This is a genomic window from Streptococcus sp. HMSC034E03, from assembly GCF_001811505.1.
Taxonomy (GTDB): Bacteria; Bacillota; Bacilli; order Lactobacillales; family Streptococcaceae; genus Streptococcus.
In genome coordinates, this window is the sequence record NZ_KV804982.1 from 65,810 (window position 1) to 115,118 (window position 49,309).

Sequence of the window (49,309 nt, forward strand, 5' to 3'; positions counted from 1 at the left end):
TCCCCTTTTTTCTATCTATTATGCACTATCTCTAGCAAATTGTCTTTCCAATCTTTATGGTCGAGATCAAACTTTTATACATCTATGCTTTAATTGTCAATATCCTATTCAATCTTTAATTTCCTTTGATTTCCTAGGAGAGCATTCTCACAGATAAATTAGACTGTTGATTACTTTAGTCGTGTCTGACTAATTTATCTCTTAAACTTCCTCTAATATTTTCAACTGTAACCAATGGCATCGTACTAGTAATTTTAAAGATTAGATGGAATTTTTACTCGGATTTTAAAACTATCTGATATTCCTTTAAATCCCAGAAAGAGAGATTGGCGAACATCACTAAAAATAATAAAAACGGAATTATTCCTAATATAATAAAAGAATCAACTTCATCTGTTACCACAATAGTATAAACACGCCATAAAAGTAGAAATAAGAGGATGAAATAACTCATTATTTTACCAACTGCCATTTTCCAGTTAGCAGGGGACATTTTGACAAACACATAGGGTCGACCTTCATAGTCGAGTAAAAGTCTTTTTTTATGAGAATATTGAAATCTAAACCCCAACACGAAGAATAAGATTATAAATAATAAACCGAATTTCGATACTGCTGCTACATTTGGAAGTTCAGGTAATAAAACCTTAACTAAATGCCTCCTTAATAGTGTCGTACCGAAAATAATACATAAAGTTGCTCCTACAAACTGATATGGTTTTATTTCAGAATATGTTGAAGAAAGCAATGTCTTATATTCTTCAGGCTCTATACAATAACATTTATGAGTTCTAAAAAAAGCAAACAATGGAAAGAAAAGCAATAAAATACTAGCATCACAATCCAATAAGTAGTACTTGCTATTCCATTCAAAAACACGATATCTTACATTTTTATACAAGCTGTTTATAATTACCAACTGCACTTTTACCTCCGTCCTAAGCGCTTTTTAGGATCAAATAATGAGGCAGTCCCATTATCTATTTTACTTCCCAGACAATCAAGTACGTCATCAAGGCAAGCAATATTGTGATTATATTTTACAATAGTTACCACATCATCTATCATAGTCAAAACAAAATCTTATCGACTGATGTTCTTTAGAATTCCTATCTATCATTACTGAGCATACTCCCTACTTTTTTAGCCCAATAGATTCTTTAAAATATACTAGCCGCCTATTCTTTTTATGAGAAATTCAATAAAATCGCTAGCATAGTATTCTCCATCTCTAAAAACTGCTAACTCATCGGTCAAACTTTCCTGTTTTTGAAAATAAAACATGCCATCTTCCCCTTCACAGATGACTAATTGTTCAGAATTACTAAACCCTTCTTTTCGGTTCAATTCATTTATGTAAACAATATCCCCGCCTATAACACTATCAAAATCTAATCCATAGATACTGAATATTTCTTCTCCATAAATTTCTCCACCCATGTAGTTTTTAAGCCACCATTTATAGGTTTCAGGAAAAATAAAATGTAATCTTTCCTCAGCTTTTGTAATCCATTCATCAGAAATCCCCTCTCCAAATGGTCCAAAGTCCACACCATCAGTAGAAGCAATTCTCTTTTTTAATTCATCAATCATAATCCACCTTTATTTATTAAAAATTTATAACTATTAGTATTTGTCCAACCTGTCTAGCTATTATCTTCCTCACAGAAATGCTTGTATTTCTATCATATCAAACAATTAGTATTAATCTAGCAGATATACATTGAATGTTTTTCTTTTTCCATCAACTATATATCTTTCAACATCTTCTTCCCACCATGAAACTGTATCAGATAATATTTCTAAAAAAGTATTTTTAGAGTTTGCATCCTTGATAAAAAGATCATTTGAATTGTTTATAAAAATATTAATCCTCTCTGGATGTATATAATTAGAACGCTGGAGTCGATCAGATAATGCATCCCAATTACCATCTTGGAGATCATCAATATTAAAACTGTTCGCTAATATCTCTATCGCATCTCTTTCACTTTGTACTTTTTTTCCATCAATATTTAGATTGAAATCATTAAAGGATTTAACCATTAAATAGTTTTTCTCTAACTTTGTTATTCTTCTATAAACATTCACTTAAAGTTCCCCTTCATAAACTGTTTAAAAATTTTTTCAAATTCATACTAGTATCACTTTTTTATCCAGCACTCCGCAACTCTAGTAGTTCTTGTTGGCCTTTCTCCATCCCCATTCAAGCATTACTTTATATATTTTCAGGCATAATCTAAGGGTTTATTTTTTTATCAAAGAAAAAGGAATCTAGCAATAGATTAGCCATTCTTCATCTCTTACCAATACCCTATTTGCCCTCGAACTTTATTACATGTGACAAACTAATGTACTTAACGATAACAGTTCTAACTACCAGGTTTTATTGGTTTACTTGTTGAACTATCGCAACTAAAGTATTCAAGTCTATTACTAGAATCTCTGTTTTTTAACAATTTGGTTAGTCTTGAACAGCGCCTTCATAAACTAATAAATAGGCATTGTAATTCAAAGTATTTATAACCTTATAACTTGACAAAATAGATTGGGCAAGCCCCATAAATCCACCATTTAGGACTTGATAGACAAAATGATTTTCGGGATGGATAGTAGTTATATCTAACTCATATTCCGATTCAATTGAACGTAAATCCAGTCCTTCATCAATCAATCTAAAAGCAACATAATCGTCACATTTTATAAGTTTATCACTAATTTTAAAATAGAGTTCACTATCATTGGTTAAACTAGCTTCTACATAATATAAACCTTCCTCAATGTTTCCTACTTCACTTATTTTCAAGGGGACGCCCGATATTTTTTGCTCTTCAGTAGCTGTTTTTTCAAATTTAAATGTCAAGGAAACATTTATGAGTATTTCCATCATACCTTTATTAGAAAGGAAAACATAATGATTAAAATCATCAGCTGACCATATACCACAAGATCGATAACTAACTTCTTTCGATAATTTACTATCAAAAACTTGGTAGATTCCATAGCCATCAAGTTCATATTCTTTATTATATAGTTCACTATACTTTTTACTAACAAACGATAGATACTTAATATAATTAACTGATAAATTGAATGTCTGGGTTCCATCAAATATCTGAACTATATCTGCATCTTGGGTTTCATGAGCAATCTGAAAGGCAAAATCCATGTACTCTGAAGAAATCGTATCCGTAAATAATTTTATTACTCTACACACTTTCATACCTCAATATCTCATTTTTATATCTCAATCATCAATTCGCTAGATTATCTGATATCTAAAAACGTAAATCAGTTCTCTGACTATCATAATAACTTGTACATAAATTGTCAAGTTTATTTCGCTCTCAGACTTCTCCTTTATAGAAAAAATTCTAAGCTATGATTAATCCATAGTTATGTAATACTAGTATTGCTTTAGGGAAACTCATAATTATATGCAAAGATAAGTGAATGAAGTAAACTTTAACATCCTACTGAGATAATTTCTGACCAGTAATTGTATCTAAGAAACACACCCTCTCATCTTCGTAAATCATTGTAAGTTCTGTTCCGATAGGCATATTAAAAATTGATAATACTGCAGGTTCTATTTCAACAATTGTACCCCAGTCACATATAGACATATTTTCACCATATGATAAATACTCTTCCGTATCTATTTCAGATAAAAAACGCCATCCGTTATCTAACTCGTCCACACTGTCCTCACGTAATATCCATTTTATATGTGCCTTATTTTCTAAAATATTATTAGATACTATTGAGGCACCTAATCCCATTCCTATTTTACTCACATTTGTAACCTCTATTTTTACTAGTTAGTTCTCCACTTGAATTAGATAAGCTAATCAACTCAAATTCCAAACCCTATATATTCTATAATCATAAAAAAACCGAAGCGTAAGCTCCGATTTTCATTTTTTATGGAAACTCTATTATTTAAGAGTAACTGAAGCTCCAGCTTCTTCCAATTTAGCTTTAAGTTCTTCAGCTTCTGCTGCTGCAACACCTTCTTTAACAAGTGCTGGTGCACCATCAACAAGTTCTTTAGCTTCTTTAAGACCAAGACCAGTGATTTCACGTACAACTTTGATAACGCCGACTTTCTTGTCGCCTGCAGCTGTCAATTCAACGTCAAATGAATCTTTAGCAGCTTCTTCAGCACCACCAGCAGCAGCTACAGCTACAGGAGCAGCTGCAGTTACACCAAATTCTTCTTCGATAGCTTTTACAAGGTCGTTCAATTCAAGGATTGAAGCTTCTTTAATTTCAGCAATAATGTTTTCAATGTTCAATGCCATTGTTATTTCCTCCAAATAAGTTTATATTTTATGTTTATATTTTTGTAGCTAGGCTACGCTGCGTAGCTTAAGATTAAGCTGCGTCTTCTTTGCTGTCTGCAACCGCTTTGACTGCAAGAGCAACGTTGCGCACTGGCGCTTGAAGTACAGAAAGGAGCATAGAAAGAAGTCCTTCGCGGTTTGGAAGAGTTGCAAGAGCAACGATTTCTTCTTTTGATGCGACAGCGCCTTCGATTGCACCACCTTTGATTTCAAGTGCGTCAGCGTTTTTAGCAAAGTCGTTCAAGATTTTCGCTGGAGCGATAACATCTTCGTTAGAAAATGCTACAGCAGATGGTCCAACAAATACAGATGCAAGTTCTGCAAGGCCAGCTTTTTCAGCTGCACGACGTAAGATTGAGTTTTTAATAACTTTATACTCAACTTCGCTTCCACGAAGCTCACGACGAAGAACTGTATCTTGTTCAACTGTCAAACCACGAGCGTCTACAACGACGATTGATGCAGCAGCTTTCATTTTTTCAGCTACTACGTCAACTAGTTCTGCTTTTTTAGCAATAATTGCTTCACTCATTAGTGTGTTCACCTCCGTAATTATTTTGCTTGGGGAATTTTTCCAAAAGAAAAACGCGCCCAAACCTAGACACGAAAGTACAATACGCTTCTTTTTACATGATACGTTTTGTCCTCGGTAGGATATTTATGAGTCGAGCTCCCCTACTGTCTTAGGCAGTTTTTTCAAACCGTATATAAGTATACCACACTACTTTGATTAGTGCAAGAGTTTTTTGCTTATTTTTTTTAAATTTTATTGATTCTTTTTAGCATTCTTTTTCCTCATTTAAAAAAATCTTCTCTAAAATCAATTTTGCTTCTTGACTTGCTTGACTTTTTATTGTACTATACAACTGTATATACAGATAAAAAGGAGTTATTATGAATACACAAAAGAAAACACAATTCATGACCTTGACCGCATTGCTGACAGCTATCGCTATTTTGATTCCTTTGGTGATGCCCTTTAAAATTGTCATTCCTCCCGCTTCCTACACTCTAGGAAGTCACGTTGCTATTTTTATCGCTATGTTTCTTTCTCCCTGGATGGCTATCTTTGTCATTATAGCTTCTAGTTTAGGATTTCTCATGGCTGGATATCCAATTGTTATCGTACTTCGTGCATTCTCCCATATCTTTTTTGGAAGTCTGGGTGCTTTCTATCTTCAAAAACATCCTCAAACCTTGGACAATAAGAAATCTTCATTGATTTTTAACTTTGTACTTGGTTTGGTTCATGCTATTGCTGAAGTTTTGGCTTGTATGATTTTTTATGCTAGTACTGGAACTGACTTAAAAAATATGTTCTATGTCTTGTTTGTCTTGGTTGGATTTGGTACTATTATCCATAGTATGGTAGACTATTATCTAGCCTTGGCTGTTTATAAAGCATTGAGAAAACGCCGTTAAGCGTTAAGAAAGAAGAATATGACAAAAAATCGAAAAGAAGCACTTCTACAACTCTTAAAAGAAGCTCAAAAACCTCTAAACGGAAAAAGCTTAGCAGAACATTTTCATGTCACTCGCCAGATTATCGTTCAGGACATTGCAGTACTGCGTGCTGATGGTGCTCCTATCTTATCAACCAATCGTGGCTATATTTATAAAGAAAGCAAAACCAGTCCGTATGTTCACAAGCTGTTTAAAGTAAAGCACGAGATGGAAGAAATCGGTCAAGAACTTCTAGCTATCGTCGATAATGGGGGACGTGTTCAGAATACCTTGATTGATCATCCTGTCTATGGAGAAATTGAAACCTTGCTCAAACTCTCTTGTCGTCGGGACGTTCAGCATTTTTTAGAGCAAGTCGAAAGGTCTGACTTTAGACCACTTTCTGAATTAACAGATGGCGTCCATTATCACCTAGTCGAAGCTGAAAACGAACAAGACCTTCTCTATATCGAGAAGGCCTTGGATAAGTTAGGTTATTTAGTAAAGGATTAGAAGATTTTCTTTTCCCAATCGTCTTCTGTACGGCGAGGGTAGAAAAATTCAGACTTATCCGGATCTTCCATCATCTCCATTAAAGGTAACATATCATAGGCCAGATCCAAGTTTGGAATCTGGTCTTTTTGCACCCAAGAAACTTCTCCTTCATCTGAAGAACGAAGGGTACCAAAGAACTCAGTCGCCTTATAACAAACGACAATATAGCGGCCACCTGTATCTAGTGGCCAATTTTTAATGCCGACAAGTTGAGGATTTTGAATCGTCAGACCTGTTTCCTCGTATATTTCACAAATAACAGATTCTGCAAAGGCCTCACCATCTTCCACATGACCTCCTGGAAAAGCATAGCCAGACCAGCGGTTGGTTTCAGGCGATCGATACTGCATAACCACGCGCTGATTTTCAAGGTCTTCTATTAAACAAATATTAGTTAGAATGGTTAATTGTGCTCTAGACATAGGACTCACTTTCTAATGTTTAATTTTTTTCTACATACTTAACTTTAGACTTCATAATCAAAGGATTAACTAAGTCATGATATTCATGAATTTCATGAAATAAGAATCCTCTGATGATTCTTATTTCATTTTTTTCCCTAATCACATAGTAGTCTAAATTGATAGGCATAGATGAATCTGGAACCGTGGAGAAAAATAAAAATATCATAAACCAGATTATGAGAGCAACGAATCCACTGAGAGCTTGAAAAATCAGATGATGCCACTGAAAAATTCTCGTTCTATAAAAGATGGTCCATGGTTGGATAAATAAGGTCAAGCAAAGACCAGAGAACCAGAGATTCCACAAGATTGGTGTAAAGGCAAAACCAAAGAAGCCTAAGATAAAATGAATCAGTACAAATACTAGGCACAAAAGATAAATAAACCTAAATACAGTTAGATGTTTCATCATGATTGACTCCTTTTCTTTTCAATATATTTCATTACTAGAGTTATAATAGATGCCAAACTGAAAAAGATCAGATAAGTTGCAATAGGAAACCAGATGTAGCGGTGATCTAGGGATAAGAGGGGAGGTAAAATTCCTTTACTATTTTTCCCGCCAATACCAATAAAGAGATGAACTATTAAACCAATACTATTAAGATAGATAAATAAATCTGCATATCTTTTTATTGTCATCCTTGTCTTAGACAAGTCTAGGAACCAATAGTCAAATAATCGATACACCAGACAAAAAAGATTTATATATATTGGAAAACTATAGTTGATATCTCGGTATGGAGACGGAATAGGAAGAAGTTTAAAAACAAGGGTAACACCTAGTCCTATTCCTAAGATGAGAGCAAGGATCAGGAAAAAACCTATAATTTTATGAGAATCTAGCCAAAGCTGAAAACTTTCTTTTCTTGAGTGATTCTTTTTTGTATTTGACTTTCTTTTGTTACTTTGATTTGATTGTATTTTTCCCATTTTCTTCTTTTCTCTTTTTCTTTTCAATATACTTGGAAATTATAATTGTCACAATAGGCACTAGAAAGAAAATGAAATAAGTAAGAGTGGAAACCAGATGTAGCGATAGTCTAATGCCCATATCGGAAGTAATCTTGTTCCTCTTTTAGAGGTCATCCCAATCGTTAACTGTAATACACAAGCAATTTCGTTAGGATATAAAAACACTTCTGCAAAATTTCGCAAGGAAATCCAGTCTTTCCTAAAGTTACGAAGGAAAGTATGATAAGATGCATTCACCAAAAGAACGATATTTAAATAAAGTGGAAAACTATAATGCAGTTCCCGATAGGGACTTGGAATAAGGGGTGTTCCGTACAATAGACATAACATTCCTAGAGCAGAAAAGAACAGAACGCTTGCATCAAGGATCCAGGCAATTGTTGAATGTTGCACAAACCACAGATTCATGCGGTCTAACCAACCTATTTTTCACTTTGATTTAGAATGCTTTTTGTATGCACTAACATTCTTTCTCAATCGTTTCTTCTCTCTCCTTCTAATTCATCATAAACAGATAAACATTCAACCCATTTAATACAAGTTTTTTATCGTTAGGGAATAATTTTTGATCTTATAATTTACCAGAAATATATATAAATAGTTTTTTTCTTAAATACTCAATGAATGCACCTACAATAAATATTAGAAGTGTCATTAAGAGAATGATCGTGACAAATATAACGAATTTCTGTCCGTCAACTAAAGAATAGATGTTGGGTAAAATCCTTCTAAAAATCAGAGGGTGAACATGAAATAAATAGACTCCTAATGTTAGTGGAGATAATGTTAAAACTATTTTTTTCACAGTTAATGGGAGATTTTTGAGACTTAAAAATAGTAGAAATATTGATATTCCTTGAAGAATTACTGTTGGAGATGTATAACTTCTCCACTGTTCATAGCCAAGACTGTGCAATAGAAAAGTTAAACTTGTCAGTAAGATAATCATTCCAGCAACTTGCCAAACTTTAAAACGATTTTCAAAGTCTAATCTATTGATGATAGCTCCTATCATATAAAGGAGTATCATCCATAAAACACTATATCCACCCCACAATCCTAACGAATCTTGTTTAAATATTGTTGGAATAATCGAAAAATATACAAATCCACCACTAACAAAAGGTAATAACAATTCTTGTTTTACTGTCAATATAGCTTGATTTAAAAATGGAGCCACTAACATTAAACCAAAATAACAACTCATATACCAGTATTGACCATGGCTAATTGGCGTAAAAGCAGAGAGCCAATCGCTTAGTGTAACGGATGACTTTGAAAAAAGGGCGAATATTAATGTGATTGAAATCGTATAAAAAATGATTTGCAACCAAAAACTAAACATTTTTTTATAACTAAATTTAGAATGAAGTCCGACATAGGCACTGATTAAAATATAAATATTTACTGCCGAGTAGGAAAATGCTTCTAAATAATTTGCAAAAATATAATAAAAATTCTTTTGAATGGCAACTTTTTCTAAAATTCCTCCCATGCCCAGAACATGTAGATTGCAAATCATCAGCATTGCTAAAATTCTACAAGCTTCAATTCCTGTGTGTCTATTTTTCATTAATATACCTTTCCACACTATTTATATAACTTCTCAAGCCAACGCCTTGACTTCCAACATCATATCACGAATCTGGGCGGCTAGTTCAAAGTCAAGCACTTCGACGGCTTCTTGCATTTGCTTTTCCAGTTTCTTGACCAATTCTTTGCGTTCTTGTTTGTTAAGGCTATTGATATCGACTTCCTTGTCTTCTTCCTTAGCAACTGTCTTGGTAACAGAAATAAGGTCACGGATTTCCTTCTTAATCGTTTGTGGAATAATACCGTGTTCTTCATTATAAGCCATCTGGATTTTACGGCGGCGAGCTGTTTCATCAATGGCTTTTTGCATAGACTGGGTCATAGTGTCAGCATACATAATGACATGACCTTCACTATTACGGGCTGCACGACCGATGGTTTGGATCAGACCACGTTCGTTACGGAGAAAGCCTTCCTTGTCAGCATCAAGAATAGCAACCAGACTTACTTCAGGAACGTCAATCCCTTCACGAAGGAGATTGATTCCAACCAAGACATCAAAGACTCCTAATCGTAAATCTCGGATAATCTCTGTCCGCTCTAAAGTCTTGATATCCGAGTGCATATACTTGACCTTGATCCCCATTTCCTTGAAGTAGTCTGTCAAATCTTCTGCCATTTTCTTGGTCAAGGTAGTAATAAAGGTGCGTTCATTCTTTTCAACACGGGCATTGATTTCTCCCAAGAGGTCATCAATCTGTCCCATGGTTGGGCGCACTTCCACCTCTGGATCCAAGAGACCTGTTGGACGGATGATTTGCTCAATCACGGTGTCCGTTTGTTCCATCTCATAATCACCAGGTGTCGCTGAAACGTAGACAATCTGGTGAACATGACTTTCAAACTCTTCACGACGAAGAGGACGATTATCCAAGGCAGATGGCAAACGGAAACCATAATTAACCAACATTTCCTTACGCGAACGGTCACCATTATACATTCCCTTGATTTGTCCCATGGTCATGTGGCTTTCATCAATCATAATCAAGAAATCATCTGGGAAGAAGTCGAGAAGCGTATAAGGTGGCTCTCCTTCGCTCCGTCCATCCATGTGACGCGAGTAGTTTTCGACACCATTGGTATACCCCATCTCACGTAACATCTCGATATCGTACTCTGTCCGTTGTTTCAAGCGTTGCGCTTCAAGGAGTTTGCCTTCTTTTTCAAAGATAGCTAATTGTTCTTCCAATTCAGCCTGGATCTTAGCAATCGCTACTTCCATGTGGTCGTCATTGGTCACAAAGTGAGTGGCTGGGAAAATCGCCAAATGGTCCACTTCACCTAATACTTGACCTGTCAAAGCTTCAACCTCTCGAATACGATCAATCTCATCTCCGAAGAATTCAACACGAAAGGCATGCTCATCACGAGATGCTGGGAAAATTTCCACCACATCTCCACGTACACGAAATCTTCCACGCTGGAAATCAATATCATTGCGTTCAAATTGAATATCGACTAATTCATTAAGCAGTTTATCACGAGAAATTTCAAGTCCTGGGCGCAGACTTACTACACTATCAGCATATTCTTTAGGGGAACCCAAACCATAAATACAAGATACGGATGCTACAACGATGACATCGTTACGCTCCAAGAGCGCTGATGTAGCGGAGTGACGGAGTTTATCAATCTCATCGTTAACTGAACTATCTTTTTCGATATAAGTATCACTAGAGGGAACATAGGCTTCTGGCTGGTAGTAATCGTAATAGGACACGAAGTACTCGACGGCATTCTCAGGGAAAAATTCCTTAAACTCCCCGTAGAGCTGGCCTGCTAGGGTCTTATTGTGGGCGATGACTAGGGTTGGTTTATTAACTTTGGAAATCACCTGACTCATGGTATAGGTCTTTCCTGTACCAGTCGCCCCCATCAAGATTTGAGCTTTTTCACCACCCTCGATGTTATCTACCAACTGCTCAATAGCCTGCGGTTGATCCCCAGATGGTTGGTATTTGGATACAAGTTTAAATTTGTTGTCTGTAATTCTATTGATCATAATTGCCTCATACACATTTTCTATCCTTCTATTTTACCATAAAAAAGATCTACTTACTGATTCTCAACTTCTTGCCACTTAGTATCTTATGTCATATCTTCTTACATCGAAACGCTAAATATTTGCCAACTTTTTTATTTTCTGCTATAATGGGTAAATATTCTAAAAAGGAGACTAAACATGAAGAAAAAAATCCTTGCATTTTTATTATTTTTATTTCCCTTATTCTCTTTAGGCTATGTTAATGCGGACACTATCAAGATTGTTAGTGATACAGCTTATGCACCCTTTGAGTTTAAAGATACAGACCAGACTTATAAAGGAATTGATGTCGACATCATCAATAAAGTCGCTGAGATAAAAGGATGGAATATCCAAATGTCTTATCCAGGCTTTGATGCTGCTGTCAATGCGGTCCAAGCAGGGCAAGCAGATGCGATCATGGCTGGTATGACAAAAACCAAAGAACGTGAAAACGTCTTTACAATGTCTGATACATACTATGATACAAAAGTTGTCATAGCAACGACTAAGTCTAACAAAATCACTAAGTATGAAGAACTCAGTGGTAAAACTGTTGGTGTTAAAAACGGTACTGCCGCACAACGTTTCCTAGAAAGCATCAAAGATAAATATGGATTCACTATCAAAACCTTTGATACTGGTGATTTGATGAATAACAGTCTCAGTACAGGTGCTGTAAATGCCATCATGGATGACAAACCAGTCATCGAGTACGCTATTAACCAAGGGCAAGATCTCAGTATCAACATGGACGGAGAAGCCGTTGGAAGCTTTGCTTTTGGAGTTAAAAAAGGTAGTAAGTACGAATACCTGGTTACAGAATTTAACGAAGCTTTAGCTCAGATGAAAAAAGATGGTAGCTTGGACAAAATTATCAATAAATGGACAAGTTCTTCTAAAACTAGTTCACAAGTGACTTCTCTCACTTCTACTACAAGCGCAGGTCAAAAAGCTACTCCAGTCAAATCAAAATACGTTATCGCAAGTGATTCTTCATTTGCACCATTCGTTTTCCAAAACTCAAGCAACCAGTACACTGGTATTGATATGGACTTGATCAAGGCTATTGCCGAAGACCAAGGTTTTGAAATTGAAATCACCAACCCAGGTTTTGACGCTGCTATTAACGCGGTTCAATCTGGTCAAGCTGATGGTATGATTGCTGGTATGTCTGTTACAGACGCTCGTAAAGAAACCTTTGATTTCTCTGATTCTTACTATACAGCTAATACTATTCTTGGAGTTAAGGAATCAAGTACCATTTCTTCTTATGAAGATTTGAATGGTAAAACCGTTGGTGTAAAAAACGGTACTGCTTCTCAAACCTTCCTAACTGAAAATCAAAGCAAATATGGTTATAAAATTAAAACCTTTGCAGACGGTTCATCTATGTATGACAGCTTGAACACAGGTTCAATTGACGCCGTGATGGATGACGAACCAGTTCTTAAATACTCTATTAGCCAAGGACAAAAATTAAAAACACCAATCGAAGGTACTCCAATCGGTGAAACTGCTTTTGCAGTTAAAAAGGGAAGCAATCCTGAATTGATTGAAATGTTCAACAACGGTCTTGCAAATCTTAAAGCAAGTGGTGAATTCCAAAAGATTCTTGATAAATACCTTGCAACTGATTCAACAAGTGAATCATCAGCTGTTGACGAAACTACTATCTGGGGCTTGTTGAAAAACAACTACAAACAACTCCTAAGTGGACTTGGAATTACCCTTTCTCTAGCTTTGATTTCCTTTGCAATTGCGATTGTTATCGGGATTATCTTTGGTATGTTTAGCGTTAGTCCTTATAAATCACTTCGTATTCTTTCAGAAATCTTTGTCGATGTGATTCGTGGTATTCCATTGATGATTCTTGCTGCCTTTATCTTCTGGGGAGTTCCTAACTTTATCGAATCCCTTACAGGCCAACAGAGTCCAATCAATGACTTTGTCGCTGGTACAATCGCCCTCTCCCTAAACTCAGCCGCTTATATCGCTGAAATTGTTCGTGGTGGTATTAAGGCTGTTCCTATCGGACAAATGGAAGCTAGTCGAAGCCTTGGTATCTCTTACAGTAAAACCATGCGTAAGATTGTCTTGCCACAAGCAACCAAACTTATGCTTCCAAACTTCGTCAACCAATTTGTTATCGCACTTAAAGATACAACTATCGTATCTGCAATCGGTTTGGTCGAACTCTTCCAGACTGGTAAGATTATCATTGCTCGTAACTACCAAAGTTTCAAAATGTATGCAATTCTCGCAGTCTTCTATCTTGTGATTATCACTCTTCTTACTAGACTTGCAAAACGCTTAGAAAAGAGGATTCAATAATGGCTAAATTAAAAATCGATGTCGATAATTTACATAAGCAATATGGTAAAAACAAAGTCCTAAAAGGAATCTCAGCAAAATTCTATGAAGGAGATGTTGTTTGTATCATTGGACCTTCTGGTTCAGGTAAATCAACTTTCTTGCGTAGCTTGAATCTCCTTGAGGAAGGTACAAAAGGTCATATCACAGTTAATGGCTATGATTTGACGGATAAAGCAACCAACGTGGACCACGTTCGTGAAAATGTCGGAATGGTGTTCCAGCACTTCAATCTTTTCCCACACATGACGGTATTGGAAAATATCACTTTCGCTCCAGTAGAGCATAAGTTGATGACTAAGGCCGAAGCTGAAAAATTGGGAATGGAACTCCTTGAAAAAGTTGGATTGGCTGATAAGGCTAATGCTAATCCTGAAAGCCTATCAGGTGGTCAAAAACAGCGTGTGGCTATCGCTCGCGGTCTAGCCATGAACCCTGATATCATGCTCTTTGACGAACCAACTTCTGCCCTTGACCCTGAGATGGTCGGCGACGTTCTTAACGTTATGAAGGAATTGGCTGAACAAGGCATGACCATGATCATCGTAACCCACGAAATGGGATTCGCCCGCAAGGTTGCCAATCGTGTGATCTTTACTGCTGACGGTGAATTTCTTGAGGACGGAACACCTGACCAAATCTTTGACAACCCACAACATCCGCGTCTTAAAGAATTTTTAGACAAGGTTCTAAACGCCTAGAAGAGATTGGGCAAAAAGTCTTTATAATCAAAAAAACGCATTGTATCAGATATTAAAAACTTGATATTATGCGTTTTATTGTGGGAAAATTTACTTCGGTTGCTCCTGATACTCAATGAAAATCAAAGAGCAAACTAGGAAGAGAGCCGCAGGTTGCTCAAAGCACTGCTTTGAGGTTGTGGATAGAACTGATGAAGTCAGCTCAAAACACTGTTTTGAGGTTGTAAATAGAACTGACGAAGTCAGTAACATATATACGGTAAGGCGACGCTGACGTGGTTTGAAGAGATTTTCGAAGAGTATGAAATTGAGATTTTTCCCAGCCTCTTAGTATAGACGTATTGGATTTTTGGATTTTTTAGAAAATTATGATAAAATAAAAAATATGAAAAATGGGGATTCCTCATGCCTAGTTTGACTAGGAAACAAAATAGAAATTAGGTAGCTAGATGTCATCAAAAGTTATTGTTACAATTTTCGGTGCAAGTGGGGATTTGGCCAAACGTAAGCTCTACCCTTCACTTTTTAGACTTTATAAATCAGGTAATCTTTCTGATCATTTTGCTGTTATTGGAACTGCTCGTCGTCCTTGGAGTAAAGAGTATTTCGAATCTGTTGTTGTCGAATCTATTTTGGACTTGGCAGATAGCGCAGAAGAGGCTCAAGCTTTTGCTAGTCATTTTTACTATCAAAGCCACGATGTTAATGATACCGAACACTATATCGAATTACGTAAGCTTCAGGCTGAGTTAAATGAAAAGTATCAAACTGAACACAACAAGCTCTTCTTCCTCTCAATGGCACCACAATTCTTCGGTACCATCGCCAAACACCTCAAGTCTGAGCAAATCGTTGACGGTAAGGGCTTTGAACGTTTGATAGTTGAGAAACCTTTCGGTACAGATTATGAAACTGCAAGCAAACTAAACGAAGAGCTTCTAGCTACTTTTAACGAAGAGCAAATCTATCGTATCGACCACTATCTTGGTAAAGAGATGATTCAGAGTATCTTTGCCATTCGTTTTGCCAATATGATCTTTGAAAATGTTTGGAATCGGGAACATATTGATAATGTGCAAATTACCTTTGCAGAACGTCTAGGTGTTGAAGAGCGTGGTGGCTACTATGATGAGTCTGGCGCCCTTCGAGACATGGTTCAAAACCACACACTTCAGCTTCTATCACTCCTTGCTATGGACAAGCCTGCAAGCTTTACAAAGGATGACATTCGCGCAGAGAAAATCAAGGTCTTCAAGAACCTTTACCACCCTACAAATGAGGAACTTAAAGAGCACTTCATCCGTGGTCAATATCGTTCTGGTAAAGTTGATGGCATGAAATACATCTCTTACCGTAGCGAACCAAATGTCAACCCAGAATCAATGACAGAAACCTTTGCTTCAGGTGCCTTCTTTGTAGATACTGATCGCTTCCGTGATGTACCTTTCTTCTTCCGTACAGGTAAACGCCTAACTGAAAAAGGAACACACGTAAACATCGTCTTCAAACAAATGGATTCAATCTTTGGAGAACCACTAGCACCGAATGTGCTTACCATCTACATCCAACCGACGGAAGGATTCTCTCTTAGCCTTAACGGTAAAGAAGTTGGAGAAGAGTTCAAACTTGCACATAATTCGCTTGACTACAGAACTGATGCTACAGCTACAGGTGCTTCACCAGATCCTTATGAAAAGCTAATCTACGATGTATTGAATAACGATTCAACTAACTTTAGCCACTGGGAAGAAGTTAGCGCATCATGGAAATTGATTGACCGTATTGAGAAGCTTTGGGCTGATAATGGTGCTCCTCTTCATGACTACAAAGCTGGTAGCATGGGACCTCAAGCTAGCTTTGAACTCCTTGAAAAATACGGTGCTGAGTGGACTTGGCAACCAGATATCGCCTATCGTAAAGATGGTCGTTTAGAATAGAAAAAAATATCCTGCAAGAATTCTTGCAGGATTTTCTTTTATATCAAACCTTCTAGAAGGCCTTTCATAAAGTTCTCAGAATTAAATTCACCGATATCATCGATTTTTTCACCAAAACCAATCAACTTAACAGGAATATTGAGTTCCTCACGGATAGCCAGAACAACACCACCTCGGGCAGTTCCATCAATCTTGGTTAAGACAATTCCTGTAACAGGAGTAATTTTTGAAAACTCTTTGGCTTGTACAAGAGCGTTTTGTCCTGTTGAGGCGTCAAGTGCTAGGAAGGTTTCATGCGGAGCTTCTGGCACGACACGTTTAATGATACGACCAATTTTTTCCAACTCTGCCATCAAGTTTTCCTTGTTTTGTAAACGGCCAGCTGTATCAATCATGAGAATGTCAATACCTTCTGCTACTGCTCGTTCCATCCCGTCAAAGACCACACTGGCTGGATCTGCTTTTTCAGGCCCAGTAACCACAGGAACATCTACACGACGGCCCCATTCTGCTAACTGAGCTACCGCACCAGCACGGAAGGTATCCGCAGCAACAAGCATGACTTTCTTGCCTGCTTGCTTGTAGCGATGCGCTAATTTACCGATTGAAGTTGTTTTCCCGACACCATTAACACCTACAAAGAGCATGACTGTCAAACCATCTTGGAAGTTAATGCTTTCATTGTATTGCCCATCTTTTTCGTAAAGCTCTACCAATTTTTCGATGATGACACGACGGAGGACATCTGGTTTCTTGGCATTTTCAAGTTTTGCTTCATAGCGCAATTCTTCAGTGAGATTTGAAGCTACCTGTACACCAACGTCACTCATGATGAGCAGTTCTTCTAGTTCTTCGAAGAATTCTTCATCAACAGAGCGGAAGTTAGCAAAGAAAGCATTCAAACGAGCTCCAAAGCCCGTACGAGTTTTCTTGAGACTACGGTCATATTTTTCCTGTACAGTCTCTTGAACTTGAGGAATTTCTTCGATTACTAGATCTTCTTCCTCTTCTTCAGAAGTATCTGACTCCGTCTCGTCTGGTTGAACTTGATCAGCTTCTTCATCGTCGCTATCACTTGAAGGTACTTCTTCGACTGGTGACTCAGGTTCTTCTGCAACAAACTCAACTACTTCTTGAGAGCTGTCTTCAGTTTCTTCAACTTCTGTTGACTCTGACTCTTCCTGACAACAATGACACTCAGTTTCCTCTTCAAACTGAGTCTCTTCTTTCTGAGGGGCGGTTTCTGCTTCAACTGTCTCTAGAATAGTTTCTGCTACTGGTTCTGCAGACTCACTAGCTTCTTTAGAATAAGTTTCCTCAACTTCTGAACTTTGGTCGATTTCCTCAGTATTTTTCACTTCAACTTCTTCAGTTCCAAGTGCTTCAACTTCCTCGCTAGGCTCTGTCAGATCCAAGTTTTCCAAAGCTTCTTTAACGACTTCTTCGATTTTTGGTTCTTCTTTTCTCCCAAATAAACGGTCAAATAATCCCATTCTTTAGTTCTCCTTCAGTACATATTTTTCAATGGCCCAGGCAACAGCTTCCTCGTCATTGGTCATAGGGGTTACTACATTTGCAACTTCCTTGACCTCAGGCACAGCATTTTGCATAGCAACTCCGAGTCCTGCCCATTCAATCATGGAAAGGTCATTGGCCTCATCTCCACAAGCCATCACTTGACTTTGGTCAATTCCTAGGTGGTCGATCAATTTAGCTAATCCAGTAGCCTTATGAACGTTCTTTGGTGACCATTCCAAAAGCATGTCGCGAGATTTAAAAATTTCATAATTGTTAAACAAGTCTGGTGAAATATTAGCAATTGCGGCATCCAGTGGTTCTTGAGCAAAAGCGGTCACACATTTGTTGTAGGTCATTTGACTAGACAAATCTTCAAAGTCAATTGGAACAAAGTTTAAAACAGGGTTAAACTTGGCGTAAAGACTTTCTTGATCTGATTGGATTTGGTAAACTGTACCTTCTGAAATGGCATCTAAAGGAATGCCTAGTTTTTCAGTTTCCTCGTAAATACGTGTCACATCATCAATAGAGAATACTGTCTTATCGAGGATTTCACCTGTATTTTTCTGAACCAATCCACCATTAAAGGTGATAGTATACTCGTCATCATGGCCGTCTGTTCCAAGCTCTTTAAGGAAGAAATCCATAGCCTTGAGGGGACGTCCAGTTGTCAGTACCACTTTGACTCCCTGATCACGCGCTGCCTTTAAAGTTGCCTTAGTACGATCAGTCAATTTCTTGTCTGTCGTCAGCAAAGTCCCATCTAAGTCTAGGGCAATTAATTTAATATCTGCCATTACAAACCCTCCATATAAGCGATAACTGATTGGTCTTTGTGATGTCCGATAACTGTTTCAGCTAGTTCTAAAATCTCTGGACGAGCATTTTCAGGTGCGACTGGGTGCCCTACAACTTGCATCATGTGCAGGTCATTAAGATTATCACCAAAAGCCATCACTTGATCCATATCCAGATTTAATTTCTTAGCCAATTCGACAATAGCGACTCCCTTGTCAACATGGTCTAAAACGATGTCAATGGATTCAAAGCCTGTCGTCATAGCCTTGACCCCAGGAACATGTTCATTGACCCAAGATTCTCCAGCTTCTACTGTCTCTTCAGTGAAGTTAGTTGTGAATTTGAAAATCTCATCGGTAATATCTTCTAGGCTGGCTACTTTTTTGATATTTTCATTGTAATGATGACTAAACATAAGATAGGTTTCATCTACTGTATCTAAGACATAGCAAGCCTCTTTACCAGTCAAGAGCATCTTTTTCTCATCAAAATAAGGTGAAGTCTTTAGTTTTTCAAATGTTGATAGGTAAAAATCTCGAGGCATGGTTGCTTCATAGAGGTCCTCTCCATGGAAACGAACGAGACTCCCATTTTCAGCAATGAAAATAATCTCATCTTTAACATCCGCAAAATGCTTTTCAAGTGACAAAAGCCCACGACCTGATGCTACAGCAAAATAGATTCCTTTTTCTTGATAAGAATGGAGCAACTTTTTCAGACGCTCCATATCAAATTGACCGGCACCATCCAAAAAAGTACCGTCCATATCCGTTGCTACTAATTTAATCATAAATTCTTCATACTCCAATTAATAAATCTACCTTCTATTATACCATAGAAAAAGTAAAAAAAGACGTGCTGAATTGACACGTCTTTGTCTTCTAAAAATTAATCCGTAAGACCAATTTAAAGGCCAGGCTGATTTGCTTACTTTCTTTTATATCCAATCTCTCAACTCTTTTCTTCCAAAGTTCTTGATTGAAGTCTATTCTGAGAGTTCATCAGCTATTACGTAAAAATTATCAATCTTTGGCTGAGATACAGTTGTCACAATCATAAATAGCATATAGTTCTTGACATATAATCTTGCATATGAAAAAATACTTGTTGGAGGTTAATAATATGACTGAAAAAATCAAAAACTGGGTTAATATTTGCGTTTTGAAAAATCAAGAAATTTTATTACTTAATAGACAGCACGATAATTTTCCTGGCTGGATTCCACCGGGGGGAAAAGTTGAATTCCCTGAAAGTTTTTTTGAAGCTGCATTACGGGAACTTAAGGAAGAAACTGGACTCACTGCATTAAATCTTGAATTAAAAGGAATTTCAGGCTTTACTAATTCAATTGGTAATGAGAGATTTGTCTTCTATGACTTTTTATGTACTCAGTTTACTGGTGAACTAAGTACATCTGCTGAAGGTGAGCCAAAATGGTGGAATCTAAAAGATATTGATAAAATACCAATGCAAGATGAAATAAGAAAAAGGCTACCACTTTATTTAAGAAAAGGAAGCTTTGAAAGTATTAACTATTGGGATGATAATAAGAAATGCATTAGTGAAAACAAAACAATTTTATTTGACTAATATTCTCTACGGTATAATCAAAGGTATCTAATAAAAATCATCTACTCTAGCAATTTTTTCCTTCTACCTATAAATAGCTATAAAGCCTTGGAAACAGCTTATTCCAAGGCTGCCTTTGTATTTTACTGTATCAATTTCCTTATTCCGATTTCAGTTGTGACAAGGTTAATCATATATATTTCCATTCATCGGTTAAAATTCTATCTTCTATTGGGCTAACTGTTATTAAAAATATAAGCCCTTCTCCACACTTTCCTGAATCAAGTCTTCCGTCAGTTTCCATAATTCTTCTGATTCACTTTTTATGAACTTTTTCTTTTCTAATACCATGTCTGCACTGATATTATCAGGATTATAATTGAATTCTGACACTTCTAAGTGATTTATCAGTGGTACCAAGGCATCGATCACTCTTGCATATCTTGCTTCAGCACTCTGCCCTTTTTCAAATTCCAACCACAAATTTTTCATATTCAAATATTTCTCTTCTGGAAGGAGGCTCATTGTTTTTTCTATAGATTCTAACTCTCTATTATGAGAATGAACCTTTTTTTCATCATCAAAAACCCAAGTATCTCCGGCATAAATCTCACCTAAATCATGAATCAATAACATAGAAATAACTTTTTCCATTTTCAACTTTTCAGGATAATAATCTTGAAGAACCATCGCAGCTATGGCACCCTGCCAAGAATGTTCGGCACTATTTTCAAATCTGCCATCAAGAGTTCTATTAAATCTTGTCACTGACTTTAATTTCTCTATTTCTTTAATAAAATCAACAGAATGTTTCAAATTACTCATTATTGCTCCTATCTAATTCGAAATTACAAATATATTAGCAAAAAATAATCTTTACATCATTAATTTCCCTTATTTGCAAAAAATAACGCCTAATCCACATGAGATTAGACGCTTGATTAAACTTGTAATTTATAAAATATTTATCAATCGAGTGATTGAACTTTCCTACCATCAATCAATTCCAAGTCTTTTTATCCATATTTGGCAAAGAGAGCTTAAACTTAATAATAAAGAGTCGAATCACAAAACCGACAATTGAGAGAATGATAAAAGCGGTGATTCTTGGAAAGTGAAGGACAAAGGCCAACCAATAATAAATAACTCCAATTACGAAAGATAGAAGTGCATAGATGTCTTCTTTTAGAACACTTGGTACTTCATTGATCAGGAGGTCTCGGATAATACCTCCACCTGCTCCCGTTAAACAGGACAAAATCCCTGCAGACATCAAGTTCAATTTACTATCAGCTAAGGCGGTAGCTCCAATCAAGGAAAAGATGATTAAGCCAATCGAATCAAAGATAAGATAAGCTTCTCTCAGCCACTTATAGAATTTTTTTTCTTGACTGGCATTGGCTTGTTTTGATGTCACAAAGGCATACATAATAACAGCTACAAGAATAGAGACATAAATCGGTCCAGGATCTGCGAGAGCGGATGGAAAACGACTGATAATAGAATCTCTTAAAATACCCCCGCCTACTGCTGTTACAATTGCCAATAAACTAATTCCAAAAATATCTAATCGTTTACCAAATCCTTTGATAGCGCCTGAAGCAGCAAAGGCTATAGTCCCAATATAATTACAGATCATTAGGAATAGATCGAAATCCATATAAGCTCCTCAATTTATTTTTGTAACCCTCCGACTTCTTGAAGGTCATTCTAAATACTTTAGCTTGAAATGTTGTATCGAAAACAAACTAAGCATCCATATTTTCTAAATCTTTTAGTTTAACAGAGACAATCTTAGAAACACCAGATTCTTGCATGGTTACCCCATAAATAGAGTCTGCTGCTGCCATGGTTCCCTTACGGTGGGTAACAACGATAAACTGACTATCCTTGTCAAAACGGTTAAGATAATCCCCAAAGCGTTTAACGTTAGCTTCATCGAGTGCAGCCTCTACTTCATCCAAAATAACAAATGGAATGGTCTTGACACGAATGATTGAGAAGAGCAAAGCAAGAGCTGACAAGGCCTTCTCTCCACCACTCATGAGGTTGAGAGATTGGATTTTCTTACCTGGCGGTTGAACAGAGATTTCAACACCTGCTGTCAATAAATCTCCCTCGGTCAGGATTAGGTCCGCTTGACCACCACCAAACATCTGCTTGAAGGTCACTTTGAAGGATTCACGAATTGCTTCAAAGGTTGATTTAAATCGTTCCTTCACTTCATCGTTCATCTCTGTAATGGTTTCAAGAAGAAGATTTTTGGCAGAAAGAATGTCATCACGCTGACTATTTAAGAATTCCAACCGTTCGTGAACTTCGTCAAACTGTTCAATGGCATCCAAGTTAACCGGACCAAGTGAACGAATGGATTTTTCCAAATCCTTGACCTTTTGTTCAGCGACAGCCAAGTCTTCCAATTGGTTGGCTTGTTCTAATGCTTCAGTATAACTAATCTGGTATTCTTCAGTCAGTTGACCTTGAAGATAGCGAAGGCGGTCCGTAATCTTCTCTTTAGTTGCTTCTGCACGTGTTTGCTTACGAATCCATTCTTCATTTTGCTCGCGAGCTTGTTCTAAATGACTGGCTATATCATCCAATTGACCTTCAATATCATCTAGTTCAAACTGCTTACGAATCAATCCTTGTTGAATTTCTTCCTTCTGACTCTTGGCTTCTGCTTCCTGCTTGGCCAAAAGTTCTGTATCAACTTTTTCAAGATTGTCTACCTTTTCTTGGAGAAGCCGTTCAATTTCTTCTTGTTCGATATTGAGGTTCTCAAGTTCTTTATTGATCCGTTCAATATCTGCAACTTCGTAACGTTTTCGCCCTACCATTTCTGTTTTGAGCAGACGTTCTTGAGAAAGTTTATCCTGCAAGCTTTGGTAACGTTCTTGAATCGCATTTTTATTGGACTTGATTTCTTCAATCTCAGACTCCAGCTTTTGCTTTTCAGTTGCAATGAGCGAAAGACGTTCTTGGCATTTTTCTTTTTCAGCTTGCCAATCTCCACCTCTGAGATTGTTTAATTCTTTTTCCTGAAGTTCTAGAAGTGTTTCGAGTTCTTCAACTTGCTGGCAAGTTTGTTGATAAGCAAGATATAAGCCCTGCTCCTCTATACGAGCTTGCTCTCCTTTAGACTTAATAGTTTCCAAAGTCTGAGTGAGGGTAGCTAAGTTTTCTTGAACTGTTTTCAGAATTTCTTCTTCCTGACCAAGGAGCTTTTCCTCTTGAGCAATTTCTTTTTGTAACTGCTCCAATTCAGGCTTGATGAAAATACTGTTATTTTGACGATTGGCACCACCAGCATAAGAACCACCTGTACGCAGTTCAGTACCATCTAAGGTTACCATCCGAACTTGATAGCGTACCTTACGAGCCGCATCACGCGCATGCTCCACTGTATCAAAGATAGCTGTCGTAGCTAGCAAGTTTTTAAATATTGCTTCATGTTTGGCATCAAAGGTAACCAATTCATCTGCCATTCCAAGAAAACCTGGACTTGAGGCAATCACATCTTGATTCTGCCCAGAAATGCTACGTGCCTTAATAGTTGTCAAAGGTAGGAAAGTCGCACGACCAGCTCGGTTTCTCTTAAGAAAATCGATGGCCTTTGTTGCTGCCTGTTCATCTTCAACGATAATGTGTTGGCTACTTGCACCAAGGGCAATTTCAAGTGCTGTCTGATAACGAACATCAAAGGTTAAATGTTCACTAACAGCTCCAACAATACCTCCTAGACAATTTTTCTCTTGTAAAACACTCTTAACACCTGCATAGAAATTACTATGGTTTTTAAGAATGTTTTCCAAACTTTGCGCCTTGGCCTGCTTGTTTTTCAGACTATCCAATCGGTCAAAGAGTTGATTTTGCTGGCTTTGATAAGTCTGCTTTTGTGCTTCTTCTTCTTTGGCACTGGTTTGATAGTCAGCGAGTAAGTTCTGTACTTCTTCTTTAGCAGACTTTAGGGCAAGCTCTTGGTCAGCAGCCTTAGACTTGGCAGTAACCAATTGTTCCTTCAAGGATTCTAATTGTTCTTCCTGCTTTTGAGTCTGTTGGCGACTATTTTCAAGGTCATTTTCAATACGTGTCAACTGGTTAGAGACATCCGCTTCTTCTTGTAAAAAGGCAACGAAACGTTCACGCAGTTGCTCAATCATTTGATCTGGATCATCAGAAAAAGCTAATAACTCAGCTTCTAAACGATTGACTTCCTTAGTATTGACAGATAGATTTTCTTCTAACTGACTGAGATTTATTTCTTTTTCTTCCTTCTCTTGAATGAGAACATTTCTCTTTTCGTCCAAACTAGCCAAACGAGCCTGTGCCTCTTGTTGATTGAGAGCAACCTGCTCTGTCTCCAGTTTAGACAAGGCCAATTTCCGTTCCAAATCACTGATTAGAGCAGTCAAATCCATCAAACTAGTTTGATCTTTAGCCATCTCCGCTTGTAAATCATGACGTTTCTTTTTGAGAGTTTGGTTTTCTTCTTCTAAGTCTTGACGTTTTTGGTAATAACTGGTCAGAAGTTCCTGAACTTGGTTTAATTCTTCTTCTGTTACATCCAATTCAACCTTATTGGCTTGAATTTGTGCAACCAAAACATCCAAGTAGATGGCTTTACGCTGACCGTCTAATTCTATAAATTTACGAGCTGTTGCTGCTTGCTTTTCTAATGGTTTGATTTGATTATCTAACTCATAAATGATATCTTCCAAACGATCCAAGTTGTCCTGAGTTTGTTGGAGCTTGCTTTCAGTTTCTTTTCGACGAGTTTTATACTTCAAAACTCCGGCAGCTTCTTCAAAAATAGCCCGACGTTCCTCAGGCTTAGAGTTAAAGATCTCTTCAACTTTCCCTTGGGAAATAATAGAGAAGGAATCACGTCCAAGTCCAGTATCTAAGAAGAGGTCATGAATATCACGAAGACGAACTTTTTTACCATCAATCTTGTATTCACTATCTCCAGTACGATAGATATGACGTTCAACTTTGATTTCCTGGCCTGCATCCTTGATAAAGCCATCTTGGTTATCCAAAGTAACAATAACAGAAGCGTAGTTTAGAGGCTTCCGACTTTCCGTTCCTGCAAAGATGACATCAGGCATCTTCCCGCCACGCAGACTTTTCACACTAGATTCACCTAGTGCCCAACGGAGGCTTTCAGTAATATTTGATTTCCCAGATCCATTTGGTCCTACAACCGCCGTCACCCCTTGGTCAAAAAGAACTTTGGTCTTATCAGCAAAGGACTTAAAGCCTTGGATTTCAATTTTTTTTAAATACATGAATCCAGCCCTTTCTCAACTGCATTTTTAGCGGCTTCCTGCTCGGCCAATTTTTTAGAGCGTCCTTTACCAGAACCTAGACTTTGCCCCTCAACAAGGACTTCAACCTCAAACATCTTATCATGGGCTGGCCCAATCTCTGAAATCACCTGATAACGAATATCAACATCTCCATTAACTTGGAGCAATTCTTGAAGGTGAGTCTTATAATCCTTGATCATCTCAAAATCGCCAGCTTCAACCTTAGGAATCATGACTTGGTAGATAAAGGTTTTTACAGTCTTTATATCCTTGTCTAAAAGCAGAGCACCCAAAAAGGCTTCAAAAGCATCGCCCAAGATCGTGTCTCGGTTACGACCACCAGACTTTTCCTCCCCCTTACCAAGCTTGATAAACTGATCAAACTGACAATCACGGGCAAAACCAGCCAAACTCTCCTCACGGACAATCATAGCACGGAGTTTTGACAAGTCCCCTTCTGGTTTTTTAGGGTATTTTTTAAACAGATATTCTGAAATCAATAATTGCAGAACAGCGTCTCCTAAAAATTCCAAGCGTTCATTGTGTGAAATTTTTAAGAGGCGGTGCTCATTGGCGTAACTAGTGTGGGTAAAAGCTGTTTCGAGTAATTGTTTATCTGAAAAAACAAGATCAAAACGTTCTTGTAACACGGATTCTAATTCTTTCATGACTACCTCTTTCTAAATCATTATAATCCTATCCATTATATCAAAAAAAGGCTTCATAGTCAGAAAAGAACAGTGAAAAGCTCATTTTCTAACTTCTAGCTAAAATCAGCCCCCAGCTAGCGGATTGGGCTTTTTTTTGGTATAATAAATCTTATGGAAATTGAAAAAACCAATCGAATGAATGCTCTGTTTGAATTTTATGCAGCCCTTTTGACCGATAAGCAGATGAACTATATCGAACTCTACTATGCAGACGACTATAGTTTAGCTGAAATCGCTGAAGAATTCGGTGTCAGTCGCCAGGCCGTTTATGATAATATCAAACGAACTGAAAAGATTCTGGAAGACTATGAGATGAAGCTCCATATGTACTCTGACTACATTGTTCGCGGTCAGATTTTTGACCAGATTTTGGAGCGCTACCCAGAAGACAGTTTTCTACAAGAGCAAATTGAGATTTTGACCAGTATTGATAATAGGGAGTAATCATGGAAAATCTTGTTGTCTATAAAGGAATACCTTGCAAACTATTAGCTGCAGAGGAACCATTTCCTACAAGACTACAAATTCTCTCACCTGATTCTATTCCTCAAGCCCTTAAAGAAGGTTTTAGCTGTTGGGGTTATCCAACTGAAATCATGAAAGAAGTCACACCCGAAGAACTAGAGTGTTTGCAACATTTCGGACGATTTCCACTGAATTGAAAAAATAGGAGAAAATAATGGCATTTGAAAATTTAACAGAACGTTTGCAGAACGTCTTTAAAAACCTACGTAAAAAAGGAAAAATCACAGAAAGTGATATCCAAGAAGCAACCAAAGAAATTCGTCTGGCTCTTTTAGAAGCCGACGTTGCTTTACCTGTTGTCAAAGACTTTATCAAGAAGGTTCGTGAACGTGCCATTGGGCATGAAGTCATTGATACCCTCAATCCAGCTCAACAAATCATCAAGATTGTCAATGAAGAATTGACAGAAGTTCTTGGCTCAGACACTGCTGAGATTATCAAGTCACCAAAAATCCCAACTATTATCATGATGGTCGGTTTGCAAGGGGCTGGTAAAACAACTTTTGCAGGTAAACTTGCCAATAAACTCAAAAAGGAAGAGGATGCTCGTCCTTTGATGATTGCGGCCGACATCTATCGTCCTGCAGCTATTGACCAGCTTAAAACACTAGGACAACAAATTGATGTTCCTGTCTTTGCTCTTGGAACTGAAGTTCCTGCAGTGGAGATTGTTCGCCAAGGTTTGGAGCAAGCTAAAGCCAACCATAACGACTATGTCTTGATTGATACGGCTGGTCGTTTACAAATCGACGAGCTTCTCATGAATGAGCTTCGTGATGTTAAAGCTCTTGCTCAACCAAATGAAATCCTTCTCGTCATCGATGCTATGATCGGTCAAGAAGCTGCTAACGTTGCGCGAGAATTTAACGCTCAATTAGAAGTTACCGGTGTCATCCTTACCAAGATTGACGGGGACACTCGTGGTGGTGCTGCCCTTTCTGTTCGTCACATCACTGGAAAACCTATCAAATTCACTGGTACTGGTGAAAAGATTACTGATATTGAAACCTTCCACCCTGACCGCATGGCCAGCCGTATTCTCGGTATGGGAGATATGCTGACTCTGATTGAGAAAGCTTCCCAAGAATACGATGAGCAAAAAGCCCTTGAAATGGCTGAAAAGATGCGGGAAAACACTTTTGATTTCAACGATTTCATCGATCAGTTGGATCAAGTGCAAAATATGGGGCCAATGGAAGATTTGCTCAAGATGATTCCTGGTATGGCCAACAATCCTGCCCTTCAAAATATGAAGGTGGATGAAAAACAAATCGCTCGCAAACGTGCTATCGTCTCATCTATGACTCCTGAAGAACGTGAAAATCCAGATTTGCTCACTCCAAGCCGTCGTCGTCGTATTGCAGCTGGTTCTGGTAATACCTTTATCGATGTCAACAAGTTCATCAAAGACTTTAACCAAGCCAAACAACTCATGCAAGGTGTCATGTCTGGTGACATGAACAAGATGATGAAGCAAATGGGCATCAACCCTAACAACCTTCCTAAAAACATGCCTGGTGGCATGGATATGTCAGCCCTTGAAGGTATGATGGGACAAGGTGGTATGCCGGATATGTCTGCTCTTGGAGGAGCCGGAATGCCTGATATGAGCCAGATGCTTGGTGGAGGTCTCAAGGGTAAAATCGGTGAATTTGCTATGAAGCAATCCATGAAACGCATGGCCAACAAAATGAAAAAAGCTAAGAAAAAACGCAAATAAAAAAGGACTCAATTGAGTCCTTTTTTTATTGTTCTTTTCTAAGTTTCTCCAAGGTTTGCTTGAATATTTCTGGAATATCAGCAGTAAATTCCATAGTTTCACCAGTTCTTGGATGGGTAAATCCTAGCGTCTTTGCATGGAGAAATTGCCCATGTCCCTTTAGGGTTTTACGAGGACCGTATACCTCATCACCAGCGACAGGATGACCGATATAAGCCATGTGCACACGGATCTGATGAGTTCGTCCTGTTTCCAGTTGCAATTCTAGCAAAGTATAATCACCAAAGCGTTCTAAGACTTGGAAACGTGTCACTGCTGCTTTCCCTTTGGCAGTAACAGCTTGTTTCTTACGGTCTTTTTCGCTACGTCCAATCGGCGCCTCAATGACACCTCGGTCATTTGGAAGATTACCATGAACAATAGCCCAATATTTTCGGAGAGATTTCTTGTCTTTCAATTCTTGAGCCAGGGCCATGTGAGCTTCATCATTTTTAGCAATCATGAGAAGTCCAGATGTATCCTTATCGATACGGTGAACAATCCCTGGACGCAGCACACCATTGATACCAGAAAGATCCTTGATATGATACATAAGAGCATTCACCAAGGTACCACTGGTATGACCAGCACTTGGATGAACGACCATCCCTTGAGGTTTATTAACTACTGCTACGTCCTCATCTTGGTAAATAATTTCTAAAGGAATATCTTCAGCTACATACTCCAAAACCTCTGGTTCGGGAACTTGATAGGTGATGACATCCCCCTCTTGGACCGTATACTTGGCTTTCTTAAACTGGCCGTTGACCAAGACTTGACCTAACTTGATTTGTTCGTTAGCAAGACTTCGCGACAATTCTGTCAGATCTGACAAAGCCTTGTCTAAACGTACTCCGCCTCTTTCAACTTTAATTTCCATTCATTTCCTCTTTTAGCATTGCAAGCAATAACAAAACGACCCCTACTGTCAGATAACTATCAGCCACATTGAAAATCGCAAAATTGATAAAGTCTAAGTGAAACATGTCCACGACAAATCCTTGACTAACACGATCGATAAAGTTTCCCAGACCACCTGCAATAATCAACATTAAACCAAGTACCGTCCAGACGGAATCTTCTATATGCTTGTGCAAATACCAGATAGCCCCTGCCATAACTACTAGAGTAATCACCGCAAAAAACCACTGTTGATCTTGAAGCATAGAAAAAGCTGCCCCCCTATTTTGCAGATAGGTTAAACTAACTAGATTTGGGATCCATGATTTGATTTCACCAAGAGCAATATTCTGAACGACATAAGACTTTACCAATTGATCTAAGACAATCAAGGCTGCTATAATCCCTGCTACTATTCCTCTTTTTTTCATGCTTTCCTCTTCTGATCAAAATACTCTTGCATGACCTCTACAAATAAAGTCCCTGCTTGACTCAAGTCTACTTCCTCACGTTTCACATAAACCATACGATTATTGAGATTATCATCTAATGGAATAACCGTAATTCCGTTGACACTATCGCTATCCAAGAATCCAGAACCAGTCGCATAAGCATTTGTTCTTTCAAGAATCCCATTTAAAGTAGCACGGTCTGTTACGTTAAACATTTGAGAGCTCGCACTTGTATCAACAAAGTTCTCTGAGTAATAAAGATACTCATCCTTTTCTTGCGTGAATCGAACCGTTGGTAAATCTGCCAAATCCTCCATAACCAACTCTTTTTTCTTAGCTAAGGGGTGACCTTCACGTAGATAAATGTGCGTTTGGAAAGAGATCAACTCAATTACTTCAAGACCTAATTTTTCAATCCGCTGCATGATACCTTTTTGGTTTTGATTGTTGAGGTAAATAATCCCAATCTCACTATGTCCTTGGGCTACTTCGTCCAAAATCTGAACAGTTGTAGATTCAAAAATACGAAAATTCTTATAGTCAGGATATTGTTGCGAAAAAGCTGTAATGGTTGGTGGCAAGAAATCATAGTGCTGGCTGGCTATTGAAAACTCATCTTTCTCCTCTTCAGGATTAGCATACTGGTTCTGGAAAACATCAAATCCCTTAACCAACTCTTGTGCCTTTTCATAAAATTCCATCCCACGACGTGTAAGAAAAGTTCCTGAACTGGTTCTACGAAAAATCTTGAAGCCAAGCTCTTTTTCCAAGTCTCTTACAGAAATAGATAGACTGGGTTGGCTAACGTACATCTTCTCAGCCGCTTCACGAAAAGTACCACTATTTGCAATAGCAACAACGTAGCGTAATTGTTGAATATTCATGATTTCTCCTTCGTTTTCTATCTTATCATTATACCATAAATAAAGCCTATCCAACAAAGGAAAATTATGTGTCCTAGACTTCTTAGCAAAGTAAACAAAAAACACCTTTAAAGCTAGACCCAAAATCCAACTAAAAAGGGGTGTTATCAAATGCGATTATTTAGCTGCTGCGTAGAGTTCGTCTACTTTATTCCAGTTGATAACTGAGAAGAAAGCTTTGATGTAGTCAGGACGAACGTTGCGGTATTTCACGTAGTAAGCATGTTCCCAAACATCCAAGCCCAAGATTGGTTTTTTACCTTCTGAGATAGGTGTGTCTTGGTTTGCAGTTGAAGTCACTTCAAGCTTACCTTCTTTGTTAACAACCAACCAAGCCCATCCAGAACCAAAACGAGTTGTTGCTGCTGCAGTGAAGGCTACTTGGAATTCTTCGAATGAACCGAATGTTGCATCAATTGCTGCTACAAGTTCTGCTGAAGGAGCTGTTTTTTCAGGAGTCATCAATTCCCAGAAAAGAGCGTGGTTCAAGTGTCCACCACCATTGTTGATAAGCGCTTGACGGATATCAGCTGGAATAGATTCTACGTCAGCAAGCAATGCTTCAAGGTCTTCACCGATTTCAGGGTGTTTTTCAAGAGCTGCATTAGCGTTATTTACATATGCTTGGTGGTGTTTGTCATGGTGCAAATGCATTGTTTCAGCATCGATGTATGGTTCCAAAGCGTCGTATGCGTATGGAAGATCTGGTAAGATAATAGCCATCTGTAATACCTCTTTTTCTTTCTATATAAAAATGATAACGTAAACATCTCGTTTTTTCAAGTTATTTGCTCAATTTGACTGACTTGCAATCTGTAATAAGGCCTTCTCAAATAGGTAGCTTTTTTCATAAACTCCTGTCTTAATTTGATAGTCTGTTTGGATCAGATAGCGAATAGAATCTTGCAAGAAATTCAAGGATAAGCCTCGCGTATCTCGAAGGGCAAACTTGATTTGATAGGGATTAGGATTACGACCTAGATAGTGCCCTAAACTGCTAACCATCTGGGACTCCGTCTGACCTGACTCTGCCAAAATCTTGACTTGTGTATAGAGTCTAAACTGCCCCAGCATAATGGCAATCAGTTTGATCTCGTCTTCACCCTGCAAGGTCAAATCTTTTACCAAATCTCGCGCCTGATCAATCTTTTTAGCGAGGATAAGCTGAGTTAAGTCAAAGATATTATCCTGCAAAGTCTTTGGTATAGCTTCAACAATGTCTTCTTCGGAAATACGGTCATCATCCTTATAAGACTGTAAGAAGAGTAGGTTTTTCTGAATTTCACTGAATTGAAAACCTGATTTGATAAGCAACTGTTCGAAGGATTTTCCATCAAAGGAAAGTCCTTGTTCCTGAGACCACTTTTGAAAATAAGCTCGCAACTCTTGCTCTTTAGGTTCAAGAGCCTCAAACACAGTTGCATCTCTCTTGAGTAATTTGACCAACCGTCTCTTACTATCTAACTTACCTTCTACGAAAATCACTAATTTGCTGGTAGGCGATGGATTTTCTAAGTATTCTTCAAAAGACTTGAGTTCATCATCAGTTAGATAACGTTTTTTTGCAGTGGTTATATCCACAAAATGATCTAGAATGACAATTTTTTCATCCGCAAAGAAAGGAAGACTGACCAGCTCTAGTTCCAAGCTTTTGTAGTCTACTTCTTTCATATCAAAATAAGCAAAGTTCAAATCAGCAGAATCGTAGCCGATTTGCTTTAGCACCTGAGTTTTCATGACTTCATACTGTCCTTGATCAACGCCTGTAAACAAGGTCAAACTAGGTAAGTTTGATAAAGATAGCTTTTGGCTTTCTTCTATAGCTAGCATCTTCTCTCCTTTCTATTCGATAAATTCATTTCTCTAATCAATATAATTCAATTTACCACGGAAATCTTCAAGGCTTTCATAACCTTTTTCCGCCATGATTTCTTTGAGTTCCTTGGTAATACGCTCAAAAGCAGCTACTCCTTCTTTATGAAGGGTAGTTCCTACTTGCACCATACTGGCACCACATAGGATATGTTCAAAGGCATCACGTCCTGTTAATACTCCACCAGTTCCGATGATCTGAATTTCTGGATTCAAGCGTTGATAAAAAGCATGGACATTAGCAAGGGCTGTTGGTTTGATGTATTCTCCACCAATCCCACCAAAGCCATTCTTAGGACGAATCACGACTGACTCATCTTCTATATAAAGACCATTTCCAATAGAGTTGACACAATTGACAAACTTGAGCGGATATTTGTTAAAGATCGCTGCAGCCTGGTCAAAATGAACAATATCAAAATAAGGTGGAAGCTTAATTCCTAATGGTTTTGTAAAATACTCAAAGACTTCTGACAAGATACGATCTGTAGTTTCAAAGTCATAGGCAATCTGAGGTTTACCAGGAACATTTGGACATGAGAGATTGAGTTCAGTTAGACCACGAAAATCACTCTCTTGAACCTTTTTCAAAATGGTATGAGTTTCCTCTGGAGACATTCCAACTAATGATAAAAAGAAGGTACGGTTCGGTTCCTTTTCTTGTAACTCTAAAAGATAGTTTAAGTAATAATCTAAACCATTATTTGGTAGCCCCATAGAGTTGATAGAACCGAGTGGAACATCTTGATAACGTGGTTCTGGATTTCCCTGACGAAATTCCAAGGTTGCTGTTTTAGTGACAAAGGTTCCTGCTGCTGAGTTTTTGACACCTTCCAACTCCTCAACTGTCATACAAGCAACTCCTGCCGCATTCATCAAGCAATTGTCAAACTCAAAACCAGCAATCTGTGTTTTAGTTGATACCATGATTCTGTTCCTCCAGATTCCTTTTTATGTCTATTATTATACCATACTTTGACTTTTGCTTTTCAATAAAACCATTTCCATAGAAAAGGTTCGTTTTTTAGCATGTTTTGAATCAGTCATTTTAAATTGAAAGAATTTTTAGAAAATTTATGTTTTTTTCTTTACACTGAAAAAATTTTCTGCTATAATGTCTCATGTAATAAAATATGACAACAAAAAGGAGAACGATATGACATCTGCTAAAGAATATATCCAAAGCGTGTTTGAAACTGTAAAAGCTCGTAACGGGCATGAGGCTGAATTTCTCCAGGCGGTTGAAGAATTCTTCAGCACTTTGGAGCCTGTCTTTGAAAAACACCCTGAGTATATTGAAGAAAATATCTTGGCACGTATCACAGAACCTGAGCGCGTGATTTCTTTCCGTGTTCCTTGGGTTGACCGTCATGGAAAAGTTCAAGTTAACCGTGGTTACCGTGTTCAATTCAACTCAGCTGTTGGACCATATAAAGGCGGACTTCGTTTCCACCCAACTGTAAACCAAGGGATCTTGAAATTCCTCGGATTCGAACAAATCTTTAAAAACGTTTTGACTGGACTTCCAATCGGTGGTGGTAAAGGTGGATCAGACTTCGATCCTAAAGGCAAAACTGATGCTGAAGTGATGCGCTTCTGCCAAAGCTTCATGACTGAATTGCAAAAATACATCGGACCATCTCTTGACGTACCTGCTGGTGATATCGGTGTCGGTGGACGTGAAATTGGTTACCTTTACGGACAATACAAACGCCTCAACCAATTTGATGCTGGTGTCTTGACTGGTAAACCTCTTGGATTTGGTGGTAGCTTGATCCGTCCAGAAGCGACTGGTTACGGTTTGGTTTACTACACTGAAGAAATGCTCAAAGCAAACGGAAACAGTTTTGCAGGTAAGAAAGTGGTTATTTCAGGTTCTGGTAACGTTGCTCAGTTTGCCCTTCAAAAAGCAACTGAACTTGGTGCTACAGTTATCTCTGTATCTGACTCGAATGGTTATGTCATTGATGAAAATGGTATCGACTTCGACCTTTTGGCAGATGTTAAAAACAACCGTCGTGCTCGTTTAACTGAATACGCTGCAGAAAAACCTACTGCTACTTACTATGAAGGTTCTGTATGGACTTACACTGGTAACTATGACATCGCTCTTCCATGTGCGACTCAAAACGAAATCAACGGAGAAGCTGCGAAACGCTTGGTTGCTCAAGGAGTTATCTGTGTATCTGAAGGTGCTAACATGCCTAGCGACCTTGAAGCTATCAAAGTCTACAAGGAAAACGGAATCCTTTACGGACCTGCTAAAGCTGCCAATGCTGGTGGTGTAGCTGTATCTGCTCTTGAAATGAGCCAAAACAGCCTTCGTCTTTCATGGACACGTGAAGAAGTTGACGGTCGCTTAAAAGATATTATGACTAACATCTTCAACACAGCTGAAACAACTGCAGAAACATACGGTCTTGGTACTGACTACCTTGCAGGTGCAAACATTGCAGCCTTTGAAAACGTAGCAAACGCTATGATTGCACAAGGGATTGTTTAATTTCAAGTAACTACTTAACTCCTCACTCCTGTGAGGAGTTTTTTCTTATACAATAAAAAAGACCTATCCGAATAGATAGATCTTTATTTTCTTATAATTTACCTGCTACCGCATCCAACAATTCTTGGATTTTTGCTTGGTTGCTTCCTCCTGCCATGGCCATGTCTGGTTTACCACCACCACGTCCATCGACGATTGGAGCTAATTCTTTAATCACATTACCTGCATGCACTTCTTTTGTCTTGCTGGCTACAAGGACATTGACCTTGTCACCAATGGCTGCGACAAGAACAAGCACATCTGAGTAGTCTTTTTGTTTCCAGTTATCTGCAAAGGTACGAAGGGCACCTGCATCTGAAACAGAAACTTGGCTTGCAATATAACGGTGGCCATTTGCTTCTTGAACATTCTTGAAGACATCGCCTGCTGCCGCTGCTGCTGCTTTTTCCTTCAATTCTGCATTTTCTTTTTGCAATTGACGGAGTTGTTCTTGAAGTCCTTCAACCTTGTGAGGTACTTCTTTGAGTTGAGGAGCTTTCAAGGTTGCTGCGACTGCTTTCAGTGCATCTTCTTGTTCACGATAAGCTTCAAAGGCTTCCTTACCAGTCACTGCCAAGATACGACGAGTTCCTGATCCGATTCCTTCTTCTTTGACAATCTTGAAGAGACCGATTTCAGAAGTGTTACCTACGTGAGTACCACCACAAAGCTCTACTGAGTAGTCACCAATGGTCACAACACGAACTTCTTTACCATACTTCTCACCAAAGAGGGCCATAGCTCCCATTTCTTTGGCTGTGTCAATGTCTGTCTCAACAGTCTTAACTGCGATGGCTTCCCAGATCTTCTCATTGACTTGTTGCTCAATAGCACGCAATTCTTCTGGAGTTACGGCTTGGAAATGGGTGAAGTCAAAGCGAAGGAATTCTACTTCGTTGAGTGAGCCTGCTTGAGTAGCATGGTGGCCAAGGATATTGTGAAGGGCCGCATGGAGCAAGTGAGTTGCTGTGTGGTTCTTCATGACACGGTGACGACGATTGCTATCGATGGCCAAAGTGTATTCTTGGTTCAAAGCAAGAGGAGCAAGAACTTCAACGGTGTGCAATGCTTGTCCATTTGGTGCTTTTTGAACGTCTGTCACAGTCGCTACTACGTTTCCTTGAGCATCCAAGATTTGACCGTGGTCAGCTACTTGTCCACCCATTTCAGCATAGAATGGTGTTTCTGCAAAGATAAGAGATGCAGTTCCTTCTGTTACAGCTTCTACTTCTGCATTATCCGCTACGATAGCCACCAACTTAGAAGACAATTGGCTAGCATTGTAGTTGAAGACACTTTCTACAGTGATGTTTTGAAGGGTTTCGTTTTGCATGCCCATAGATCCGCCTTTGACAGCAGACGCACGCGCACGTTCTTGTTGTTCCTTCATGGCTGCTTCGAATCCTTCACGGTCTACAGTCATTCCTGCTTCTTCTGCGATTTCTTCTGTCAATTCCACTGGGAATCCGTATGTATCATAGAGTTTAAAGACATCTTGACCAGCAATGACAGATTGACCTTTTTCTTTCAAGTCAGCTACGATGCCTTGGGCAAAGTGTTGACCTGAGTGAAGAGTACGGGCAAATGATTCTTCTTCGCTCTTGACGATTTTTTCGATAAAGTCACGTTTTTCAAGCACTTCTGGGTAGTAGCTTTCCATGATTTTTCCAACAGTTGGAACGAGTTTGTAAAGGAAAGGCTCGTTGATACCCAATTTTTGACCGTGCATAGAGGCACGACGAAGGAGACGACGAAGGACATAACCACGACCTTCATTTCCTGGAAGGGCACCATCACCGATGGCAAATGAAAGTGAACGGATGTGGTCAGCGATGACCTTAAAGCTCATGTTGTCGCCATCTTGGTCATAGACCTTACCAGACAATTTCTCCACTTCACGAATGATTGGCATGAAGAGGTCTGTTTCAAAGTTAGTCTTAGCACCTTGGATAACCGCTACCAAACGCTCCAAACCAGCGCCCGTATCAATGTTCTTGTGTGGCAATTCCTTGTATTCACTACGAGGAACAGCAGGGTCTGCGTTAAATTGTGACAAAACAATGTTCCAGATTTCGATATAACGGTCGTTTTCGATATCTTCTGCAAGCAGACGAATACCGATATTTTCCGGGTCAAAGGCTTCCCCACGGTCAAAGAAAATCTCTGTGTCTGGTCCAGACGGTCCCGCACCGATTTCCCAGAAGTTGTCTTCGATTGGAATCAAGTGACTTGGATCCACTCCCACTTCAATCCAGCGGTTGTATGAATCTTTATCTTCTGGATAGTAGGTCATGTAAAGTTTTTCAGCTGGGAAATCAAACCATTCAGGACTTGTCAAAAGCTCATAAGCCCAAGTGATGGCTTCGTCACGGAAGTAATCACCGATTGAGAAGTTCCCCAACATTTCAAACATGGTATGGTGACGCGCAGTTTTCCCTACGTTTTCGATATCGTTGGTACGAATAGCCTTTTGAGCATTGGTAATACGTGGATTTTCAGGGATGATGGTCCCGTCAAAGTATTTCTTAAGGGTTGCTACCCCAGAGTTGATCCACAAAAGAGTTGGGTCATTTACCGGAACCAAACTTACTGATGGTTCTACAGAGTGACCTTTGGTCGCCCAGAAATCAAGCCACATTTGGCGTACTTGTGCACTAGATAGTTGTTTCATATTGTCTCCTTATTTACTTGTTTAATGTGATTGGCTTTCCAGCATCTCCACATAGTCAATCGCAACACAGAGGGAAATGACTAGGTCTGCATAAGCGTCCTCAAGGACCGTTACAGTGTAGGTAGAGGTCAGATGGAAGAGTTCCTTCTTAATTTCCGCAATCAACTGATCGCGATCATCCAGCAATTTGAAATCCAAATCCCAGATATTGCCCTCGATACGAAAACCTAAATTATCAAACTCATACTTATCTCGCCAGAAGGTCAACTTCTTACGAATGACAAAACTCGAGCCATCCCTAAGCTGAATCTCAAAGCGAGGAAGCAAGGTCAAGATTTCTTTACTGATCTGACTGACCTGTTCACCATTAGCATCATAGATGGTAAAGGTTTTGGGAATCTTAAAAAATGATCCCTCCACCTGATAGGCGATTTCTCCCCTGTCATCCTTGATAGCGAAGCGTTCGCCTCCAAGACGAAACTTTTGTTTTACAAGAAATGTTTTCATCAACACCTCCAAAAAATCAAAAGACAAGCTCATATCACGAAGGGCGAAAAACCGCGGTACCACCTTCATTCAATGAACTTGTCATTCTCTTGTTCTTATTATGCAATTGTTAAATTGAGTAGCATGAGTTTCTAGCTTAGATGGCTCGCAGCACCGCCATTTCTCTGGACTAAGACAAGTGAAAATCAATTCTCAACTTTCTTATTATATCGTTTTTTTGAGTTTGAGTCAACTGATAAACAAAGACTCATAATCTCATGAAATGTTTCAGTAGCAATCTAGACCTATCAATAAAGGTATACATTATTGACGAAGTAAGTCAAGCATTTCTTTATTGAGTGTTTGATAACAAGAGAAATAGCTATCATCAATCTCAAATGTATCTTGTAAAATAAAGCGTAAGGTATCTATTGTCTGTTGCAATTTTCTAGAATTGACTAGTTTACTATCAATCTCTGACAAGCCATGTGCCACCTTATTTCTCTCACCATTCAAGCTATTTATTAGCTTTATCGACTTAAGTAATTCAAGAGAAACTTGATAATAAGATAGAATATTTTCATAAGACAAGAGATTTAAGGTTGACTGAGGTGAATAGATTCTTTCCTTCTCATCTTTTATACCCTTGGCTTTCTTAAATTCTACGTCAATGAAGTCTAAAATAGCTTCAAAATCCTTGTATTCTTCATTTAACTTTGGAAAAGTCCCATCATATTTTATCAATTCTGGATAATCTTTCTTTATCTTCTCCTCGATGATAAATTCAACATAAGACTTTGATTTGATTAAGACATCAGCAACCTGCCCTCTTTCTTTCAAAACTTCAATCATTAAAAAGTAATTAAGAGCTTTTTTCTCAACTTCTGTAAGTGAATATCCCTGAATATCTTTTAAAATCGCTTGAGTTTTAAATACTTTTACAAAATCATTTAATATGACTCTTAAACGATATAACTTTTTCTTAGAGAGCAATTTATTGTATTCTTTCCTAGCGACTAATTCTTGTGCAGCAATATAATCATAAGAAGAGATTAAATTTCTTAAATATCGTTTGATTAGAGACTGATTAAATTTCTCTGCTTCATCTTTGATTGTACGGTTTTCGTAATCTTTTTGGTTATCTTGATTTTCGTCAAATAGCCTTTGTTCGTCTTCACTTGAAAGTGGCACATACTTTCTATTTGCTGATTTGTTTGGCGTTGCAACCTGTATAGCTTGCGTATTATAATCATTAATTCGATTCAAAGCAAATAAAGCAGAAATAATCTGAGGTGTCCCTGAGGAGAGATTTAAGATTAATTGATGATCTGTTCCAGAATATTTTTCGATAATCTGCCCCATCACTTCATACATTTTATCAAATAGATAGACTTCATCATTTTTCAATATGATTGATTCAATAACCACTTTAGGATGATAACCCTCTATTGAACATAATGCTTTCTCAACTAGATCATTTTTTACTAACATTTCTTCACTATAAACCAAAACAATCTGTTCAGGTCTGTAAGTTCGAGCAATATGTAATAAAGCTGCATCTCGATTATAACTTATCGGATCTGTCGTTCCAACTGCTGAAATTAAAATTTCCAAAATATTCTACCTCTCATTATTTCAGTAATTCTAATAATTCCTTATTTAATCCCTTGTAAAAATTAAAATCCTTCTCGGTGAGTTGATACTGTTCCTTAACTAGCCCTTTTAAGGTTTTTAGAACAGGACCCATCTGTTTTAAGTCTTCAGCTTTTATAGAATCTAATCTATGGGCTACTGTATTTCGTGAAGTGTTCATGTTGATCATTGGTTTAATTTGATTATATAAAGTCCACTCTTTTTTTTCTTTAAGAATTTTACTATAATCCCAAATTCCCAAGAAATATTTTTCTGATTCATCTACATATCTATCCAATAATCCTGGATAACGGTTATCAATATAATCTTCCAAGATAAATTCAGTCAAGGTTTTAATTCTAATGAGTCCTTCACTGAAATTCCCACGTTCTTTTTGCAATTCAATTGTTAGATAAGCATTGAGAACCTTCTTCTTCTCATCACTCCATTTTCTATTTTTAAAAGTTTGGGGAATATCTTGTCTATCTAGCGCATCTACAATATCTTGCAATTTTTTACGCGCTTCTTTCAAACCAGAAAAATCTGGTAATTGATTTGCTAACTCTAAACTAGCTTTATAATCATATTTCGTAATAAAATCACGAATAGTTTTCTTCATTAAATCCTGACTAAATTTCTCCGCACTATCTTCCAAAGTACGATCCACAAACTGATCGGTACTATCTTCATTTAATGAAATCAAATCATCAATATCTTCACTTATATCATGTTTATCTCCTATATTTGGCCCCTTTTGTGGAGAAGCAACTTGAACTGCTTTGACATTTATACCACTCAAACGATTGATAATAAAAAGAGCAGCGCATATCTGTGGTGTTCCACTAGAAAGATTCAAAATAAATTCATCTTCTTTTGAGTAACATTCATTAATTATTTTTGAGAATTCATCATACATTTTATCGAAAATAAAGACATCCTCACCAATAATTATTTTTTCATGAATAATAATTTCTGGTCTATAGTTTTCAGATATAGAGAAAAGAACTTTATTATTTCGCTCTTTATTAGGAAGCATCTTATCAGAATACACAATAATAATTTTATCTGGACGATACTTTCTTGCAATATGAACCAGAGCACCATCATGAAATCCTCTAATCGGATCGGAATCACTAACAGCGGATATCAAAATTTTCATTGTAAAATCTCCCTAATCATGAAATTAGCTTTCCCCATTTCATAGAAGGATTCATTATTCATTATCAGTTTACGAGTTGCTTGTGTTGTTTTAACACTTTTCATTGGTGCTTTTGTAAGCTTTAACACACCTTTACCCTTCATCTTAGTTTGTACCGGTTTCTTGTGGCGGTCTTGTATGATTCCATTTGCTTGTTTAAAAATTGTTTTTGTCCAAGCTCCACTACCAGCACCCAAGTATATAGGATAGTCAATATTATCTTGGATCTTATCTTCCGGAAAATCTTTTAGGAAAAAGTTTTTATAACCCTTATAAAACTCTAGTGCCTTATCTTCAAATTTTTCAATTAAAGTTGCCGCTTCTGCTGTCGTTGTGGTAATTGTAAACTCTACTTTAGTCAAAGGAGCAATAGCTTCTCGGTATAGAGGTAAAGGTTTTACTTTTAGCAACTTGGCTGAGCAGTCCCATTTTTGAACTAAAATAAGACTCTCATTACTAAATGGTTTGCTATCACTAACACGAATGGCATTAAATAAGTCATTGAATTCTTTACCTTTCTTAGCTCCCCAGGAGATCATATTTTTATTTTCCTTAGGACGTTTACCACGAGTATCAACCACCTTTTTATTGTTCCAGTCAGGATTTGTGTTCATTAGAATAGTTCGAATAGCACCCTTTAATGAACTTCCAGGAATGTATGGAGTCCCAAACGGGTCTCTCATAAACTTTACTACTTCATTAATAGCACCTAATTTGGAATCATTATCATTCTCTTCAGTTTCCAAACCTGTCTCTTTAATTCTATAACCACCAAAATCACGGTCAGAAATACGGTTATCCAGTAAAAAGGAAATCAAACGATTATTACTTGCTCTTGGCTTTCTCTCTTGTAAGAAGCGCTCAAACTTCTGATCATAACCTTTCTCCACCATTCGATTATAAAACTTACCCATATCAGGGAAATAAAAGTACCCATTTTCATAGATAAATTCACGAGAAGTGTACTTATCACCACTGCCAATATGGATAGGAGCCATAGAAAGAAGGCTGAATTGAAAAGTTCTATATTCTGTTTTCATCTTTCTCCCTCCATCTTAAAAAATAGTGGTTTAGCATAATTTAATACTTCATGTGGAAAATCAAGAGGTCTTACATCCACAATCTGTCCTGTAAAGGTTTTAGAGAAAGTAGAGCCAGAAGCAAACTTATATAAATCCTGCTTACGGTAATTTTCATTGGTTTCTGTACTAAAAGCAAAACCACTTGATTTACTTAGTAAATAAGAACTAGCTTCCATTGTGTTTTTAAGTTCATGTTCAACCGGTAGTGAAGTTGTCAAAGTCATGACAGGTCCTTGATGGACCTTGGTAAGACGATTTTTGAAGCCATCTGGTAAATCTAATATAGTCAAATCAAATTGTCCATAGCCACTAGAACGCTTCCCACCAATTCCTGTATACTGCAAGCTTGTCATGAGTTCATTCAAGAGCTCAGACTCGTTTGCAATCACATAAAGTGAAGAGTCATCTCTAAATCTAACAGTAGAAACTTGATAAAGAGCCCCATCCACATGAGGTTGATTTTTTGTGACAACATTTGTTACTACGTGTTCTTCATCTTTAAAAAGCGTTCCATTTACATAAGAATCAAAATTATCCAAAGGGATAAACTGAAGTTTCTTTGCCATTTTTGCTTGACGTCTTACTTCCTTGACATCCGTTGTTAAGTCTGGCTGTTCAAACTTTGGAAATCCTATTGGCTTAGGTAAAAATGGACTTGACAGATAAGGAAAGGCATCAGTCAAAACAAATTCATCTTGACCCGCTATTGACACGAATTCCTCCATTTTTCCCATTTTTTTTGCCTCAATAGCTAAGGCAGAAAATAATCGGTCAGCTGCAAAAGTCATTTTAGAACTATCCAGAGTACCTGCACCAAAGTGAGCAGTATGGAAGTTCATAATATACATCTTATAGGTCATACTAGACCTCCGTAGTTAAAAGTTCATTCAATCTACTAACATCATAGTTTCCGAAAACTGTATTTGCTTTAAGATCCTCAAAAACAACTTTACCATATCCACGAGAGCCTGAACCACCTAAATAATCAAGTTCCAACAGTTTTAATCCATCAAAAATCACTTTAAAGTCTTCTTCTACTTGAGCTTGACTCTTGTCTGTCACCTCATAGATCAGCTCAAATCCAAAGACACTGTCTCGGATGGCACGTTCAATTTGTCTTGGATTTGCTTCAGCAGTGATACGGTCAATCGTATTTTCAAACTTAACTTCAGTATAACTTTTGACATCTCGTGAATCTAAATCATCTTTGTTAGTTAGAAAGGCATCTCTAAAAATAAGTCTTCCTACTTTATAGTTTTTGTCTGAACTATTCCCAAAGAGACGACTAATAATTTCCCCATCGTCTCCTGGTTTTTCTGCTAATGTAGTATTATATACTTTTGCTAGAAGGGTACGCATTTTCCCTTTGATACTAGATCCTGGAATAATGGGTAAGTTCGTAATTGGATCTTTAATCACAGGTGAGTCCGTAGCACCAATCGCTGCAAAAGCATTGCTTGTCCCAATATGAAGTCCTGTTTCTAGACGAATTTGTCCTGTTACTTGAATTTTTGCAAATGCCATTAATCTTTTCCTCCATAAAATCTGAAATAAGCTACTAGCGCTTCCATATAGCGGCAAAAACGTTGGAGACTTTCCTTATTGTTTATTTCTTTTAGTATGTCTAGAATTTCAGCCTTTTTTACCAAGTCTTTAACCGAAGTTTCTCGGCCCGATTGATAAACAAACTGCACTCTTAAATAGGCAATTTTGTCAGCCAAATCCTTGTACTCTCTAACCTTACTTTCATCAAAGAGGGTACTAGTCAAATTTAATAGGTTTCGAATTTTACTAGTTGTTAAAATAAATAACTTTGGGTCCCTTTTATTACGATTCAAAGATTTAATAACCTTTTCTGCCTTATCTACGTAATTATCATCTGTTAAAATTGCCATCTATGAATCCTTTCTAATCTCATAAATATATAGAAGTAAAGCTATCTCTGCTTCCTTACGTTCATTGTCGCTACCTGTATACCAAGAAAAGAATAAATCTTTAAACTTTCTAAACTCTTCTTTTTTGTCTTTAGGTGTCTGGTCTTCCAAACGAGTCAAATAATAGGCTAATCGAGCAATATTCATACGATCGTAGTTACGAAGGAGCTCAATCAGTCTGTATACAAAACTCTTTCCGCGCTCATCTTGAATATTAAAGTAGTAACGAATACTCTTAAGTTTTCCATTATAAACATTGTTAATGAATTGGTCGAACTTCAAGGTATAATTTTTTTCAAAAAGGGAAATACTATCCTTGTCGTTATCCTTGGCTGCTCCTTCTAACTTACCAGTTTCTTCAGCCATGAGGCTAACTGGAGTCTTATCTGGAAAGAGTCCGATCCCTGCTGATAGGGTTAATTTGCCATTTGTCCACTTGATAAAGTTTTGTCGGAGACAAATAGTAAACTCAATAATATCCTGCCAAGAACCAATAGCAAATACATCATCTCCACCGGCATAGATGATTGATAGTTTTTTCTCTTTGGCAAACTGGTTGATATAGACCTTAAAGAAGAGACTCATACTTCTAGAGAAGGTTGCCGAGCGTGCCAGAGTATTATACTTGCCACCATCTTGATAGGAGAACCCAGCCATAAAGGCTGCTCCTAGGTCATCCACATCTAGTCGAACGACTGCCAGACGCTTGATACCTTGACCAGACTCCTGAGATAGTTTAGCATACTCATAAATCTCATCATACTTGTAATCTCCGACAAAGACATGGGTTGCTTTTAGGATATCTGTACTATAGCTATTCTTGACATAAACACGATCCCACTCTTCATTAGCGAGGTCGGCTTTGGAAATACCACTAATATAGGCTCCCGGACCTATCGGGAGGCCTTTTTCTTTTGTGACAATATAGTAGCTTTCTTGTATTTCCTTGGCAAAGCGATACATTCCAGCACAGATATGGCAGACCTCTTGATCTTTATACTTGGTAAGCTTTTCGACTGAGTGGCAAATAGCACATTCTCTCTGGGAACTTTTTCCTCCTTGGTTGAGTTCAAGGAGAGTTTTGGCATCATAACGAGAAATTTTCTTTTGGGAAATCATCCGACTAGTTGTTTGATAGACTTTTCGATAGTCGGCCAGTGTCGTTGTCATATCATTGGCAGAAAACGGACTCCAACCAAATGCTACGTATAAACCTGTCTGGAAGTGCTTGACCAAAAACTGATTGAATTCTGCTTCAAAGTTAGCCAAGGTTTCTCTAGTTTTTTCAGTGTTTGGAAGGATAAAGTAGGCGTGCCCACCACCGACGTAGAGGAGATTAGCCCTCGTAAGCTCTAACTTCTCCAGTAAGCTGTCAGCGATATGTTCCCCCATAAAATCTAAATACAAGGAACGTGCTTTTAGTTGCTTGGCTGCACCAGCTGTTGCGATATTGTAAATAAAATCCTGAATCCCTGACAAGTCAAAACTTGCTAATAAAAAGGCCTTCTCGCTATAAAAAGCTTCTAAATCTTGCCCCAGTACCTTCTCATAGTCACGGCAATTCTTGTCTGCTAAATAGTTTTCTATAGCTAGGGCAAAGCCAGCTGTCAGACGACTGTAGGTTGCTAGAGAAATATCTGATAATTCCTTGGTCCTTGTCGAAACAGGCACATAGGAAAGAGTAGACTCAAGAAGATTCAAAAGGGTATCTATCTCAGACTGGCTAAAGTCCAATCTCTCAAACTCTTTTTCTAAGGTCTCTACTATCAAGTCATAGTCTGACTGGTCAGACGGCTCACTCGATCCCTTAGCATAGTTTGGTTCCCCGTCAAGCTCTAATAGTCGTGCATCGAGATAACGCTGACTAGGGCTATCTGAAAATACATTGAAGATATCCGATTGTTTGCTTAGGAAATCTTCTTTTCCTTCATGAATTCTTGCTACCCCTTTTAGGCCTGAAGCAATCTTTGCAGCAGCTGACGTGATATAGACCAAACTATCAGGAGCTAAATCCGTCGGCAAATCACTAGAAGTCGCCTTGGCTATCTGCTGGGCTATTTTTTCATTATCCGAAAAGCGTTTAAACCATTCGGACCCAATGGTACCCAGGTCTTTCTCATCATACCTGGAACCTTGAATCACCTTGCCGATGGCGTGCAAAAGCGATCCATAAACTAAATCAATCTTTTCTTTCTTCAAGTTCTAAACCTCCCATCCCTAAGCTAGTTTTCATACCGAGACCTGAGTACTCTCCAAATTTTAGAAGCATATTAGCGTATGCTTTCAAGGTATTTGGACCTGTAATCTTAAAGGTCAGTCTCCCCCTGAATCCAGGGATTTTTTTACCATGGACTTTAAAATAGCTGGATTCCAATCTATAGCCGGTAATTCTACTATGCTTGACCAAGTAGTCCAGGGTTTCCTCTTCGATGTCCTGACGATTCTCGACCAGACGTGCATACTTCATCATCAAACTCTGAAAGATGAGACGCATGGTCGGAAAGAGTACGTACTCTCCTTGGGAGCGAAATCCTGTCGGAGTTTGAAAATGAATAGTAAAGAGTGACCGATCTTGGTTTTCATTAAAGAACTCAAAGAGTTGCTCTGAACTGAGATCTTGCATGGAGAAAGATTCCACCATGAGAGTCGGCAAATCATGAAGTTCTACTTTCTTGAGCTCCAAGAGAACAGGCAAGATCTGCTTGACAGCCTCATCCGTCAGGAGATGAAGGGACCATAGGGTCTTGTCCTTTTGATGGATGATTTTTAGTGAGTAGGGGTTGGTCTCCTGCTCATGTAGCCAAGTCACATAGTCTGGTTCTAGTTTTTCCATGAGAAAACCTTGGAATTTTGTCGACAGGTCGCTCGGTGATTGTTCAATCCGCTTAAATGATAGTTCGATGCGTTTCATATGCCTCCTTTATTAATACAATTGCGCTTTTGCTTTCTCATGAGCGCTTTTTTCTTTTACTTTTAAAATCCTTTCCCCTTATGAAACTGTCCCCTCGCGAGGTAGATAGGTAGCTATACCCATAAAAAAAGACTACATAAGCCGAATAGACAACAGTTTCCGGCCACTTCCGAGGTAGATAGGTAGCTATACTGTCAAAGATTGGCTAGAAAAAGGTAAAGACGGAAAGTTTCCGGCCCCTCGCGAGGTTGACAGGTAGCGATACAGACGTACAGGTATCGCAAAGAATACGATGGCAAAACCGAGTTTCCAGCCCCTCTCGAGGTAAAGTGGATGCTATGCACAAAGGTCTTGATGTTTCTATTTATGCAAAACCTGAATTGTTTCCGGCCCCTCGCGAGGTAGATAGGTAGCTATACCGAACGATATTCGACCGAAGCAGGCACAGGCTGAAGGTTTCCGGCCCCTCGCGAGGTAGATAGGGAATTATACAACTGGATGGGTTAAGTATTACGATAATTGGTGTTAGTTTCCGGTCCCTCGCGAGTAGATAGATGCCTATACAAAATGGTGCTGATGTTTATGTTTCTTCAAAAAAATTGTTTCCGGCCCCTCTCGAGGTAGATAGGTTCTTATACCTGACCAAATTTCATGTGCTGAACATTCTGAATATGCCCCACAGTTTCCGGCCCCTCGCGAGGTAGATAGGGAATTATACTGAACTCGGATTCTTCTCTCACGTTGTAGGAAATGGGTTTCCGACCCCTCTCGAGGTAGATAGGGAGATATACCTATACTCTAAACCCTGATATGAATGTCATCAGATACGTTGGTTAGTTTCCGGCCACTTGAGAGGTAGATAGGTTCTTATACTTTTAAATGGAACTATATGAAGTTTTCGACCTGAAAGAGTTTCCGGCCCCTCGCGAGGTAGATAGGTTCTTATACGGTTGAAAAAGGGTTCGAACGTTTCTTGCCAGCACGTTTCCGGCCCCTCGCGAGGTAGATAGGTAGCTATACTATTGTAGCACTTATTGGTCGTACAGTACGTAAACCGTTTCCGGCCCCTCGCGAGGTGAATAGGCTGTTCTACATTATGAGGGTATTGAAGTCGAGGAGGTGGAGTGATGAAGGTTTCCGGCCCCTACCGAGGTAGATAGGTTCTTATACGCTAAAGAACTTGTACAACAGGGTGATATCTGGTCGTTTCCGGCCCCTCTCGAGGTAGATAGGTTCTTATACCGAATAAGGTCGCTCGCATGGCTCTGACGAATCAGTTATTATTCCCGGCCCCTCGCGAGGTGGATAGGTTCTTTTACCCTAGGTTTAGAAAAGAATATTGATGTCTCAATTTATGCGTTTCCGTCCCCTCTCGAGGTGAATAGGATGTTTTACACCCAACCATCACTACAAAAGATAAAGAAGCTTTCGTTTCCGGCCCCTCCCGAGGTTGATAGGGGGCTATACTATGCAACAGTGAACGAAAGTCCAGAACTACAAAAGTTTCCGTCCCCTCTCGAGGTAGATAGGTTCTTATACCCCAAGCAAAGAAGAAAAAGACTTCACTAAGAACTTCATGGGTTTCCGGCCCCTCTCGAGGTAGATAGGTATCTATACGAACTTAAAGATGAATTAACAAGACTAAACCCTAAAAGTTTCCGGCCCCTCGCGAGGTAGATAGGTATCTATACTTGGAGTAAAAGGAACATTTGACGCTGACTTCTAGTTTCCGTCCTCTCGCGAGGTAGATAGGTAGCTATACGCATTATATGGATATGTTAAATCTATCAAAAGAAGAGTTTCCGGCCCCTCTCGAGGTAGATTGGTAGCTATACGACAACGACTCGTAGACTGGGTTTCCAACCCCTCGCGAGGTAGATAGGGAGCTACACTATCGGGAACATCTACGAAAATCCAGAACTTTTGGGGTTTCCGGCCCCTCTCAAGGTAGATAGGTGGATATACCGAAAGTGAGCGTGTTGCAATTATCGTTCAGACAGAGTTTCCGGCCCCTCGCGAGGTTGATAGGTAGCTATACTCTAGGTTTGGGAGTTACTAACGTACACGCAGAGGAAGTAGTTTCCGGCCCCTCTCGAGGTAGATAGGTA

General features: G+C 38.3%; 45 protein-coding genes and 1 other annotated feature. Of the genes, 10 read left to right on the forward strand and 35 right to left on the reverse strand.

The window, feature by feature from the left end; all coding sequences use genetic code 11:
- Positions 1–274: 274 nt before the first annotated feature.
- The 7 genes from HMPREF2805_RS05115 to rplJ all read right to left on the reverse strand — a co-directional run bounded on the left by HMPREF2805_RS05115 (position 275) and on the right by rplJ (position 4,878).
- Positions 275–901: a DUF443 family protein gene (locus HMPREF2805_RS05115; protein WP_222563422.1), complete on the reverse strand. Its 627-nt coding sequence runs from the start codon at positions 899–901 to the stop codon at positions 275–277.
- A 269-nt stretch (positions 902–1,170) separates the two neighbouring features.
- The gene (locus tag HMPREF2805_RS05120; RefSeq protein ID WP_075231666.1) at positions 1,171–1,593 is read right to left on the reverse strand and encodes an SMI1/KNR4 family protein; all 423 of its coding nucleotides are present in this window, start codon (positions 1,591–1,593) and stop codon (positions 1,171–1,173) included.
- A 111-nt stretch (positions 1,594–1,704) separates the two neighbouring features.
- On the reverse strand, positions 1,705–2,091 hold the full coding sequence (locus HMPREF2805_RS05125) for a barstar family protein (protein ID WP_075231667.1): 387 nt from the start codon (positions 2,089–2,091) through the stop codon (positions 1,705–1,707).
- A gap of 373 nt (positions 2,092–2,464) precedes the next feature.
- The gene (locus HMPREF2805_RS05130; RefSeq protein ID WP_075231668.1) at positions 2,465–3,223 is read right to left on the reverse strand and encodes a hypothetical protein; all 759 of its coding nucleotides are present in this window, start codon (positions 3,221–3,223) and stop codon (positions 2,465–2,467) included.
- Between the two features lie 250 nt (positions 3,224–3,473).
- Positions 3,474–3,797, reverse strand: coding sequence for a DUF2185 domain-containing protein (locus tag HMPREF2805_RS05135; RefSeq protein WP_261676299.1), 324 nt, complete (start codon positions 3,795–3,797; stop codon positions 3,474–3,476).
- 141 nt (positions 3,798–3,938) lie between these two features.
- Positions 3,939–4,304, reverse strand: a complete 366-nt coding sequence (rplL, locus tag HMPREF2805_RS05140; protein ID WP_075229428.1) for a 50S ribosomal protein L7/L12 — start codon at positions 4,302–4,304, stop codon at positions 3,939–3,941.
- A 73-nt stretch (positions 4,305–4,377) separates the two neighbouring features.
- Positions 4,378–4,878: a 50S ribosomal protein L10 gene (gene rplJ, locus HMPREF2805_RS05145; protein ID WP_075231669.1), complete on the reverse strand. Its 501-nt coding sequence runs from the start codon at positions 4,876–4,878 to the stop codon at positions 4,378–4,380.
- Between the two features lie 38 nt (positions 4,879–4,916).
- Positions 4,917–5,052, reverse strand: a sequence feature (ribosomal protein L10 leader region).
- Between the two features lie 188 nt (positions 5,053–5,240).
- Here rplJ and HMPREF2805_RS05150 point away from each other — a divergent pair.
- Entirely contained in the window at positions 5,241–5,768 is a 528-nt protein-coding gene (locus tag HMPREF2805_RS05150; protein WP_001095969.1) for an ECF transporter S component, read from the forward strand.
- Positions 5,769–5,786: 18 nt separating this feature from the next.
- A complete protein-coding gene (locus tag HMPREF2805_RS05155) occupies positions 5,787–6,302 on the forward strand; it encodes a transcription repressor NadR (RefSeq protein WP_075231670.1) in 516 nt (171 codons plus the stop codon).
- On the opposite strand, the gene HMPREF2805_RS05160 is transcribed toward HMPREF2805_RS05155, so the two are convergent.
- The 5 genes from HMPREF2805_RS05160 to uvrB all read right to left on the reverse strand — a co-directional run bounded on the left by HMPREF2805_RS05160 (position 6,299) and on the right by uvrB (position 11,378).
- On the reverse strand, positions 6,299–6,766 hold the full coding sequence (locus HMPREF2805_RS05160) for an 8-oxo-dGTP diphosphatase (protein WP_075231671.1): 468 nt from the start codon (positions 6,764–6,766) through the stop codon (positions 6,299–6,301). The genes HMPREF2805_RS05155 and HMPREF2805_RS05160 overlap by 4 nt on opposite strands.
- Positions 6,767–6,785: 19 nt before the next feature.
- Positions 6,786–7,220: a hypothetical protein gene (locus HMPREF2805_RS11480; RefSeq protein WP_075231672.1), complete on the reverse strand. Its 435-nt coding sequence runs from the start codon at positions 7,218–7,220 to the stop codon at positions 6,786–6,788.
- Complete coding sequence (locus HMPREF2805_RS11485; RefSeq protein WP_261676303.1) at positions 7,217–7,741, reverse strand: hypothetical protein; 525 nt, start codon at positions 7,739–7,741, stop codon at positions 7,217–7,219. Before HMPREF2805_RS11485 ends, HMPREF2805_RS11480 begins: the two co-directional genes overlap by 4 nt.
- Before the next feature lie 613 nt (positions 7,742–8,354).
- Complete coding sequence (locus HMPREF2805_RS05175; RefSeq protein WP_075231673.1) at positions 8,355–9,356, reverse strand: acyltransferase; 1,002 nt, start codon at positions 9,354–9,356, stop codon at positions 8,355–8,357.
- 33 nt (positions 9,357–9,389) lie between these two features.
- Complete coding sequence (gene uvrB, locus HMPREF2805_RS05180; RefSeq protein WP_075231674.1) at positions 9,390–11,378, reverse strand: excinuclease ABC subunit UvrB; 1,989 nt, start codon at positions 11,376–11,378, stop codon at positions 9,390–9,392.
- Between the two features lie 180 nt (positions 11,379–11,558).
- On the opposite strand from uvrB, the gene HMPREF2805_RS05185 reads away from it, so the two are divergent.
- The 3 genes from HMPREF2805_RS05185 (at position 11,559) to zwf (ending at position 16,410) form a co-directional block, all read left to right on the forward strand.
- Positions 11,559–13,733 (forward strand): ABC transporter substrate-binding protein/permease, encoded by a 2,175-nt coding sequence (locus HMPREF2805_RS05185; protein WP_075231675.1) that lies wholly within the window; start codon positions 11,559–11,561, stop codon positions 13,731–13,733.
- Complete coding sequence (locus tag HMPREF2805_RS05190) at positions 13,733–14,473, forward strand: amino acid ABC transporter ATP-binding protein (protein ID WP_049503260.1); 741 nt, start codon at positions 13,733–13,735, stop codon at positions 14,471–14,473. The genes HMPREF2805_RS05185 and HMPREF2805_RS05190 overlap by 1 nt, the downstream gene beginning before the upstream one ends.
- Positions 14,474–14,922: 449 nt before the next feature.
- A complete protein-coding gene (gene zwf / locus HMPREF2805_RS05195; protein WP_075231676.1) occupies positions 14,923–16,410 on the forward strand; it encodes a glucose-6-phosphate dehydrogenase in 1,488 nt (495 codons plus the stop codon).
- A gap of 38 nt (positions 16,411–16,448) precedes the next feature.
- Here the strand turns inward: zwf and ftsY are convergent, their stop codons facing one another.
- From ftsY to HMPREF2805_RS05210, 3 genes are read right to left on the reverse strand one after another with little or no spacing between them, the layout of a single operon-like run.
- Complete coding sequence (gene ftsY / locus HMPREF2805_RS05200; RefSeq protein ID WP_075231677.1) at positions 16,449–17,903, reverse strand: signal recognition particle-docking protein FtsY; 1,455 nt, start codon at positions 17,901–17,903, stop codon at positions 16,449–16,451.
- A gap of 3 nt (positions 17,904–17,906) precedes the next feature.
- Positions 17,907–18,725, reverse strand: coding sequence for a Cof-type HAD-IIB family hydrolase (locus HMPREF2805_RS05205; protein WP_075231678.1), 819 nt, complete (start codon positions 18,723–18,725; stop codon positions 17,907–17,909).
- Positions 18,725–19,516, reverse strand: coding sequence for a Cof-type HAD-IIB family hydrolase (locus HMPREF2805_RS05210; protein ID WP_075231679.1), 792 nt, complete (start codon positions 19,514–19,516; stop codon positions 18,725–18,727). Before HMPREF2805_RS05210 ends, HMPREF2805_RS05205 begins: the two co-directional genes overlap by 1 nt.
- Before the next feature lie 332 nt (positions 19,517–19,848).
- Here HMPREF2805_RS05210 and HMPREF2805_RS05215 point away from each other — a divergent pair, with 332 nt between their 5' ends.
- A complete protein-coding gene (locus HMPREF2805_RS05215) occupies positions 19,849–20,316 on the forward strand; it encodes an 8-oxo-dGTP diphosphatase (protein WP_000136624.1) in 468 nt (155 codons plus the stop codon).
- Positions 20,317–20,541: 225 nt separating this feature from the next.
- On the opposite strand, the gene HMPREF2805_RS05220 is transcribed toward HMPREF2805_RS05215, so the two are convergent.
- The 4 genes from HMPREF2805_RS05220 to rnc all read right to left on the reverse strand — a co-directional run bounded on the left by HMPREF2805_RS05220 (position 20,542) and on the right by rnc (position 26,272).
- The gene (locus tag HMPREF2805_RS05220; RefSeq protein WP_075231680.1) at positions 20,542–21,120 is read right to left on the reverse strand and encodes an HD domain-containing protein; all 579 of its coding nucleotides are present in this window, start codon (positions 21,118–21,120) and stop codon (positions 20,542–20,544) included.
- Positions 21,121–21,295: 175 nt separating this feature from the next.
- The gene (locus HMPREF2805_RS05225; protein WP_075231681.1) at positions 21,296–21,955 is read right to left on the reverse strand and encodes a trimeric intracellular cation channel family protein; all 660 of its coding nucleotides are present in this window, start codon (positions 21,953–21,955) and stop codon (positions 21,296–21,298) included.
- A gap of 88 nt (positions 21,956–22,043) precedes the next feature.
- Positions 22,044–25,583: a chromosome segregation protein SMC gene (gene smc / locus HMPREF2805_RS05230; RefSeq protein WP_075231682.1), complete on the reverse strand. Its 3,540-nt coding sequence runs from the start codon at positions 25,581–25,583 to the stop codon at positions 22,044–22,046.
- Positions 25,574–26,272 (reverse strand): ribonuclease III, encoded by a 699-nt coding sequence (gene rnc, locus HMPREF2805_RS05235; RefSeq protein ID WP_075231683.1) that lies wholly within the window; start codon positions 26,270–26,272, stop codon positions 25,574–25,576. The genes smc and rnc overlap by 10 nt, the downstream gene beginning before the upstream one ends.
- Before the next feature lie 153 nt (positions 26,273–26,425).
- Between rnc and HMPREF2805_RS05240 the strand changes: the two genes are divergently transcribed.
- From HMPREF2805_RS05240 to ffh, 3 genes are read left to right on the forward strand one after another with little or no spacing between them, the layout of a single operon-like run.
- A complete protein-coding gene (locus HMPREF2805_RS05240) occupies positions 26,426–26,758 on the forward strand; it encodes a putative DNA-binding protein (protein ID WP_049503199.1) in 333 nt (110 codons plus the stop codon).
- 2 nt (positions 26,759–26,760) lie between these two features.
- Positions 26,761–26,976, forward strand: coding sequence for a 2-oxoglutarate:acceptor oxidoreductase (locus HMPREF2805_RS05245; protein WP_075231684.1), 216 nt, complete (start codon positions 26,761–26,763; stop codon positions 26,974–26,976).
- 17 nt (positions 26,977–26,993) lie between these two features.
- On the forward strand, positions 26,994–28,559 hold the full coding sequence (ffh, locus tag HMPREF2805_RS05250) for a signal recognition particle protein (protein WP_075231685.1): 1,566 nt from the start codon (positions 26,994–26,996) through the stop codon (positions 28,557–28,559).
- Between the two features lie 25 nt (positions 28,560–28,584).
- Here ffh and HMPREF2805_RS05255 read toward each other — a convergent pair whose 3' ends face one another.
- From HMPREF2805_RS05255 to HMPREF2805_RS05280, 6 genes are all read right to left on the reverse strand, one after another.
- On the reverse strand, positions 28,585–29,478 hold the full coding sequence (locus HMPREF2805_RS05255) for an RluA family pseudouridine synthase (RefSeq protein ID WP_075231686.1): 894 nt from the start codon (positions 29,476–29,478) through the stop codon (positions 28,585–28,587).
- Positions 29,468–29,929 (reverse strand): signal peptidase II, encoded by a 462-nt coding sequence (gene lspA, locus HMPREF2805_RS05260; protein WP_075231687.1) that lies wholly within the window; start codon positions 29,927–29,929, stop codon positions 29,468–29,470. Before lspA ends, HMPREF2805_RS05255 begins: the two co-directional genes overlap by 11 nt.
- Positions 29,926–30,834 (reverse strand): LysR family transcriptional regulator, encoded by a 909-nt coding sequence (locus tag HMPREF2805_RS05265; RefSeq protein WP_075231688.1) that lies wholly within the window; start codon positions 30,832–30,834, stop codon positions 29,926–29,928. The genes lspA and HMPREF2805_RS05265 overlap by 4 nt, the downstream gene beginning before the upstream one ends.
- Before the next feature lie 156 nt (positions 30,835–30,990).
- Positions 30,991–31,596: a superoxide dismutase SodA gene (sodA, locus tag HMPREF2805_RS05270; protein WP_075231689.1), complete on the reverse strand. Its 606-nt coding sequence runs from the start codon at positions 31,594–31,596 to the stop codon at positions 30,991–30,993.
- A 69-nt stretch (positions 31,597–31,665) separates the two neighbouring features.
- A complete protein-coding gene (gene holA, locus HMPREF2805_RS05275; protein ID WP_075231690.1) occupies positions 31,666–32,703 on the reverse strand; it encodes a DNA polymerase III subunit delta in 1,038 nt (345 codons plus the stop codon).
- Positions 32,704–32,736: 33 nt separating this feature from the next.
- Positions 32,737–33,672 carry a dihydroorotate oxidase gene (locus HMPREF2805_RS05280; protein ID WP_075231691.1) on the reverse strand — a complete coding sequence of 312 codons (936 nt, stop codon included), beginning with the start codon at positions 33,670–33,672 and terminating at the stop codon, positions 32,737–32,739.
- A 229-nt stretch (positions 33,673–33,901) separates the two neighbouring features.
- On the opposite strand from HMPREF2805_RS05280, the gene gdhA reads away from it, so the two are divergent.
- A complete protein-coding gene (gdhA, locus tag HMPREF2805_RS05285; protein WP_075231692.1) occupies positions 33,902–35,248 on the forward strand; it encodes an NADP-specific glutamate dehydrogenase in 1,347 nt (448 codons plus the stop codon).
- Positions 35,249–35,339: 91 nt separating this feature from the next.
- Here the strand turns inward: gdhA and alaS are convergent, their stop codons facing one another.
- From alaS to cas6, 10 genes are all read right to left on the reverse strand, one after another.
- Positions 35,340–37,958, reverse strand: coding sequence for an alanine--tRNA ligase (gene alaS / locus HMPREF2805_RS05290; RefSeq protein ID WP_075231693.1), 2,619 nt, complete (start codon positions 37,956–37,958; stop codon positions 35,340–35,342).
- Between the two features lie 21 nt (positions 37,959–37,979).
- Entirely contained in the window at positions 37,980–38,465 is a 486-nt protein-coding gene (locus tag HMPREF2805_RS05295; RefSeq protein WP_075231694.1) for an LURP-one-related/scramblase family protein, read from the reverse strand.
- Positions 38,466–38,768: 303 nt separating this feature from the next.
- Complete coding sequence (gene csm6 / locus HMPREF2805_RS05300) at positions 38,769–40,058, reverse strand: type III-A CRISPR-associated CARF protein Csm6 (RefSeq protein ID WP_075231695.1); 1,290 nt, start codon at positions 40,056–40,058, stop codon at positions 38,769–38,771.
- 16 nt (positions 40,059–40,074) lie between these two features.
- Positions 40,075–41,235 (reverse strand): type III-A CRISPR-associated CARF protein Csm6, encoded by a 1,161-nt coding sequence (csm6, locus tag HMPREF2805_RS05305; RefSeq protein WP_075231696.1) that lies wholly within the window; start codon positions 41,233–41,235, stop codon positions 40,075–40,077.
- A complete protein-coding gene (gene csm5 / locus HMPREF2805_RS05310; protein ID WP_075231697.1) occupies positions 41,232–42,314 on the reverse strand; it encodes a type III-A CRISPR-associated RAMP protein Csm5 in 1,083 nt (360 codons plus the stop codon). The genes csm6 (HMPREF2805_RS05305) and csm5 overlap by 4 nt, the downstream gene beginning before the upstream one ends.
- A complete protein-coding gene (gene csm4 / locus HMPREF2805_RS05315; RefSeq protein ID WP_075231698.1) occupies positions 42,311–43,216 on the reverse strand; it encodes a type III-A CRISPR-associated RAMP protein Csm4 in 906 nt (301 codons plus the stop codon). Before csm4 ends, csm5 begins: the two co-directional genes overlap by 4 nt.
- Before the next feature lies 1 nt (position 43,217).
- A complete protein-coding gene (gene csm3 / locus HMPREF2805_RS05320) occupies positions 43,218–43,880 on the reverse strand; it encodes a type III-A CRISPR-associated RAMP protein Csm3 (protein ID WP_075231699.1) in 663 nt (220 codons plus the stop codon).
- Positions 43,880–44,251 carry a type III-A CRISPR-associated protein Csm2 gene (csm2, locus tag HMPREF2805_RS05325; protein WP_075231700.1) on the reverse strand — a complete coding sequence of 124 codons (372 nt, stop codon included), beginning with the start codon at positions 44,249–44,251 and terminating at the stop codon, positions 43,880–43,882. Before csm2 ends, csm3 begins: the two co-directional genes overlap by 1 nt.
- Complete coding sequence (cas10, locus tag HMPREF2805_RS05330) at positions 44,252–46,489, reverse strand: type III-A CRISPR-associated protein Cas10/Csm1 (protein WP_075231701.1); 2,238 nt, start codon at positions 46,487–46,489, stop codon at positions 44,252–44,254.
- Entirely contained in the window at positions 46,470–47,201 is a 732-nt protein-coding gene (gene cas6, locus HMPREF2805_RS05335) for a CRISPR-associated endoribonuclease Cas6 (RefSeq protein WP_075231702.1), read from the reverse strand. Before cas6 ends, cas10 begins: the two co-directional genes overlap by 20 nt.
- Positions 47,202–49,309 lie beyond the last annotated feature (2,108 nt).

Bases quoted from the DNA above. Each gene is read 5' to 3' on its own strand.
- HMPREF2805_RS05120 (WP_075231666.1), bottom strand. From the start codon at position 1,593: ATGATTGATGAATTAAAAAAGAGAATTGCTTCTACTGATGGTGTGGAC.
- HMPREF2805_RS05130 (WP_075231668.1), bottom strand. From the start codon at position 3,223: ATGAAAGTGTGTAGAGTAATAAAATTATTTACGGATACGATTTCTTCA.
- rplL (WP_075229428.1), bottom strand. From the start codon at position 4,304: ATGGCATTGAACATTGAAAACATTATTGCTGAAATTAAAGAAGCTTCA.
- rplJ (WP_075231669.1), bottom strand. From the start codon at position 4,878: ATGAGTGAAGCAATTATTGCTAAAAAAGCAGAACTAGTTGACGTAGTA.
- HMPREF2805_RS05150 (WP_001095969.1), top strand. From the start codon at position 5,241: ATGAATACACAAAAGAAAACACAATTCATGACCTTGACCGCATTGCTG.
- HMPREF2805_RS05155 (WP_075231670.1), top strand. From the start codon at position 5,787: ATGACAAAAAATCGAAAAGAAGCACTTCTACAACTCTTAAAAGAAGCT.
- HMPREF2805_RS05160 (WP_075231671.1), bottom strand. From the start codon at position 6,766: ATGTCTAGAGCACAATTAACCATTCTAACTAATATTTGTTTAATAGAA.
- HMPREF2805_RS11480 (WP_075231672.1), bottom strand. From the start codon at position 7,220: ATGATGAAACATCTAACTGTATTTAGGTTTATTTATCTTTTGTGCCTA.
- HMPREF2805_RS11485 (WP_261676303.1), bottom strand. From the start codon at position 7,741: ATGGGAAAAATACAATCAAATCAAAGTAACAAAAGAAAGTCAAATACA.
- HMPREF2805_RS05175 (WP_075231673.1), bottom strand. From the start codon at position 9,356: ATGAAAAATAGACACACAGGAATTGAAGCTTGTAGAATTTTAGCAATG.
- uvrB (WP_075231674.1), bottom strand. From the start codon at position 11,378: ATGATCAATAGAATTACAGACAACAAATTTAAACTTGTATCCAAATAC.
- HMPREF2805_RS05185 (WP_075231675.1), top strand. From the start codon at position 11,559: ATGAAGAAAAAAATCCTTGCATTTTTATTATTTTTATTTCCCTTATTC.
- HMPREF2805_RS05190 (WP_049503260.1), top strand. From the start codon at position 13,733: ATGGCTAAATTAAAAATCGATGTCGATAATTTACATAAGCAATATGGT.
- zwf (WP_075231676.1), top strand. From the start codon at position 14,923: ATGTCATCAAAAGTTATTGTTACAATTTTCGGTGCAAGTGGGGATTTG.
- ftsY (WP_075231677.1), bottom strand. From the start codon at position 17,903: ATGGGATTATTTGACCGTTTATTTGGGAGAAAAGAAGAACCAAAAATC.
- HMPREF2805_RS05205 (WP_075231678.1), bottom strand. From the start codon at position 18,725: ATGGCAGATATTAAATTAATTGCCCTAGACTTAGATGGGACTTTGCTG.
- HMPREF2805_RS05210 (WP_075231679.1), bottom strand. From the start codon at position 19,516: ATGATTAAATTAGTAGCAACGGATATGGACGGTACTTTTTTGGATGGT.
- HMPREF2805_RS05215 (WP_000136624.1), top strand. From the start codon at position 19,849: ATGACTGAAAAAATCAAAAACTGGGTTAATATTTGCGTTTTGAAAAAT.
- HMPREF2805_RS05220 (WP_075231680.1), bottom strand. From the start codon at position 21,120: ATGAGTAATTTGAAACATTCTGTTGATTTTATTAAAGAAATAGAGAAA.
- HMPREF2805_RS05225 (WP_075231681.1), bottom strand. From the start codon at position 21,955: ATGGATTTCGATCTATTCCTAATGATCTGTAATTATATTGGGACTATA.
- smc (WP_075231682.1), bottom strand. From the start codon at position 25,583: ATGTATTTAAAAAAAATTGAAATCCAAGGCTTTAAGTCCTTTGCTGAT.
- rnc (WP_075231683.1), bottom strand. From the start codon at position 26,272: ATGAAAGAATTAGAATCCGTGTTACAAGAACGTTTTGATCTTGTTTTT.
- HMPREF2805_RS05240 (WP_049503199.1), top strand. From the start codon at position 26,426: ATGGAAATTGAAAAAACCAATCGAATGAATGCTCTGTTTGAATTTTAT.
- HMPREF2805_RS05245 (WP_075231684.1), top strand. From the start codon at position 26,761: ATGGAAAATCTTGTTGTCTATAAAGGAATACCTTGCAAACTATTAGCT.
- ffh (WP_075231685.1), top strand. From the start codon at position 26,994: ATGGCATTTGAAAATTTAACAGAACGTTTGCAGAACGTCTTTAAAAAC.
- HMPREF2805_RS05255 (WP_075231686.1), bottom strand. From the start codon at position 29,478: ATGGAAATTAAAGTTGAAAGAGGCGGAGTACGTTTAGACAAGGCTTTG.
- lspA (WP_075231687.1), bottom strand. From the start codon at position 29,929: ATGAAAAAAAGAGGAATAGTAGCAGGGATTATAGCAGCCTTGATTGTC.
- HMPREF2805_RS05265 (WP_075231688.1), bottom strand. From the start codon at position 30,834: ATGAATATTCAACAATTACGCTACGTTGTTGCTATTGCAAATAGTGGT.
- sodA (WP_075231689.1), bottom strand. From the start codon at position 31,596: ATGGCTATTATCTTACCAGATCTTCCATACGCATACGACGCTTTGGAA.
- holA (WP_075231690.1), bottom strand. From the start codon at position 32,703: ATGCTAGCTATAGAAGAAAGCCAAAAGCTATCTTTATCAAACTTACCT.
- HMPREF2805_RS05280 (WP_075231691.1), bottom strand. From the start codon at position 33,672: ATGGTATCAACTAAAACACAGATTGCTGGTTTTGAGTTTGACAATTGC.
- gdhA (WP_075231692.1), top strand. From the start codon at position 33,902: ATGACATCTGCTAAAGAATATATCCAAAGCGTGTTTGAAACTGTAAAA.
- alaS (WP_075231693.1), bottom strand. From the start codon at position 37,958: ATGAAACAACTATCTAGTGCACAAGTACGCCAAATGTGGCTTGATTTC.
- HMPREF2805_RS05295 (WP_075231694.1), bottom strand. From the start codon at position 38,465: ATGAAAACATTTCTTGTAAAACAAAAGTTTCGTCTTGGAGGCGAACGC.
- csm6 (WP_075231696.1), bottom strand. From the start codon at position 41,235: ATGAAAATTTTGATATCCGCTGTTAGTGATTCCGATCCGATTAGAGGA.
- csm5 (WP_075231697.1), bottom strand. From the start codon at position 42,314: ATGAAAACAGAATATAGAACTTTTCAATTCAGCCTTCTTTCTATGGCT.
- csm4 (WP_075231698.1), bottom strand. From the start codon at position 43,216: ATGACCTATAAGATGTATATTATGAACTTCCATACTGCTCACTTTGGT.
- csm3 (WP_075231699.1), bottom strand. From the start codon at position 43,880: ATGGCATTTGCAAAAATTCAAGTAACAGGACAAATTCGTCTAGAAACA.
- csm2 (WP_075231700.1), bottom strand. From the start codon at position 44,251: ATGGCAATTTTAACAGATGATAATTACGTAGATAAGGCAGAAAAGGTT.
- cas6 (WP_075231702.1), bottom strand. From the start codon at position 47,201: ATGAAACGCATCGAACTATCATTTAAGCGGATTGAACAATCACCGAGC.